The 57,671-nt window shown below is 59.9% G+C and carries 46 protein-coding genes and 9 pseudogenes (1 of these 55 running past the window's edge); 26 read left to right on the top strand and 29 right to left on the bottom strand.

Annotated elements, in window-relative coordinates; all coding sequences use genetic code 11:
• The 3 genes in view from CY652_RS10005 to sbnA are tightly spaced (at most 38 nt apart) and all read right to left on the bottom strand, a layout consistent with a single transcriptional unit that may run on beyond the window.
• A protein-coding gene (locus tag CY652_RS10005) for an FAD/NAD(P)-binding protein (RefSeq protein ID WP_102130553.1) crosses the window boundary here: on the bottom strand, window positions 1-977 show its 5' portion. 901 nt of this gene lie to the left of the window's left edge; only the first 977 of its 1,878 coding nucleotides appear in the window; it begins with the start codon at window positions 975-977; the stop codon falls past the left edge of the window.
• Window positions 971-1,981 carry a 2,3-diaminopropionate biosynthesis protein SbnB gene (sbnB, locus tag CY652_RS10000; RefSeq protein ID WP_102130552.1) on the bottom strand — a complete coding sequence of 337 codons (1,011 nt, stop codon included), beginning with the start codon at window positions 1,979-1,981 and terminating at the stop codon, window positions 971-973. The genes CY652_RS10005 and sbnB overlap by 7 nt, the downstream gene beginning before the upstream one ends.
• Window positions 1,982-2,019: 38 nt before the next feature.
• Window positions 2,020-3,045: a 2,3-diaminopropionate biosynthesis protein SbnA gene (sbnA, locus tag CY652_RS09995; protein WP_102130551.1), complete on the bottom strand. Its 1,026-nt coding sequence runs from the start codon at window positions 3,043-3,045 to the stop codon at window positions 2,020-2,022.
• A 103-nt stretch (window positions 3,046-3,148) separates the two neighbouring features.
• Here sbnA and CY652_RS09990 point away from each other — a divergent pair, with 103 nt between their 5' ends.
• From CY652_RS09990 to CY652_RS09980, 4 genes are all read left to right on the top strand, one after another.
• Entirely contained in the window at window positions 3,149-4,090 is a 942-nt protein-coding gene (locus CY652_RS09990; protein WP_102130550.1) for a transcriptional regulator GcvA, read from the top strand.
• Window positions 4,091-4,202: 112 nt separating this feature from the next.
• Window positions 4,203-4,379 (top strand): hypothetical protein, encoded by a 177-nt coding sequence (locus CY652_RS24430; protein WP_180970513.1) that lies wholly within the window; start codon window positions 4,203-4,205, stop codon window positions 4,377-4,379.
• Window positions 4,380-4,786: 407 nt separating this feature from the next.
• Window positions 4,787-5,182: an ATPase gene (locus CY652_RS09985; protein WP_102130549.1), complete on the top strand. Its 396-nt coding sequence runs from the start codon at window positions 4,787-4,789 to the stop codon at window positions 5,180-5,182.
• Between the two features lie 150 nt (window positions 5,183-5,332).
• Window positions 5,333-5,695, top strand: a complete 363-nt coding sequence (locus CY652_RS09980; protein WP_180970533.1) for a TetR/AcrR family transcriptional regulator C-terminal domain-containing protein — start codon at window positions 5,333-5,335, stop codon at window positions 5,693-5,695.
• Between the two features lie 146 nt (window positions 5,696-5,841).
• Here the strand turns inward: CY652_RS09980 and CY652_RS09975 are convergent, their stop codons facing one another.
• The gene (locus CY652_RS09975; protein ID WP_102130547.1) at window positions 5,842-6,498 is read right to left on the bottom strand and encodes a hypothetical protein; all 657 of its coding nucleotides are present in this window, start codon (window positions 6,496-6,498) and stop codon (window positions 5,842-5,844) included.
• Window positions 6,499-7,135: 637 nt separating this feature from the next.
• Here CY652_RS09975 and CY652_RS09970 point away from each other — a divergent pair.
• The 4 genes from CY652_RS09970 (at window position 7,136) to CY652_RS09955 (ending at window position 11,046) form a co-directional block, all read left to right on the top strand.
• Window positions 7,136-7,969, top strand: coding sequence for a DUF932 domain-containing protein (locus CY652_RS09970; protein ID WP_102130546.1), 834 nt, complete (start codon window positions 7,136-7,138; stop codon window positions 7,967-7,969).
• Between the two features lie 127 nt (window positions 7,970-8,096).
• Window positions 8,097-10,343: a ParB/RepB/Spo0J family partition protein gene (locus CY652_RS09965; RefSeq protein WP_102130545.1), complete on the top strand. Its 2,247-nt coding sequence runs from the start codon at window positions 8,097-8,099 to the stop codon at window positions 10,341-10,343.
• Window positions 10,344-10,432: 89 nt separating this feature from the next.
• Window positions 10,433-10,672 (top strand): hypothetical protein, encoded by a 240-nt coding sequence (locus CY652_RS09960; RefSeq protein ID WP_102130544.1) that lies wholly within the window; start codon window positions 10,433-10,435, stop codon window positions 10,670-10,672.
• A gap of 176 nt (window positions 10,673-10,848) precedes the next feature.
• A complete protein-coding gene (locus tag CY652_RS09955; protein ID WP_102130700.1) occupies window positions 10,849-11,046 on the top strand; it encodes a DUF6900 domain-containing protein in 198 nt (65 codons plus the stop codon).
• Window positions 11,047-11,089: 43 nt separating this feature from the next.
• Here CY652_RS09955 and CY652_RS09950 read toward each other — a convergent pair whose 3' ends face one another.
• The 5 genes from CY652_RS09950 to CY652_RS09930 form a co-directional block, all read right to left on the bottom strand.
• Window positions 11,090-11,812 (bottom strand): hypothetical protein, encoded by a 723-nt coding sequence (locus CY652_RS09950; RefSeq protein ID WP_102130543.1) that lies wholly within the window; start codon window positions 11,810-11,812, stop codon window positions 11,090-11,092.
• The gene (locus CY652_RS09945) at window positions 11,805-12,509 is read right to left on the bottom strand and encodes a nucleotide-binding protein (RefSeq protein WP_180970511.1); all 705 of its coding nucleotides are present in this window, start codon (window positions 12,507-12,509) and stop codon (window positions 11,805-11,807) included. Before CY652_RS09945 ends, CY652_RS09950 begins: the two co-directional genes overlap by 8 nt.
• A gap of 9 nt (window positions 12,510-12,518) precedes the next feature.
• Window positions 12,519-12,968 carry a hypothetical protein gene (locus CY652_RS09940; RefSeq protein WP_102130698.1) on the bottom strand — a complete coding sequence of 150 codons (450 nt, stop codon included), beginning with the start codon at window positions 12,966-12,968 and terminating at the stop codon, window positions 12,519-12,521.
• A gap of 873 nt (window positions 12,969-13,841) precedes the next feature.
• A complete protein-coding gene (locus tag CY652_RS09935; protein ID WP_258002262.1) occupies window positions 13,842-14,528 on the bottom strand; it encodes an MFS transporter in 687 nt (228 codons plus the stop codon).
• Between the two features lie 266 nt (window positions 14,529-14,794).
• Window positions 14,795-15,718, bottom strand: coding sequence for a LysR family transcriptional regulator (locus CY652_RS09930; protein WP_102130697.1), 924 nt, complete (start codon window positions 15,716-15,718; stop codon window positions 14,795-14,797).
• Window positions 15,719-15,784: 66 nt separating this feature from the next.
• On the opposite strand from CY652_RS09930, the gene CY652_RS09925 reads away from it, so the two are divergent.
• From CY652_RS09925 to CY652_RS09905, 4 genes are all read left to right on the top strand, one after another.
• Window positions 15,785-16,531, top strand: a complete 747-nt coding sequence (locus CY652_RS09925) for an SDR family oxidoreductase (protein WP_374703647.1) — start codon at window positions 15,785-15,787, stop codon at window positions 16,529-16,531.
• Window positions 16,532-16,561: 30 nt separating this feature from the next.
• Window positions 16,562-17,359, top strand: coding sequence for an SDR family NAD(P)-dependent oxidoreductase (locus tag CY652_RS09920; RefSeq protein ID WP_102130541.1), 798 nt, complete (start codon window positions 16,562-16,564; stop codon window positions 17,357-17,359).
• A 1,363-nt stretch (window positions 17,360-18,722) separates the two neighbouring features.
• Entirely contained in the window at window positions 18,723-19,667 is a 945-nt protein-coding gene (locus tag CY652_RS09910) for an NAD(P)-dependent oxidoreductase (protein ID WP_102130539.1), read from the top strand.
• A 106-nt stretch (window positions 19,668-19,773) separates the two neighbouring features.
• Window positions 19,774-20,829 (top strand): alkene reductase, encoded by a 1,056-nt coding sequence (locus CY652_RS09905; protein WP_102130538.1) that lies wholly within the window; start codon window positions 19,774-19,776, stop codon window positions 20,827-20,829.
• 263 nt (window positions 20,830-21,092) lie between these two features.
• Here the strand turns inward: CY652_RS09905 and CY652_RS09900 are convergent, their stop codons facing one another.
• The 5 genes and pseudogenes from CY652_RS09900 to CY652_RS09880 all read right to left on the bottom strand — a co-directional run bounded on the left by CY652_RS09900 (window position 21,093) and on the right by CY652_RS09880 (window position 26,377).
• The gene (locus tag CY652_RS09900) at window positions 21,093-21,998 is read right to left on the bottom strand and encodes a pirin family protein (RefSeq protein ID WP_102130537.1); all 906 of its coding nucleotides are present in this window, start codon (window positions 21,996-21,998) and stop codon (window positions 21,093-21,095) included.
• Window positions 21,999-22,496: 498 nt separating this feature from the next.
• Window positions 22,497-23,608: pseudogene (locus tag CY652_RS09895) on the bottom strand (IS3 family transposase).
• Between the two features lie 159 nt (window positions 23,609-23,767).
• Window positions 23,768-24,841, bottom strand: a pseudogene (locus tag CY652_RS09890) (MFS transporter); the annotation flags it as partial.
• Between the two features lie 193 nt (window positions 24,842-25,034).
• Window positions 25,035-25,709, bottom strand: a complete 675-nt coding sequence (locus tag CY652_RS09885) for a 4-carboxy-4-hydroxy-2-oxoadipate aldolase/oxaloacetate decarboxylase (RefSeq protein ID WP_102130536.1) — start codon at window positions 25,707-25,709, stop codon at window positions 25,035-25,037.
• Complete coding sequence (locus CY652_RS09880; RefSeq protein ID WP_102130535.1) at window positions 25,706-26,377, bottom strand: RraA family protein; 672 nt, start codon at window positions 26,375-26,377, stop codon at window positions 25,706-25,708. Before CY652_RS09880 ends, CY652_RS09885 begins: the two co-directional genes overlap by 4 nt.
• Here CY652_RS09880 and CY652_RS09875 point away from each other — a divergent pair.
• Window positions 26,376-27,380, top strand: a complete 1,005-nt coding sequence (locus CY652_RS09875) for a LysR family transcriptional regulator (protein WP_102130534.1) — start codon at window positions 26,376-26,378, stop codon at window positions 27,378-27,380. The two genes, CY652_RS09880 and CY652_RS09875, sit on opposite strands and share 2 nt — an antisense overlap.
• Window positions 27,381-27,997: 617 nt before the next feature.
• Here the strand turns inward: CY652_RS09875 and CY652_RS25105 are convergent.
• Window positions 27,998-28,408, bottom strand: coding sequence for a LysR substrate-binding domain-containing protein (locus CY652_RS25105; protein ID WP_374703646.1), 411 nt, complete (start codon window positions 28,406-28,408; stop codon window positions 27,998-28,000).
• A gap of 170 nt (window positions 28,409-28,578) precedes the next feature.
• Between CY652_RS25105 and CY652_RS09860 the strand changes: the two are divergent.
• A pseudogene (locus CY652_RS09860) lies at window positions 28,579-29,012 on the top strand (SDR family oxidoreductase); the annotation flags it as partial.
• Between the two features lie 71 nt (window positions 29,013-29,083).
• Window positions 29,084-29,967 (top strand): annotated as a pseudogene (locus CY652_RS09855) (IS3 family transposase); the annotation flags it as partial.
• A 7-nt stretch (window positions 29,968-29,974) separates the two neighbouring features.
• On the opposite strand, the pseudogene CY652_RS09850 reads toward CY652_RS09855, so the two are convergent.
• Window positions 29,975-31,371: pseudogene (locus tag CY652_RS09850) on the bottom strand (IS30 family transposase).
• 332 nt (window positions 31,372-31,703) lie between these two features.
• On the opposite strand from CY652_RS09850, the pseudogene CY652_RS09845 reads away from it, so the two are divergent.
• The 3 genes and pseudogenes from CY652_RS09845 (at window position 31,704) to CY652_RS23925 (ending at window position 33,366) form a co-directional block, all read left to right on the top strand.
• Window positions 31,704-32,775 (top strand): annotated as a pseudogene (locus CY652_RS09845) (IS110 family transposase).
• 12 nt (window positions 32,776-32,787) lie between these two features.
• Window positions 32,788-33,003: pseudogene (locus CY652_RS09840) on the top strand (IS3 family transposase); the annotation flags it as partial.
• 60 nt (window positions 33,004-33,063) lie between these two features.
• Window positions 33,064-33,366, top strand: a complete 303-nt coding sequence (locus CY652_RS23925; RefSeq protein WP_146010054.1) for a hypothetical protein — start codon at window positions 33,064-33,066, stop codon at window positions 33,364-33,366.
• Here CY652_RS23925 and CY652_RS09830 read toward each other — a convergent pair.
• From CY652_RS09830 to CY652_RS09810, 5 genes are all read right to left on the bottom strand, one after another.
• Window positions 33,327-34,520, bottom strand: a complete 1,194-nt coding sequence (locus CY652_RS09830) for a porin (RefSeq protein ID WP_102130532.1) — start codon at window positions 34,518-34,520, stop codon at window positions 33,327-33,329. The genes CY652_RS23925 and CY652_RS09830 overlap by 40 nt on opposite strands.
• Before the next feature lie 106 nt (window positions 34,521-34,626).
• A complete protein-coding gene (locus CY652_RS09825) occupies window positions 34,627-35,652 on the bottom strand; it encodes a transketolase family protein (RefSeq protein ID WP_102130531.1) in 1,026 nt (341 codons plus the stop codon).
• Between the two features lie 46 nt (window positions 35,653-35,698).
• Window positions 35,699-36,514, bottom strand: a complete 816-nt coding sequence (locus tag CY652_RS09820; protein ID WP_102130530.1) for a transketolase — start codon at window positions 36,512-36,514, stop codon at window positions 35,699-35,701.
• A 95-nt stretch (window positions 36,515-36,609) separates the two neighbouring features.
• On the bottom strand, window positions 36,610-38,103 hold the full coding sequence (locus CY652_RS09815) for an aldehyde dehydrogenase (protein WP_258002260.1): 1,494 nt from the start codon (window positions 38,101-38,103) through the stop codon (window positions 36,610-36,612).
• Between the two features lie 128 nt (window positions 38,104-38,231).
• Entirely contained in the window at window positions 38,232-39,095 is an 864-nt protein-coding gene (locus tag CY652_RS09810) for an enoyl-CoA hydratase/isomerase family protein (RefSeq protein ID WP_102130529.1), read from the bottom strand.
• 469 nt (window positions 39,096-39,564) lie between these two features.
• Between CY652_RS09810 and CY652_RS09805 the strand changes: the two genes are divergently transcribed.
• A complete protein-coding gene (locus CY652_RS09805; RefSeq protein WP_180970507.1) occupies window positions 39,565-40,482 on the top strand; it encodes an AraC family transcriptional regulator in 918 nt (305 codons plus the stop codon).
• A gap of 486 nt (window positions 40,483-40,968) precedes the next feature.
• Here the strand turns inward: CY652_RS09805 and CY652_RS25100 are convergent.
• Window positions 40,969-41,067: pseudogene (locus tag CY652_RS25100) on the bottom strand (IS5/IS1182 family transposase); the annotation flags it as partial.
• A gap of 144 nt (window positions 41,068-41,211) precedes the next feature.
• Between CY652_RS25100 and CY652_RS09800 the strand changes: the two are divergent.
• From CY652_RS09800 to CY652_RS09780, 6 genes are all read left to right on the top strand, one after another.
• Complete coding sequence (locus CY652_RS09800; protein ID WP_102130527.1) at window positions 41,212-42,306, top strand: IS5 family transposase; 1,095 nt, start codon at window positions 41,212-41,214, stop codon at window positions 42,304-42,306.
• A gap of 576 nt (window positions 42,307-42,882) precedes the next feature.
• A complete protein-coding gene (locus CY652_RS09795) occupies window positions 42,883-43,782 on the top strand; it encodes a LysR family transcriptional regulator (RefSeq protein ID WP_102130526.1) in 900 nt (299 codons plus the stop codon).
• A gap of 143 nt (window positions 43,783-43,925) precedes the next feature.
• Window positions 43,926-44,138, top strand: coding sequence for a hypothetical protein (locus tag CY652_RS24415; RefSeq protein WP_180970503.1), 213 nt, complete (start codon window positions 43,926-43,928; stop codon window positions 44,136-44,138).
• Window positions 44,095-45,108 (top strand): succinylglutamate desuccinylase/aspartoacylase family protein, encoded by a 1,014-nt coding sequence (locus CY652_RS09790; protein WP_102130525.1) that lies wholly within the window; start codon window positions 44,095-44,097, stop codon window positions 45,106-45,108. The genes CY652_RS24415 and CY652_RS09790 overlap by 44 nt, the downstream gene beginning before the upstream one ends.
• A gap of 14 nt (window positions 45,109-45,122) precedes the next feature.
• On the top strand, window positions 45,123-46,415 hold the full coding sequence (locus tag CY652_RS09785; protein ID WP_102130524.1) for an MFS transporter: 1,293 nt from the start codon (window positions 45,123-45,125) through the stop codon (window positions 46,413-46,415).
• A gap of 210 nt (window positions 46,416-46,625) precedes the next feature.
• Window positions 46,626-47,546 carry an MBL fold metallo-hydrolase gene (locus tag CY652_RS09780; protein ID WP_308410379.1) on the top strand — a complete coding sequence of 307 codons (921 nt, stop codon included), beginning with the start codon at window positions 46,626-46,628 and terminating at the stop codon, window positions 47,544-47,546.
• A 536-nt stretch (window positions 47,547-48,082) separates the two neighbouring features.
• Here the strand turns inward: CY652_RS09780 and ppc are convergent.
• The 5 genes from ppc to CY652_RS09755 all read right to left on the bottom strand — a co-directional run bounded on the left by ppc (window position 48,083) and on the right by CY652_RS09755 (window position 54,985).
• Window positions 48,083-50,935 (bottom strand): phosphoenolpyruvate carboxylase, encoded by a 2,853-nt coding sequence (ppc, locus tag CY652_RS09775; protein WP_258002259.1) that lies wholly within the window; start codon window positions 50,933-50,935, stop codon window positions 48,083-48,085.
• A 26-nt stretch (window positions 50,936-50,961) separates the two neighbouring features.
• Entirely contained in the window at window positions 50,962-51,645 is a 684-nt protein-coding gene (locus CY652_RS09770) for an alpha/beta hydrolase (RefSeq protein ID WP_258002258.1), read from the bottom strand.
• Between the two features lie 74 nt (window positions 51,646-51,719).
• Window positions 51,720-52,898 carry a CaiB/BaiF CoA transferase family protein gene (locus CY652_RS09765; protein WP_102130523.1) on the bottom strand — a complete coding sequence of 393 codons (1,179 nt, stop codon included), beginning with the start codon at window positions 52,896-52,898 and terminating at the stop codon, window positions 51,720-51,722.
• Window positions 52,899-52,912: 14 nt separating this feature from the next.
• Window positions 52,913-54,085, bottom strand: coding sequence for an acyl-CoA dehydrogenase family protein (locus CY652_RS09760; protein WP_102130522.1), 1,173 nt, complete (start codon window positions 54,083-54,085; stop codon window positions 52,913-52,915).
• Window positions 54,086-54,139: 54 nt separating this feature from the next.
• Window positions 54,140-54,985, bottom strand: coding sequence for an FAS1-like dehydratase domain-containing protein (locus CY652_RS09755; protein ID WP_102130521.1), 846 nt, complete (start codon window positions 54,983-54,985; stop codon window positions 54,140-54,142).
• Window positions 54,986-55,133: 148 nt separating this feature from the next.
• Here CY652_RS09755 and CY652_RS09750 point away from each other — a divergent pair, with 148 nt between their 5' ends.
• Window positions 55,134-56,084, top strand: a complete 951-nt coding sequence (locus CY652_RS09750; RefSeq protein WP_102130520.1) for a LysR substrate-binding domain-containing protein — start codon at window positions 55,134-55,136, stop codon at window positions 56,082-56,084.
• Between the two features lie 48 nt (window positions 56,085-56,132).
• Here CY652_RS09750 and CY652_RS09745 read toward each other — a convergent pair whose 3' ends face one another.
• Window positions 56,133-57,083, bottom strand: coding sequence for a LysR family transcriptional regulator (locus tag CY652_RS09745; protein WP_180970501.1), 951 nt, complete (start codon window positions 57,081-57,083; stop codon window positions 56,133-56,135).
• 444 nt (window positions 57,084-57,527) lie between these two features.
• Window positions 57,528-57,671: pseudogene (locus CY652_RS09740) on the bottom strand (IS630 family transposase); the annotation flags it as partial.

Here is a 57,671-nt window from a genome sequence, read left to right as displayed (position 1 = left end):
TCGTCACGCATCAGCGGAAGCAGGTCCCGCTCAAAGTCGAGCTGGCCACCGAGTACCCGGGCGCGAAGCGCAGACACTGTTTCCAGATTGAGAAATATCGGCTGATGCCGGCGCGTGCCGGCCGCCGACACAGGCCGCACCCGGAACGGCAGACCGCTTCTCGAGAAGAGGACAACATGCGGTTCACGGCCCGAAGGGTGGTAGCGGACGTGATGCCCGGTTCGCTCAAATCTCCCGCCCCGCCCCCAGGTAAGCGCTGCGACGACGTCCATGGCCGCAAGCCCGAGACCTTCGACCCCAACCTTCTCGTACGGCGTAATGCCATCGAGGACAGCCGGCATCGGATAAGGACTGGCGATCTTCCGTGTGCCCGCCGCATCATTCCGGGGACATCCGGCATGACCGACGGTCAGGAATACCCGATCCATCTCCTCGGTCACACCGGTCGAGGTACGTAGCACAAAGCGCGCGCGCACAACGTCACGCACGAGACTCACCACCTTCTGACGATAGAAGACCAGCTTCAGGTTCGGCGGTAGATTCCTCGCCACGACCCCGTAAAACCAGCCCAGATACTCGCCGAGGATGCGCCGTGGCAGAAAATCGGTCGGCTCGACCGGACGGCCGCCGCCCTTGCAGGGCAGCCCGTCCACACCGATCTCGATGCCCCGTTCGCGACACCATTCGTAGAGGTTCGGACCTGTCCGCTCCTCGACCGCGTTGATTGCGGCGCGATCGGGAAACATGCTGAGCTGACCAGCAATCGTATTGAGCAGCAGATAATCCGGCTGGGCTGGCCCGTGAGCGCCAGTGCCCGGCTCGCCAGGCTCGAAAATGCAGACCCGGACCTCGTGCCCGTGCAGATGACGGGACAGCGTGACCAGGCGCTCCAGCACGCTCAGGCCGCGCGATCCGAGACCGACAATGCCCACGTTCAGCCGCGGCATCCTCTGATCAAAAGCAGCCCCGGTTACCATCGCGAGGTCTCCCCAAAAAAGCCCGGAACGTCAACGGCAAGACCGCGCGCACAGGCCTCGTCGTACACACGACGGCCCAGCGCGAGATCGAGAATTCCCATCCCAAACGGCGAAAATACTGCCGGGCGGGTCTCGTCGCGCACAATCTCGCCACGGATCAGTCCGGCAAGCGTTCCGCCCACGAAATGGCGGTCACCGCACAGCTTTTCCGCGAGATGGGGGGACGTGTCTGCCTTCAGGCAATGATCGACATCATCGAATAGATTGAAGGCCGAGAGAATCGCTTCCGGAGCGAGGTCTCGAAGCGAAATGTTGAGGATCGTCTGGCGTGGCAGAAAGCCATGCACTGGCCGTACATAGGGCGATGACGCGTTCGTCGCAAACACGACCAGATCCGCTGCCAGGGCCGCATCCAGCCCATCCGCAATAACAACCTTCGCAGTCCCGAAGCGGGACTGCGCGTGCGCCCACAGCGCCGCTGCCGACGTCGCGTCAGTATCGTGGACGAGAGCTTCGCCGAACTCCCAGCCATCGGCCACAAACATCTCCACGATGTTGCGCGCAATCACGCCGGCCCCGACGAAAGCGATGGTGCTGGCCGCGCGCCGACGACCATTGAGCCAGTACGCGCCCAGCACGGCAGACGCCGCCGTGCGCGCTGCGCTGATCAGCGCGCCCTCCAGGCAGGCAAAGGGGTATCCCGTTGCCGGATCGTTCAGCAGCAGTACGGCAGAAGCCCGCGGCAGCCCCCTGTCCACATTCTGCGGAAAGCTCGCAATCCACTTGATCCCGGCGACCCGGATATCCCCGCCGATCGATGCCGGCAGCGCGATGATGCGATCACGTGGTGCATCCGGAAATCGCAGGAAGTAGCTGTCCGGATTGACCGTCAGATGATCGTGATGCGCCAGGTAGGCTGCCTGCACGTCGGCGATCGCCGATGCGGCCCGCTCCGCCAGCACCGACTTCACCGCAGTTCCCGGAATGACCTTGAAGTCGAACATGATGACCCCGCCTCAATGTAAGGTTTGCCTGGAGGAACTCACGCCGCCACCTGACTGGCAGCGCCCAGGTCGAGCGGTAGCGGCCACTGGGGAATGGCGCCGAAGCGGCCTATCACCCAGTCGTCGTCGTAGACCGTATCGAGATACCGTTCACCCAGATCCGGCGAGATCAGGACAATGACTGCGTCGGCGGGAATACGCTCCTGCCAGGCCTTCACGCCCGCGAGTACCGTGCCGGTGGATCCGCCGGCGAGAATGCCGTTCGAGCGGGCCAGGAACCGGCACATTGCGATCGTGTCGACCTCGGGCACCATTTCAAACGCGTGAATGCCCTCCGGGGAAAAGATCTCGGGGCGGCGACTGGTCCCCAGCCCGGGAATGTGCCGCGGACCCGGGCTGCCTCCAAAGGTCACCGATCCGACCGCATCCACGGCAATAATCCGGGTGTCGGGCCGGTACTGAGCGAAATACTGCACACAGCCCATCAGCGTGCCGGTCGTCCCCGCTCCAACAAACAGATAATCGATGGCTTCAAAACTCTCCGCGATCGCACGGGCAGTCGCGCGATAATGCGCGCGGGGATTCTGGGGATTGGCATATTGATTCAGCCACAGGTAATTACAATCCTGTGACACCGCATCGTGAATATATGCAATTCGGGTACCGAGAAATCCGCCATTGGCATCACGCTGGTCAACGGTGACCACTTCCGTTCCCAGCGCTTTCATGACCTTGACATTACTCGGTGAGGCATTCGGGTCCACGACGCAGGTGAACCGGTAGCCGCGCTCCGCGCAGATGATGCTCAATGCCACGCCCAGACTGCCCGAGGACGATTCAATGAGCATAGTCCGCTGCCCGATGCGACCCCGAGCCTCGAGATCCTCGATCATCCCGAGCGCGGTTTTCATCTTGATTGATCCTGCCGCGTTAAATGCCTCCAGCTTCATGAACAGCGCATCAAATCCGAAGTGCTCAATTTTTACAAAATTGTGATCGTTCAGAATATTCGAAATAGCAGCCACGTAAACCTCCAAATTCCAATTGCTTGAATTGAAATTCATGCTGGATATAAACGCTCCCTTTCCTCGTGGTTATTAAATCGAATTCCATCGTGGTGCAATGCAAAGTGTTCTCATGGACTCGATAAGTTGAGATAATCGAGCCATGCGCCGCCTTCCTCCTCTCGGTGCGCTGCGAGCCTTCGAAGCAGCTGCACGTCATCTGAGCTTCACTCACGCTGCTGAAGAGCTATGCGTGACACAGGCAGCCATCAGCCACCAGGTCCGTCAACTGGAGCAGTGGCTCGGTATTCAGCTATTCGAACGGAAAGGTCATGCCCTGAAACTGACCGCGCAGGCACAGGCCTATGTGCGCGACCTCGGCAGCGCGCTGGACCTTATGTCGGGAGCCACCGCACGTGTACGCCGGCGTACAGACGGTCCACTCCGGATCACCGCTCTCCCGTCGTTCGCCTCGCGCTGGCTGGTGCCGAGACTGGGACGCTTCCAGACCCTTCACCCGGAAATCGATTTGCGGCTGACCAGTTCAGCGTCGCTATGGGATGGATCGAGCGATAACTTCGATATGGGCATCCGGTCCGGGCTGGGACGCTGGCACGGGCTCAAATCGGACCTGATTGCACGGGAAATGCTCAGCCCGCTCTGCAGCCCAGCACTCGCCCAGGGCGACCATGCTCTGAGACATCCGTCCGATCTGCTCGGTGTCCGTCTTCTGCACGATGCTCCGAAAGCCGCCTGGCGGGTATGGCTCGAGCATGCCGGGGTTGACGGCGCGGATCTCGACTCGGGGCTGAAATTTGACGACGCCTCGCTTGTCCTGCAAGCCGCCCTGGATGGCCAGGGAATCGCCCTGGGCAGGCTTACCCTGGCGGCCAACGACCTGCAGGCTGGACGCCTCGTGCAGCCCTTTGATATCGCAGTCCCGAACGACTATAGCTACTGGCTCGTCTATCCGCGCACGGTATCCGAAAGGCCGGATGCCGTGGCATTCCGGGCATGGATCCTGGCCGAAGCGAGAATCCTGCCGGCCTTCACGACCTCCGACGATATGGCATCCGTCGCCCGACCCGCACGCACGGCCGGCTAGTTGCCCTTTACCAACAAGCAACTGTATCTGGTCGTAAGTCAGAAACTGCATGAGTAACCTGGCTCCAGGGCTGGCCTGACTGCGGCATGGCATTGAGGATACGCACGAGTTTGTGGGCGCCGACGACCATCGCGACCTTCTTGATAAAAACTATGTAGTCCTCATCGAATGCGATCCGCAACGCAACAGCTCACCTGCAGATGCCGGGCACGTGAAGCCCGAGCAGGCACACCGGATAGGCTGGGTGGCAAACCTGAAACGAGAAGCGTTCGCCAAGATTTCAGAGTAGCACTTGAAGAAGCCCAACTCTGTGTATTCATCGAACCCGACATCATCGAACTGCTTCAGTCAGTGATTGCGCCAACGAAAGGTTGATTGCATCCCGCAATCAACCCATGTGCCGCCCAGCCGGGCGGCGCACCTTCCTGAGTCGCGCACTGGATTCAGGAAAATAGTTTCTGCATCTCCGGCCCTGACGGGCCTGCGCGTGCTGCGCACTTGCCAACAGCGGTGGTCCGCAAGCGACATCGGGGGGGCGGTCTTGCTGGTCCCTTCAGAGTATCACGGCGTGCTCGCTATCAAGGGCTGCGCGCCTGCGGCGCTTGCGGCCTCGGCCGGCTTCGCCCCCTGACAGCTTGCGCTGCGCCGTGCTGACGACGGTTTCGGGCAATTCCGCCCGAGCAACCGGAGATCGTCATGGACGAGAAATCGCATGTCTCAATGGAACAACATATCTGCGTAGTGTGCGGCACAACCTTCGATACCGGCAGCATCCTGCTGGACCGGCGACTGCGCGCAAGCCTGAAACGGCATACAACGACGGGCTGGGGGCTCTGCCCCGAGCACCAGAAGCTGGCCGACGAAGGCTACGTCGCACTCATCGAATGCGATCCGCAACGCAGTGGCTCACCCACAAGCGCTGATCGCATGAAACCCGAGCAGGTGTACCGGACGGGCCGGCTGGCCCATCTGAAACGCGAGGTGTTCGCCAGGGTGTTCAACATCGCCCCTGAAGAAAACCAACCCTGCGTATTCGTCGAACCCGGTGTAATCGAACACCTACAGTCGATGATTGCGCCGACGAAGGATTGATTGCGCATCGCAACCAATCCATGCGCCGCCCAGCCGGGCGGCGCTTTATCTGCTTCGCCTGACCGGCGGACTCCCTGACGATGCAACGGCACATCTGCAGGCCGCATCCGACCTGGCAACCCACAGTCATGAGGTACGTCAGTACGCCCGCTGACGCGCTGCGCCGGCGCGGACTATCTGCGCCTTATCCTGACCGCAGACCAGCTCGCGCTTTATCGCGTGGTCACGCGCAACGCCCAGCACTTCCCGGCACTGGGTCGACGCTATCTGGAACAGACCGCCAGCCCGCACAATGCGCGTTTCGCCGGCTCTCTCAAGCGCTGGGCGAAACAGGAAAAATGGGCAATGCGCGACGGTCACGACGCAGCCCGCTCATTCGCGGGACTGCTGAAGGCGGCCCTCCATGACGAGGGGCTGCCCGAACTGCGCCAGCCCTCTGAAGCGGACATCACGACCCAGGCACCGCACGCTTCGCTGGCCATGCTCGCCCTGCTGCGCGGCGGATATTGCTGAACGCGAGAGAAGACGGTCTGCGGCCGTTGCCAGCGTGAACCGGCAATTTTCATTGTGGCAGAAGGGTGTACGTCGCGCGGGCACCGGTCTGCAGGACGCGGCACAGGGCGACAGGACGGTGCCCCTCACAGCCGATCGCGGGATACTCAATCTGCCTGGAGCCTCCCTGCCCTCTCTGCAACCACCTGGTGCTGTTGCGCGCGCAACGTCTCACGCCTTGTCGCTTCGCCAGCGAGGAATCCGGTCAGATCCGCCTCAAGCCCGACATCCCGGGCATCCGGATTCCGTGGCGCAACGCCGTGTTGCGTACGTACAAGGCTGGCCAGCTCAAGTGCCCGTTTTGCTGCCCCCGCACACTCGAACGCGACGGCATCGCCGTACTCAGGGGGTTCGGCACACTCCCATTCCTGCAACAGCGACTGGCGAGCCGTATGGAGCCGGGCCGGGAACTCGCGCAGTTGCGCGGCCACCTTGTGCCTCAGCCACGTCCAGCCGACCGCCTCCGGAAACTCAAAATCGGGCAGGCCAATCCCTCTGAGCGGATCGGAATGCTGCATACGTCCTGCTTCCTTCCTGGCCCAGTCAACGCGATGCATCATCATCATGGCCTCGCGCGCGTAGCACTCGAGTGCAATGGCCATCGTCAACGCCGTATGCCTTGATTCCCGTCGGCGCATCCTGCCATCGCGCACCGCATTCCAGCCGAGTGTGACGACCGAGCTGACGAACCCCGCCACGCCGCCGATCTTCAGCAGGTCCATCCAGCCGCTCTGTTTCAGGTAGCCGATCCACTGAAGCGCCATACCTCGTCCTCCAAGTTCCTGATCCGAAAGTATAACGGCCTCGCCAGACAAGACCCGCGCCTCACCGGCAGGCAGGCGTACCCGGCAGACATCCGGCCACGCCACACCATTGCCGGCCGGCGACCAGAAAAAACGATGCCCTCCAGGAGCGTCCGGGTGTCTCCCTCCACTCACGTTCCGGGCCGGGCTTTCGTGCTTCCGCACCGAGCCGCGTACCGCGTCTCGGCCCTCACGGGCGTCAATCCCTGACACAACCCCTCAACCCCTGAAAGACCTGTCCAGGTGGAGGCCGCACAGGCGGCCTCCACGATCGCCGCGCAGCGGCCCATCCCGGTCAAACCCGGCGCTTCGCAGCCGCCAGTCCCCTGAGTTCCTGCCCGAACCCGCGACCGTAGCCGATGCCGGCCCGGCGTCAAGGGGCGAGGGACCGTGTTGCCCGCACCCCTCCCTCGCCTTTTTCCTTGACGCCGGGCCGGCATCGGCTCCTTTGGCCGCACGGGCAGGAACCCAGGCGACCGGCGGCAGCACTGCCAAACCCCGGGTTCCACCGGGAGGGTCCCCCACCGCCTTCGGGAAGGCGAAACCCTCCGCCCCGTTCAGCGCAACACCCCTCAACGTTTTTGCTGTGGAGAACACCATGCAACTCGCTTCCTCTTTCCGTTACGGCTCCCCGATGCTTCGTTCCGACTCACCGCTGTCGGACGACCAGATCCGCCATGTCGCGCCGTCCATCTTCGCCGATGGCAAGCACGAAAGCCGCTCGGACCGCTACACCTACATTCCCACCATCGACGTCCTGCGCGGCCTGCGCAACGAAGGGTTTCAGCCGTTCATGGTCTGCCAGACGCGCGTGCGCGATCAGGGCAAGCGCGAGTACACGAAACACATGCTGCGCTTTCGCCATGCCGATCAGATCAACGGCGACGAAGCCAACGAAATCGTGATGCTGAATTCACACGATGGCACAAGCAGCTACCAGATGATCGCAGGCGTGCTGAGATTTGTCTGCCAGAACGGCATGGTCGCAGGCGATAGCGTCCGTGATATCCGCGTCCCCCACAAGGGCAACATCGTCCAGAACGTCATCAATGGCGCGTTCGACGTGCTCGACGGCTTCGACCTGATCCGCGAACAGAAGGAAGGCATGAAAGCCCTCACGCTCGATCGCGACGAACAGCACGCGTTCGCGCGCTCCGCCCTCGCGCTGCGCTACGACCCGACCAACGCCGAAGCCCCCGCACCGATCACCGAAAGCCAGTTGCTCGTCCCGCGTCGCTTCGAGGACCGCCGGGACGACCTCTGGACCGTGTTCCAAAGAGCGCAGGAAAACCTCACGAAAGGCGGCCTGCAAGGACGCTCGCGCAATGGTCGCGCCATGTCCACCCGCCCGATTACTGGCATCGACCAGAACATCAAGCTCAACCGGTCCTTGTGGATGCTCGCCGAGGCGATGCGCCAATTGAAATCCTGACCTTGCAGGGCGGCGCTTCCGCCGCCCTCTTATTCGATTCTGTCAGGACTCCTATCCGGGTCAAGTCCTGACGGGTTGTCGCAGCACGCTGACCCGGAATCTTTCCCTTAACTGTCTGGAGTCAACCATGCAAGCCCATGAAGTCGAAACCACCCCCGTCGCCAGCGCGCCCGAAACCGCATCGGTGCTCGAAACCAGCTTCGGCAACGAGCAGCCCATCGTGACCGTGCCGTATTCCAGCCTGCGGCGTTCCCCCCTCAATGCACGCACGAAACCGCTGTCGGGCATTCCTGCCCTTGCCGCCAATATCCGCGCCAAGGGCCTGCTGCAAAACCTTGTCGTCCACGAAATGAAGGCGGCACGCGGCAAGCAGCGCAAGTACGGTGTCTGCGCGGGGCAGCGCCGCGAGGCTGCACTCGACCTGCTGTTCGAGCAGAAGCACATCACCGCTGATTACGCCGTGCCGGTACGCATCGTCAGCGAAGGCGAAGCCCTCGCCATTTCGCTGATCGAGAACAGCGAGCGCGAAGGACTCGACCCGTTCGACGTGCTGCGCTCCTACCGGATGCTGGCTGAAGAAGGGCGCAGCGTCGACTACATCGCCACGCTGTTCTCCGCTTCGCCGCTCACGGTCAAACGGCGCATGAAGCTCGCCAACGTGTCGCCGAAACTGCTCGCGCTGCTGCGGGAGGACACGATCACGCTCGACCAGCTTGCTGCCCTCGCCCTCGCAGACGACCACGACACGCAGGAACTGATCTGGTCGGAAGCGAACGAGTGGCAACGCCAGCCCAACTACCTGCGGCAGGCCATCACGCGGACGGAAATCGACGCGAGCCGCAGCCGCCTCGTGCGTTTCGTCGGCCTCGATACCTACGAGACAGCAGGCGGGTATGTGCGCCGTGATCTGTTCAGCGACGACCAGAACGCGGGGTACATCGGGGACGCCGAACTGCTGCAACGTCTCGTCGCGCAGAAGCTCGACGCCGCCGCCGAAGAAGTGCGCGCCGAAGGATGGGGCTGGACGGAAACCCGCGTCGAACGCGACATGCTGGAACTGAACCGCTATGGCAGGCTGCGGCCTGTCATCCGACCGTATACGGATGAAGAGCAGCGTGAGGATGAGGCACTCACCGCACAGCATAACGAGCTTTACGACAAGCTCGAAGCGCTGTCGGAAGACGACGAGAACGCTTATGAGGAAGCGGAACAGATCAATGCAGAGATGGCGCGCATCAACTCGGCAATCGAGCAACTGGAAAGCCGGGCGGTCATGTGGCCAGCGCAGCAGATGGCCGAAGCCGGGGCATTCGTGATCGTCGGCCAGCAGGGTGAACTGGTTATCGAACGCGGCCTCGTGCGGCGCGAGAACAGTGCGGCACTGGAAGCAGCAGGTGCAACCGTCGCCGGGACACCCGAAGCCGAAAGCCCGGACACGCGGTCCGCCAAAGCCCCGAAGGTCAAGCCAGTTCACAGCGCGAAGCTCTGCCAGCGCCTCACCGCGCACCGCACCGCCGCCATCCATGCGGAACTGGTCGCGCAGCCCGCCGTCGCCCTCGCCGCCGTGCTGCACTCCCTGATCCCGAAGGCGCTGCCCGAGCACTACGGGCATATGTCCTCCCGCCAGTATCTGGCCCTGTCCGGCGAGAACAACCATGACACTCTGCTGCGCGCCGCCGACGATCTGCCTGCCAGCTCCGCGTGGAACGCCATCGAGACGCAACGCGCACGCTGGATCGCCACATTGCCGACGAAGCGGGCCGACCTGCTGCCGTGGCTGACCGAGCAGGACCCCGGTACGACGCTACTCGACCTGCTCGCATTCTGCACGGGCACCCTGCTCGACGGCATCGCGGGCGAGGAAAAGCCGCATGCGATCAACGCGCTCGCGGGCGTGCTGAACCTCGACATGGCCCGGTACTGGACGCCGACGCGCACCACGTATTTCGATCATGTCAGCAAGGCACGCATGGGAGAAGTGGTCTCCGCCGCTGTGTCGCCCAAAGCCGCTGCCGACCTCGCCAAGATGAAGAAGGCCGACGCGGCAGCCGCCGCCGAACTGCGGCTCGCGAAGGTGACATGGCTCCCGGAAATTCTCACCGATCGCGACATCCCGGCCACGCCCTCGTGGGCAAACCACGACGACGAGGATGAGGACGAGAGCGACGGCATGGATACCGGAAACGGTGCGACCGAAGCACCGGACGACGGGGACACCGACACGGAACCCGATGCCGGTAACGGCTCCGGGCATATCAACGACACGCCAGTCGATGCGGCAGCGACACCTGTGACCGGCAACCCGTTGACGCCGTGGCCCTTCCCGACGGCGGATGGCATGAACAGCGCGCAATCCGGCCCGCTCGCGGCGTAACCCCAACCCTCGCCCCGGCAACGGGGCGAGGCAGGTGGCGGCCCCGCCCGACAGGCCGTCGCCTGCTCTCACTTTCCGGAGAATCCACCATGTTCAACCATATCCGCATGGTCGTCCTCGCCACCAACGCCGAAGGATCGCCCGACTTTTTCCTGACTTTCGCGGACGTCACCGACACGCAGTACATGCACGGCTTGCACTACGACATGGCGCTCGCCCGTGCCGAGGATGAAGGCTATGAAAGACCGATGATCGCCTTCGATCCCAACGACGCCGCAGCGCGCAGGCTCCATGAGGTGGTCGCCTACCTCGACGTCAAGCACACGTAACCCGCGCGGGCGGACGGCACACCGTTCGCCCGTGTCAGCCGGGTATCCGCCCATTCTGGAGATAACTCACCCATGACGCACTTCGATCCTGCGGATCGCCGCGTCAACGAAAACGCTTGATGTTCGCGCAGAACAGCGCGTGAATGATGTCATCGCAACCCGACAGGGAGACGACCATGAAAACGCCTGACGTACCCGATCATGCAAGACAGCAGATCGCTGAAATCGCCGCCCGGATATTCGGCCTGGAAACCCTCGAAACGCGCAACTCCGACCGGCTCGACTTCTACGATCTAGCGGTCTGGTCAATCAGGGAGGCACTCGAAGCGGCCTGGCTGGCAGGAGTCGCCGACGCGAAGGCCGGTCGAGCTTGACCGCGATCCCGCACGGCCCACCCTGCGTGGTGCGCGCCGGGATTCATTTCGGCTTGGTGGAAGACTGCACCGACGAGAGGTAACCCGTCAGGGCAGACGACGCACCGTCTGCCCGCTCCCAATGAGTGCCTGCCCACCACCCTGCCAGCCCGCCCGCGCCTGCCGCCAGCAGCATTACGACCAGCCCACCCGCCACCAGCCCATAGCACGCCCGCACGAACCGCCGCATGGCGATCCGCTCAAATGACGCCAGCGCTGTGTCAAGCCGTTGCCGCTGCTCACGTGCCGCAATAGCCGTTACCCCGACAAGCCGGTTTCCGGCAGCCCGCGCGATCCGGTCCGCCGCGCGCTGCGTGAGCACCGCCAGCGCCTCCTCGTTCAGCGCCGCGAGCGCCGCCCGGTAGCGCGCCTGATGTTCGGCAGTCATCTTCTCTGCGATGGTGATCGTTTCCTTGCAGCGTGCCAGAGCCTCGCGGTGCTGCGCCATCAGTGCCTGGGTCGCCGCGTGCGCTTCGGCCCGTGCCGCGTCAATGCCGCCCACACCCGCCTGCCGGATGCGCTCCGGCATCGCTTCGTAGAGGCGCACGTAGTATTCGAGCACTGCCAGTACCGACCACAGCGCATCGTTGTCACGCAGGTTGAGCGCGGCCGACACCCGGCGCATGCGCAGCAGGCTCGCATCGTCCGGCTGTTCGCCGCTCACTTCGCGAAAGAGCCGCGCAAGCGGATCGGCCGGGCGGCCACGCCGCGAACGCCGCTCAGCCATCGCCCGTCACCTGCACGAACATCGCGTCGTAGCACGTCCGCCAGCGCAGCAGCTCCGCGCGCTGGCCGATGGGCATCGTCTCAACCGCCTTGCGTACCGACAGCCGCTGGCTGCGCAGGTCATCCGCAACACGGTCAGCCAGTTCGGGAAAATCCAGCGACTTCCCCTTCGCCTCAATGCTCCTGCGCAGCTTCGAATCCTGATACAGCACGAAGCGTTCAGGCGCACCGTAGTAGCCGTTGCGCACCACATGCGTGGTCGCATCCGGGAAGGTCTCGCTGAACTGCCGCAGCAGTTCGAGACTGTCGCGCTGCCGGTTGATGACCCAGAACACAACGAGCCGCCGCCCCAGTTCATCGAGCGTACTGCTCAGGGTCGCGCCGTATCGCGCAACCCCTTCCTGATTGCGCGCCGCCGTGCTGACCACCACAACCGCATCACGGTTTGCATCGCAGTAGTTCACCATATCGATCCAGCCACCCGCCGTGTCCAGATCGAACGATGCACACCCTATCTCGTCGTGGACCGCCCGCATCACGTCCGGGTTCGACGTGTCGGTTTCCACCAGCACGGTCTTCATGCCCCGGCGCTGGAGGTTATCCACGAGCGCGAGAGCGATCACGCTCTTGCCAACACCGCCCTTGCCGCCGGCGACGAGATAGATGGGATTGACTGTCGTGTCCACTGTCGCGTTCATGGCGACTCCCTACAGATCGTCGGTGTCGGGCCGGATGGCAAAGCCAAGCGTGCCCTGCACCGGCGCGGGTTGTCTGGTTACCGTCTTTCCCCCATCCTTGCGGACCTGATTCGTGCGCGGCGGTGCGTCGGGCGGGCGGGCCGCCGGGCCGCCTGCCTGCCCTGCCGCTCGCGCGCCTGATGTGCGTGTGCCCGCCCCGGCACCGCTGCCCTTGCCAGTTCCTCGCAGGGCGTACCGGATCGTCCCTGCCGTGAGATCGAGTCCGTGTTGCTGTGCCTGCTCGGCAATCTGCTCCAGCGTATAGCCCTTGACCTGAGCCGCGCGAACATGCGCACGCACATCGCGCATCGCATCGCGCACCGTGACACAGCGTTCCTCATCTGGTTTCTCCGGCAGCGCATCCAGTGCGCGGGCAAACGCATCCCATTGCGATTTCGTGTAGACCTTCGCAACAGGCATCGTCATCCTCCCGCGCATTCGGTACGCACCGCCATAGCCCTATCGTGCGCACGCGAAACACGCTCGTCAACACCACTTTTGCGCGTGATGGACGCCCGTGAGAACAGCATGGAACTCAGGGGTACCCGGGAGAACAACGCATTTTTTTGTGCATGTGGTACGCACGCGACGCTTTCCCGATGGCACATCCAGGTTCACCGGCATAACGCACCGGATTCGCATCGCCTGCGCACCGGACAGCACACTGACCTGAACAGCAGATACGCCGTGCAGGCGCAGCACTTCTCACCGCGACGCGCTTCTGTTGCACACGGCATTCTCCCGTGGCTGCGCATCACCACGCATTCCGGTACGCCCGATCAACGCATATCGTTCGTACTGTTTGCGGCAGACGATGCGCTTCGTGAGACGCAGCGTTAACGCACACAACAGGTCAACGGGTACGCACACTTGACGCACGCGGGTACGCAGTTTTGACGCACGGGTGTACGCAGCCGGTTTACTCCGGACGGGGGACCATGACGCGCGGCGTTCGCACGGGTAACGCACGCGGTACGACAGGGCCTGACCAGATGTTTACGCCAGCGCGGAAACCCCTGCGCGCGACGTTTACTCCGGGCGACAAAAAACACACCGAAAACATGGGATGGCAGGATAGGCTACCGCCGGTTTTGGGCGCCATGCGCGCAAATGCACCTGTGCGGTTCCAACGTCCAATGCAAAATCACGCCATTGCCGCCTCCGCTCAGGCGACGACGAAGCGAACGCACATGGCTTCGCGCGCGGCGCGACGACTGCCGTCATTCGACCTCGGGCAAGAAACACCGCAGATGGCGTAGATCCATCGTGTCAGGTTACGGTGCCAACTCAGATTCAGTGAACGCGTGGTAGCCTGAATGACAGTATTCCGCCAACGGTCAAAAGAGCTACGGTACAGCTCAATGCAACGACAAAGGCGCGTGTATAAGCAACTACATCATGACCTGCGCCGAGGTTGCCGTAGAAGACTCCCCCAATAATCGCAACGCCAAGAGTCGCTCCGATCTGAAAAGTCGAAATGACAATGCCCGAAGCCAGTCCTGCATGGCGCGGTTCGATGCCGCCGATCACGGCCTTGATTACCGATGGCATCACAATGCCGTAGCCCACACCAGCGACGAGCAAGCCCATTCCAACAAACGTCGGACGCGCGGCCATCATCGCCCCAATCACGCTTCCGAATCCAAGCACCCGCACGGCAAAACCCAGTGTCAAGGCACGCGGCCCCAGCCAATGCATGAAGTGCGCCGCGGCAAACGACGCCACGAAGTAGCCAATCGCAAAGGGCAGCGTGCGCAGCCCCGCATCAAGCGGTGTCAGATGCAAGCCGTCTTGCAGATAGACCGAGAAGGTCAAGTAGAAGGAAGACAACATGTAGTACAGCAGCGCCATCCCCACACCGATGGACAACCCCAGCTCACGGAACAGGCTTAGATCGACGAGAGGCGCGCCGCCGCGATGCGCCAGTCGGCGCTCGTAGCGCACAAAGGCCAGCAGGGCTAGCGGCGAGGCCGCCAGCATGAGTAGCGTCCACGCAGGCCAACCCGCCTCGCGCCCCTCGATTAGCGGATAAACCAGCAGCCCGAGGGTCGCTGACAAGCGAACGACACCGCCCACGTCCGGGCGTTGCGCATGGTCTGCGCGGGAATCGCCCCGCTCCCTTCAACCTCGGTAGGTTATAAGGCCCAATGGGTGTATGCCAATTCGAGTGAAGTAGTGACCGACAGCGTCCATTGGAGAACTAACGTTCTATCCTTTTGGTTCGTAATGGCCCATGATCCGCGTGGCTACGCCGCTACATCAGCTAAACCTGCCGCGTGGGAGAGCTTCAAACGCACGACCAGAAAATCGATGAACGCGCGCACCCGAGGGGCCAGGTGATGTCCGTTCAGGTAGACGGCATTCAATGGCGCGGCCGACACCGCATGCCGCGGCAATACCTGAAGCAGACGTCCACTCTCGAGATCCTCCGCCACATCCCAGATCGACTTCAATACAATGCCCATGCCTTGCAGCGCCATCGCGTGAACAGCCTCGCCATCGTTGCACGCAATGCGGGCAGTGACCCTCACCGGTCGGGTTCTGCCTTCGCCACCAAAGCGCCACTCGGTCATTGGTGCGGATCCGATCAGGATGCAGTCGTGATGTTCGAGGTCTGACAGATGCTGCGGTTGCCCGCGCCGTTCGAGATAGTCGGGTGAAGCGCACAGTATCCGCCGGTTCTGTGCCAGCACCCGTGCGACCATCCGCGAATCGCGCAGTTCGCCGTAACGGATGGCGAGATCAAAACCACCGGTCATCAGATCGACAACATCGTCGCTCAAATGCAGCTGTATCCGCAGTTGCGGATACAAGACCACGAAATCGGCCAGCAGCGGCACCAGGCGACGACGACCGAAGCTGTTCGGTGCGGTCACCCTGAGCACACCGGAAATTTCCTCGCGCTGACGCGACAATGTGTCGGTAGCCTGCTCCAGCTCATTGACGATTCGCAGCGCGTGTGGGTACAGCTGCTTTCCCTCATCGGTGACGGCCAGCCGCCGTGTACTGCGGTTGACCAGCCGCACGCCGAGCCGCTGCTCGAAGCCGGCCAGACGCTTGCTGACCACCGCCAGCGATAACCCCAGTTCAGCCGCCGCCGCTGTCAGGCTGCCCAGTGCCACCACCCGCTCGAAAACCCGGAGTCCGGGCAGATCGTCGATGCCGTTCATTGTCAACGCCGTGGAAAGAGTGATTTCGTAACATTTCCATTTCATCAAATCTGCCCTGGCATGACAATGATTCGTTTCAATCTGGAGGAATTCGCCATGTCGCAACTCAAAGGAACACAGGTGCTGATCGTCGGCGGCAGCTCCGGCATTGGTGAAGCCACGGCCCTGGCCTTTGCCGAAGCCGGTGCGCACGTCACTATTGCGTCACGCAACCAAGCGAAGCTTGACGCCGCGGCCGCCCGGATCGGCCATGGCGTCGCCACTGCCGTACTCGACACGACGGATGGCAAAGCGGTAGAAACGTTTTTTGCGGGTGCCTCCAGCTACGACCACGCTGTCGTGAGCGCTGCGCAAACCGCAGGCGGACCGGTTCGCGAACTGCCACTGGAAGCCGCCTATGCCGCGATGGACAGCAAGTTCTGGGGGGCCTACCGAGTGGCACGCGCCGTCCGGATCAACGAGCGCGGTACCCTGACCTTCGTCTCGGGATTTCTGAGTGTGCGGCCGGGTAAGTGGGTCCTGCAGGGCGCGATCAACGCCGCACTGGAATCGCTCGGTCGTGGCCTCGCGCTCGAACTCGCCCCATCGAAGGTCCGCGTCAACACCGTGTCGCCCGGCATGATTGCCACCCCGCTATGGGATGGCCTCGACGATACCGCGCGCCAGGCCATGTACGACAACGCCGCCAGCACGCTGCCCGCCCGTGTAACTGGGCAGCCACGGGACATCGCGAATGCCGTGCTGTTCCTTGCGACCACGCCCTACGCCACCGGGTCGACCGTGCTGGTCGACGGTGGCGGCGCCATTGCCTGATCCCAACACATCGCCATCACGGAATACCCCATGAAGATCGATCTTTCCGGCAAAACTGCCCTGGTCACCGCATCCACCGGTGGCATCGGCTACGCGATTGCCGCCGGCCTCGCCAGCGCCGGCGCCCGCGTCATACTGAACGGCCGCAGCGAGGTCTCGGTTACGAAAGCGAAGGAGAAGCTGCTGGGTACGCTGCCGCATGCGCAACTCGACGGTATCGTCGCGGATCTGGGCGATGCCGCGGGTGTGCAAGCCATACTGGACGCCGCGCCTGTAGCAGTGGACATTCTGGTGAACAACGCCGGCATCTACGGCCCCCAGGACTTCTTCGACACCGACGACGCCACGTGGGAGCGTTACTGGCAGACCAACGTGATGTCGGGCGTACGCCTGTCGCGCGCGCTGCTGCCGGGGATGGTGTCGCGCGGCTGGGGCCGGGTGGTGTTCATTTCGTCGGAATCGGCGCGCAACATCCCTGCCGACATGATCCACTATGGCGTCTCCAAGACCTCACAGCTGGCGCTCTCGCGCGGCCTCGCCAAACGCGTCGCCGGCAGCGGGGTCACGGTCAACGCGGTGTTGCCCGGCCCGACCCTCTCGGATGGCTTCGCCGACATGATGAAAGACGAAGTCGCGCGCACCGGCAAACCGCTCGAGGAACTGGCACGAGAATTCGTGATGGCCAACCGGCCCAGTTCCGTCATCCAGCGTACCGCCAACGTCGACGAGGTCGCCAGCATGGTCGTCTACGTCTGTTCGCCACAGGCATCCGCCACCTCCGGCGCCGCACTACGGGTGGATGGCGGCGTGATCGACGACATCATCTGAGACGGAGGACGCCAAATCGCCCGGAAACCCTTTACCAGTAAGGCTCTGGTAAAACACATTTCCACTACCCATACTTCTACCCATATCAAAAAAGACCCGTTTTTCCACTGTCCGGGACGGCCAGATTCCCGATTCCAACCCGCCGAAAGACGGTTCGAATCCCGACTCACCATCGGTAAGCGGCATCGGGAAAAGCGAGTCGACCTGCCTGACCGGTCAGCTACCCATCCCAGAATCCAGAGTCCACCATCAGAGCAGAATCACCTGCTAACCGACGGCTGCCCGGCATGCCACGCCGCTTCAAGCCTCTCCGCGGGCACGCTTCAATTCCTGGTAAATCCTGTTTGCCTCCGGATCGTCCGCCCGGTAGGCGACGTTCTGGGCGTCGCCTCCATCCTCTCCGTTGAGACCCGGTAACGACGCCAGATGGTGAAGAAGATCCTCCTGAGACGTTCGGGCCACGATCAAGGACACGAGATAAGCATCCCAGTTCATGCAAGACTGGCCTGTGGCTCAATGGACAAGGGATGCGGCTGCATAACCCGAAGCATCTGGAAGGCGAAAAACTGGGAGAACCTCAAGCCACAAGCTATCGCACCGCCCGTCGACAATACATTGCTTACGCTCTAGTCCAGGTGGTGTTAGAAATCCATATGTCCGACAGTTTTTGTTAAAGAAAATCCAGAATCTGCGTAGGCTCTCACTGTATCCAGGTCCGCCTCGATGCTCATACTGTTGTCATTCCGGCAGCCACCCTATCTTGCTCACGGGAAACAGTACAACACTAAGTTTGAGACCTGCCTGCTGCTATGCCCAATCAGCCCCAAATCGCTGACCAGTTCCAGCATCAATTCTCAATCGACTGTACTGCACGCAGATAGAAATCTACGGCAAGACATAGGAGACACAGCATGAATATGCGAAGGATTTATCTACCGGCAGCAACGACTGTTCTGACAACAGCAACTGACGGTACGACCTACGCACATTCCTATGTATGCCAAACCATCCGGAGTGACTCGGGCGAATCGAGTTTTGGAACCGTCGTGTTTTCGGGGCATGCGCGCCGTTTTCCTTATGGAAAGGTCACCTTTCTCCATAATCGGCCAGATGCGAATTGCGCGGTTGACAACGCACTTATGGTCAAGATTACACACTCCCATTGTGCTTATCGAACACAACACAATCCAGCGATCCGCTAGGCCGGTCGCCATCATCCACCAGAGAGGCAAAGGACGCGACAGGCAAAAGTTGGAAATCTGATTTATCGCCGTACCGCCATCATGGGAGAGTGGGGTTCGCCGCAGCATCGGCAAGTCCCCCGAACGGCGCGGCGTCTTCGTGCGAGGATAACGTGGCAGATATGACATCACAACCCAGTCAAAAATCTCCTCACATCGGATGGGTCGGCACCGGGCGAATGGGGTACGCGATGGCAAAAAGACTGATCATGGCCGGCTCAAACCTGAGCGTATATAACCGCTCGCGGGAAAAGGCGGAGCCACTTGCCGAATATGGCGCAAGAGTAGTCGAAAGTCTATCTGAGCTGGCGTCGTGTGACCTCGTCTTTACTATGCTTTCGACCGACGACGCCGTCATGGATGTGTTCACTGGGGGCGGTGGACTGCTTGCCGGACCGGATCTATCTGTCCGAACAGTTATCGAGTGCTCGAGCATTTCCGTCGATGCCTCCGCCAAGCTCCGGGAGGTACTTCATCAGCATAACATCAGCATGTTAGCCTCACCGATCAGCGGCAATCCAGGTGTTGTCGAAGCGGGTAATGCCAGCTTCGTGGTCTCGGGGCTGAAGTCTGATTTTGATCTCCAACGTCCGGCCCTTCTGAACATCGCCAGGCAGGCCACCTATGTTGGTACCGGCGAGCTCGCGAGAATCGCGAAGATCTGCCACAACGTATGGTTAGGTGTCTTAACTCAGTCTCTGGCCGAAGTAGTCGTTCTCGCCGAGAAGGCGGGGCTTGCGAGACCGGCATTCCTTGAGTTCCTGAACCATAGCGCTTTGGGTTCGACCTATACGCGGGCAAAGACGCCATCCTGGATCGGTCTCGACTTCTCGACGACGTTCACCGCACCATTGATGCGTAAGGACATGGATCTCGGTCTCGACCTCGCGGATAACCTTGACGTTCCCATGCAACTAGCTTCGACCACTCGACACTTCGTGCAAACGCTGATCAATCATGGGCACATAGACTGCGATTTTTCTGCTTTGCTACTACTCCAGGCTCAATCGTCAGGGCTCAAACTCGCAGACGAAAATCGTCCCAAAGACAGCGAGCCGCCCGCCTAATTCAAGCTGCCGCGCATGTGAGCTGCAGTGCCCTCCCAACCCGTTGTACTGTCTCTCATCACGATTTTTCGGCCGGGCTGGAGCCCGCAAATGAGGTGAACACATTATGCCAACTCTGTTTGATCCACTTTGTGTCGGCGATCTGACCTTGCCCAATCGCATTGTCATGGCACCGATGACCCGCGCGCGCGCTGACGACACGCGTGTTCCGAATGCATTAATGGCGACCTATTATGCCTCGCGGGCATCCGCTGGCCTGATCATCAGTGAAGCAACATCCGTAACACCCATGGGCGTCGGTTATGCGAATACACCCGGCATATGGTCCGACGAGCAGACAGCAGGCTGGAAGGCGGTGACCGAAGCGGTACATTCGGCAGGTGGACGGATTTTCTCGCAGCTGTGGCATGTTGGTCGCATCTCCGATCCAGTCTTCCTGAACGGCGAGCTCCCCGTCGCACCAACCGCAATTGCTGCGCATGGCAATGTAAGTCTCTTGCGGCCACAACGGCCATTCGCGACACCCCGTGCGCTGGAACTTGAAGAGATTCCCGGGATCGTCGCTGCCTACCGGCAGGGAGCGGAACGTGCTCTTGCCGCAGGATTCGATGGCATCGAAATACATGGTGCTAATGGCTATCTGCTTGATCAGTTCTTGCAGGACAGCTCGAACCATCGGGACGACGCATACGGCGGGTCTATCGAAAACCGTGCCCGACTAATGCTGGAAGTCGCCGATGCTTGCATTTCGGTGTGGGGCGCCGGACGCGTTGGGATGCATCTTGCGCCGCGCGGTGACACGCACGGCATGGGAGATTCCAACCCGGTGGCGACGTTCCATTACGTGGCACGTGAACTCGGCAAACGCAAGCTGGCGTTCATTTTCGCACGCGAATTTGTTGCGGACGACCGACTTGGGCCGCAACTGAAGGAAGCTTTCGGTGGAACCTACATCGTTAACGAAAAGCTGACCCCCGAGACAGCTCAACAGTTACTTGACGCCGACGAAGCTGACGCAGCCGCGTGGGGGAAACTGTTTATCGCAAACCCGGACTTGCCCCAACGTTTCAAGCTTAACCTACCGCTTAATCAACCGCAGCCTGAGACTTTCTACGTCGGCGGGGAAAATGGATACGTCGACTATCCATCGGTCGAAGCCTGAGGGCACTGAAAGGTGCAGGGAAACCGACAATCGGCCAGAGCATCAGATATCTCGGCGGCGGTCGGTTTCAAAGATCCCGACTGACCTTCGCGTCGCTTTATCAAGCTTTCCGGAAGTCTACCAGTGACGTTTTTTCCAAACAGAAGAACGTCTACTCTGTGTGTTAATGTCGCTATCCGGCATATAACCTGTTCATCAGACCGTCCGCATCGTCAACAAACAGCGTCCGGGATCAACATCTTCCACCTCGTTCTGCCGCACCATCAGTCGCCCATATCTCCGAATTTTCCGCTGTTGAAATCGGCGATTGCCTGGCGAATCTCCTGCTCAGTGTTCATAACAAATGGTCCGTGCTGCACGACGGGTTCGTTGATCGGCTCACCATTAAGCAATAGCAGATGCGCGTCAGCCGATGCTTCGACAAGTATTCGCTCACCTTCGTTATCGAACAAAGCGAAATCGAGCGCTTGTGCAGCGGTCTCGCCATTGATCACAACCTTGCCGTCGATCACCATCAGCCCGGTATTCTGTCCAGCTGGAAACGCGAATTCAGCGCGCCCGCAGGCATTCAGGCGGATATCAAACATATTGAGCGGGGTGAACGTCTGCACCGGGCCCTTAACGCCGTCGAATTCCCCGGCAATGACACGTACGAAACCTGCATCGTCCGGTAGCACAACCCGAGTGATATCCGCGTCGACAACCCCCTGATACTTCGGAGCAGTCATTTTTGCCCAGCTTGGGAGATTGACCCAGATCTGTGCCATATGCATCGGACCACCGGTCCGGGCGTAACCAACTTCGTGATATTCCTTATGCAGAATCCCCGATCCAGCGGTCATCCATTGGACATCGCCCGGACCAATCACGCCTGAATTTCCTGCGCTGTCGTGGTGCGCAATGCTCCCCTGCCAAGCTAGAGTCACCGTTTCGAACCCACGGTGAGGATGTGAGCCTACCCCACGATCCGACTGGCTCGTTGGAGCATGCACGTAGGGGGCATGGTAGTCGAACAGAAGAAACGGACTGATCCGATGCGCAAAGTTGTGGCCCGACGGAAAATAATTGGAGACACGAAAACCGTCCCCGATCCAGTTAAAACTGGCACCCCGGAATATACCGTTGACCTTGCGTTTGAGGACGGCTTCAGTCTTCGTCGTGTATGGCATGATTGCTCCTTGCCCTGTGAAGGGGGATAGATTTAACGTTCAGATACGTAAATTATGAAGGAATACGGTTGCCCGGCAACTCCATTCCTTGAGACGCTTCGTTGCGACGGTGAGATAGTCGCGTAAGCGTTTCCCAGACCAGTGCCGATCCGGTTGTATTCTCTGTGCAGGGTTATGCCGCCAAGCACCATTTCCGACCTCGCACCAGCTCTGGTGGTCGCGTGAAAGCACAGTGGAGGTGCTCACTGCCGATGATCAAGCGGTCCGTTGTATGTCGAAAAAACGGATGAGAGAACGTATTACGGTGAAAGCCGGCCAAACCAGCGAATCTGCTATCCCGTCAAAACTTCCCGATCGATATTAAAAAGGGCGTATGGGCATGAGTCATGCTCGACGTCTATCGCGCCATTGAACACAACCATGTCACCACCGTTGTCGAGGCTACGAAAATCCAAGCAGTTCGTGCCACACTGACCTGCCTGATTTCTCCGGACCATTTCAATCCTGGAGAACGGCCTCGATTGTTTCAGTTGAACAATACCGCTGCCTGAACTCATTGGGCGTCAGGTAATTCAGGCTTGAATGTGGCCGGATCGCATTGTAGTGACGCCGCCACTGCTCGATCACGACCTTCGCTTCCGGCCGGGTCCTGAACCATTCCAGGCTCAGGCATTCGTCACGGAACTTGCCGTTGAAGCTCTCGTCTGCGCCGTTCTGCCAGGGCTTGCCGGGATCGCTCAACGCCATGTCCATGCCGTTGTCTGCTGCCCACTTCAGAATCGCCCATGACACGAACTCCGGCCCGTTATCCGAACGCAGGTAACGCGGCGCACCGTGCAGGCTGACCAGCTGCGACAGCACCTCAACGACTCGTCCAGACCGGATCGATCCTGCCACGTCGATGGCCAGGCACTCGCGTGTGTATTCGTCGATCACCGTCAGGCACTTCAACTGCTGGCCATTGGCGCACGCATCGAACACGAAGTCGTAGGCCCAGACGTGCCGTGCTGCTGTTGCCGGTTGCGGCCGGGGACGATGCACCGACACGCGCCGACGCGGGCGCTTGCGCGGCACCTGCAAGCCCGCCAGTCGCCACAACCGCTATGCCCGGTCTGCGCTCATCGGATGGCCCTGCCGTTCCAGAAAAATCTGGATACGGCGGTAGCCATAACGTGGATACTGCGCCGACAGGATGCTCATCGCCGCAAGCACCGGAGCGTCCCGCAATGCAAGCTTCGATTCATGGTGCAGCGCTGATCTCGCCACTGACATCAGCGCGCACGCACGTCGCTCCGACAGGCCCCGCGCTTGCGCGTAGGCAACCTGCTTGCGCCGCGCGGGCACGCTCACCATTTTTTTGCGTTGATCTCCTTCATGACGTCCAGTTCGAGATCACGCTCGGCCAGCATCTTCTTGAGCCGTGCATTCTCCTGCTCAAGCTGCTTCAGCCGTTTTACGTCGGACGCTTCCAGTCCACCGAAATGCTGCCGCCAGTTGTAGATCGTCTGCTCGCTGATTCCGTGCTTCTTCGCCACCTCCGCGACCGGAATCTTGTCCGCCTCGCGCAGGATCGTGACCATCTGTTCTTCTGTGAACCGGCTCTTCTTCATGACTTCCTTCTCTCCGTTGGGAGCGCTCCGGAGATCGCGGTCAGTCGAGATGAGAAGATAGGCAGCTACGCCAATCAGGACGACAAACGCATTAACAAGGATGGCCGCATTCCATCCGTAGAACCTGCCGATTAGCGGAGCCAGAGTCGGAACGATGCTCGCGGCGATGAAGCCCCACATGTTCATCCAGCCCCCGACAATCGACGTGGCGCGCCCGCCTATGTCGCCCACGATGGTCCACGATAAAGTCTGAGCCACCCCCGCCATACCGAGTGCCAGACTAATCCAGAGAATATTCCCAACAACAGTCGACGTAGTCGTGCTGGCCACCAGCGATACGACCGCAATCGCGAGCCCGGACGCACACAGGATGTTGCGCGCGACGAACCGGGAACAACCGCGACCCAGCAGGAAATCAGACACCACGCCAGCGGCAATCACAGCGACAACGATGGCAATCCAGGGCACGCTGGCATAGACTCCCAGCGAATGGAAGCTCACGTGTCGCGTCACCTGAAGGAAGTACGGCAACCAGTAGATAAAGAACTGGACACACCACAACGAGGCAAAATAGCCTAGCGCCAGTGCCCAGAAAGATCGCTGCGACATCAGCACCCGCCAGCTCGATTTCGTGTCATTCGCCGGGCCAAGGGTCGACGCGGAGTCGACGACAAGCTCATCCAGTTCTTCACGTCTGATCCAGGGATGCTCAGACGGCCGGGTACGAATGACGACATACCACACGATCGCGAGCACAATCCCAACCACACTGAATACGAAGTAGACGGAACGCCAGCCGAACGCCGAGACAATCGCGACGACCAGTGGCGGGCCGAAGATACTCGCCGCGAATGCCCCCGCATTCATGAGCGAGGTTGCGCGCCCCCGTTCCGCCTCCTTGAACCAATTGCTAAAGAACTGATTGCCGCCCGTGAACATCGGCGACTCCGCCATGCCAAACAGCCCACGGACGACCGCGAAACTGGCCAGTCCGCCGACCAACCCGGTCAATGCGGTAAAGACGGACCATAAGGCTAGCGAAACAGCCAAGACTGAGCGTGACCCGAAGCGCTGGAGCAGAGCCGCAGCCGGCATCTGGGACATGAAATAGCCGACCGAGAACAGCGTCGTCACCATACCAAGCTGTACCGACGAAATTCCCAGTGTCTCCATCAGCGGCAACACTGTCACAGACATGGCAACGCGATCCAGGTATGCGGTAAAGCACAGCATCAGGACGAGCATGCCGCCCACCCATCGAAATGGAATCAGGCGCGCGAAACGCGCTGGGCGCTCGACATTCAATTCGCGCATCAATGTCTCCGGTATCATGTGTATTCGTCGGCCACCGACTGGCAGCCTGCGCAAAGTATGGCGGGCTATGTCGCCGCAACCCGACGGGCTGCGGGACTGCCTGGCCGTTGTGTCACTCCAGACCGAGCCGCTCAATAGCCGCTTCGAGCCCCAACAGTTCGACCGTGGTTCGCCCTGCCCTGAGGGATCTGCGAAAGCTGTCCTCCTTCTCCGCACGTCGTCTCGCCTGCTCCAGAACCGTCTCCGCCTCATTGGCCGTGATCACGACAACGCCATCGCGATCGCCGATGATCACGTCGCCCGTATGCACGAGGGTTCCGCCGATGACAATCGGTACGCCAACCTTCCCGGGCTGATTCTTGCCGGTTCCCTTGATCGACAGACCGCGACAAAACACGGGAAATCGCATTTCCTCGATCGCTGCGGCATCACGCACCGCGCCGTCGATCACCAATCCGGCGAGCCCGCGTAGCTGTGCAGCTTCCGAAAGGACGTCCCCCCACGGCCCCGCCTCGACATACCCTTTCGCGTCGACCACGAGGACATCCCCCGGATTCGCCTTCAACAGCGCGTGATGGAGAATCAGGTTGTCTCCGGGCTCGGCATCGACCGTGAGTGCCCGGCCCCCGAGTCGACTATTCACGTCGACGGGCTTGATGGCCGAGCACAACGCGCCGCGTCCACCCTGGGCTTCATGGACGGTTGCGGCTCCCAAATCGCGCAGCGCGGCAATCACAGCACTCCTATCATTCGCATAGGTCAAAGCAGTCTCCACGTTGGCACTCATGCATCGACCGCTTCGGGCCGCTGAAGTGTGTAATACCGAGCCTGCTTCCTGGCCTCGGCCAGCGTCGCGCCGCCCAGTGTGGCCCGTACAATCGATTCTTCCGCGTCATGCAGACTCAGTGCCCGCACGAACACTTCCGTGGCTCGGATCGCCGGCACAACCACGATTCCGTCCTGATCTCCAACGACGACATCGCCGGGCTCAACGCGTACGTCCCCAAGGCTGACGGCTTCGTTCACGGTTTCCACCTGCACCCGGTCCTTGCCGGTACGCATGAACCGGCCGACGGCATAGAGCGGATAACCGACCTCGTCCGCTTCCGCTGTATCGCGACAGACACCGTTGATGACCGTTCCGGCGATGCCGCGATGCACGCCGAGCCGGCTCAGGATGCCGCCCCACACTGTGCAATCCGTGCGGCCAGCGTTGTCGAGCACCACGACTGCGCCTGTCGGCGTGTCATCAAGGTAATCCCCGACCGTTCCGGGACTAGCCGAATTCACGGGGCCATAGCGCACCGTGTAGGCGGGCCCGAAAATTCGCTTGCCCCCGGCGATATGGCCGATCCCGTGCGCGCTACCAGGCAGGCGTAGCGCATCGAGCGCATCTGATATCTCAGCAGTGCTTAGTTTTGAAGCAGATGGCAACAGTGCTGCGAGTTCATCCATGACTTTCAAAGTGCGTCTCCATGTCCGGGCAGGTCTTGACTACATTATCAAAGCCATTAAACTCGATATCAAACATCGATTTTCGATCAAAAGATCAGTATTTATGAACTTGAAGCAGCTCAGGTACTTCTGCGAGATCGTGGCATGCGGGAGTGCCGCCGCCGCCGCGGAACGTTTGCATGTGGCGCCGACGGCCATCAGCATGCAGTTGTCGTTGCTCGAATCGGATCTGGGAGGCGAACTGTTCGACCGGTCACGACGCCCGATGGGCCTCACTGCGCTAGGGCACTACTTTCACCCTCGCGCCAAGGCCCTACTCGCCGAGGCTAGGGGGCTCGAGGAAGAAACACGAAGCGTCGCGTCAGGTCGAAGTGGCGTTCTGAGCATCGGCTATACTCGCTCCTCGATCTTCACCATCCTGCCGCGAGCCATTCGCGCGTTCAGCACCACCCATCCCAACGTCAAGATCGAGCTGATTACGCTTCTGTCGGAACATCAAAACGAGCAGTTGCTGAACGGCCGAATCCAGGTTGGCATCTCGCGTTATCTCGGCGCTGTCGAAGCCGTCGACGGAATCACGTTCTCGCATCTCATTGACGATCCGTTCGTGGCGGCACTTTCCACCAGCCACCGGCTATCCCGTCGCAAGTCGATTCGTGCCGCGGAACTGGCTGACGACGCTTTCATTGCATATCCACGGGACCCGCAAAGCCATTTTGCTGAGCACACGCGACAACTACTGACGAATGCCTGCGGTACGAATATCGTCGCGACGTACGACGCGAACGACATCCACACCGCGCTGGGCATGATCGCCTCCGGTCTGGGCTACTCGCTGGTGGGAAAATCGGCCGGAGACTGCAATCGCACGGACATCCGCTTCATCAGCGTCGCGGACATCCATGCTGCCGCGCGAGTCGTCGCGGTGACGGCCGTGGGCGAGCACAGCAAAATCGTGTCGACGTTCCTCGACACGTTGACTGCAACGACGGTCCAGCGCTAGCGGTGATCGGGAACAGCTACGAGAGAACAATCCAAAACGTTGCGCGCCCGATCGCGCATGAAAAGCTGATTGCCGTCTCTGACAAACCCGCTATCCGCATGCCAGCGATCCGTCACGTTGCTGGAGCGCAGCTCGCCGGACTCCTGGACGGATTCGTAACATTCGACTGTGTCGATTACCGGCGCCACCGGCTCTCTACCGGTTCGGTTGGTGGTGCGGGCTGCACACACTCCATCACGCCGAGTTGCAGATGACGTTCTGGTCCGACGACCGTTCGCAGCTGTTCTGCGTGCACCGACGACCGATTCGCCCACCGTAAAGCGGGAATCCGGCAGCCAACCGTAGCCATGAGGCATGCCGTCGAATGTCATCCCGCAGCCCGCTTTCAGCCACGCCGCGTTTACGTGATAGAAACATTCGGCTAACCCGTTCCGGAACCGGCGTTCTCTGCCAAATTCTGGTGCCAGCGCCAACGCTCGGCAAGACGTGCGCGGACAAAATCGACAAAGACCCGTACCCACGTGGCGAGATGCTGGCGATTGGCATAAACCGCATGCAACGGAGCTGCCTGTATCGAGTATTGGGGTAAAACCCGTTGAAGACGCCCCGATTCGATGTCATCCCCCCACATCCCAGATCGATTTGAGCGCGATGCCGACACCTTCCAGCGCCCACGCGTGCGCCGCATCACCGTCGTTCGTCATCAGCGTTCCTCGAACCCGTACTGCAGCTGCGTTCATGCCTTCGAATCGCCATTCCGCGTGAGAATGCCGTCCGATCACGATGCACCGATGCCCGGAAAGCTCGCCCGGATGTGCCGGCACGCCATATTTCCCGATATAGCCCGGAGAAGCGCACAAGACCCGAAAGTTTGGTGCCAGCTCCTGGGCAATCATCGACGAGTCGGCGAGCGTACCGAACCTGATTGCCAGGTCGATTCCACTACCCAACTCGCGCGCTGCCGCAGACAAGCTGCCTGCCGCCACGATACGACCGAACGTAACCAAGTTTTGCAGGCTATCGATCATGGCCTGAATATTTAACGAAAAATAAAGAGTCCATTTTCACAAGATCCTATTTCAATCCGATCTGAAAAGCTACAGTGCAGCTTCACCAACATACAGCACCCGCGACACGCCATTAGCGCCGGGGATCGCGTGTGATATGTCACCCGGATCTCCGGTCAGGAATGAAAGACATTATGAATACCTTCAAATCGCAGTCCGTACTGGTAGTTGGCGGTAGCTCGGGCATCGGCGAAGCTGCCGCGCAGGCATTTGCGGCGCGGGGAGCCGACGTCACGATTGCTTCGCGCAATCGCGCGAAGCTGGACAAGGCTGCCTCCACCGTACCCGGGCGACCGTCGCGGTGCTGGATACCGGCGACGCCACCGCCGTCGAAGCGTTCTTTGCGAACCGAAGCGCGTTCGACCACGTCGTCGTCTCTACGGCGCAAACGCCGTCAGGACCTCTCCGCGAATTGCCGTTGGCTGATGCTCATGCCGCAATGGACAGCAAGTTCTGGGGTGCATACCACATTGCCCGCTACGCGAAGATCAAACATACCGGCTCACTAATACTCGTTTCCGGGATGCTGAGCAGTCGCCCGAGCAAAACATCGGTACTTCAGGGGGTGAGCTTCCCCTGAAATTTCGCCTTCCAGCAGGTCGCGTATAAACTCGACCCAAACGAAGGAAAGCAGAGATGTTCAAGGTACCGCATCAGGTGTACACGGCGGAGTTCAAGGAAGCCGCTGTGCAGCGAATCAAGGACGGGCAAGGCGTGAGCGCCGTGGCCCGCGAATTGGGTATGTCGACGCAGACCCTGCGCAACTGGATGAAGGCTTTCGAGGCCGGCAAGCTGAATGGGCCCGGGGCGAAGGCCGTCACGGCGGAACAGATGGAGCTGTCGCACCTGCGAGCGGAGAACAAGCGCTTGCAGATGGAGCTGGAAATCGCAAAAAAAGCGGCGGCGTTCTTCGCGAAGGACCTCCTGTGAAGTTCGCCTGGATTGACACACAGTGCCGGCAATACCCGCTTGCGGCGCTGTGCGGGGTCCTTTGCGTGAGCGTCAACGGCTATCGTGCGTGGAAGCGCGGCGGCGCGCCCGAGCGTCAGCGGCTGACCGATGCGCAGTTGCTCACGTTGATTCGGACGATTCACGCCGAGGTCAAAGGCGCTTACGGCTCGCCGCGCATGACCGAAGAGATTCGCTCTCGCGGCTTCCCAGCCAGCAAAGCGCGGGTAGAGCGGTTGATGAGCGCCAACGGTATTCGCGCCCGCCACAAGCGCCGTTACCGCGTGACAACCGATTCCCGGCACAAACTGCCGGTCGCACCGAACGTGTTGAACCGCAACTTCACGCAGGCCGAGCCCAATCAGGTGTTCGCCTCGGACATCACGTACATCTGGACCGACGAAGGCTGGCTGTATCTGGCCGTGGTGCTCGACTTGTTCAACCGGGAAGTGGTGGGCTGGTCGATCAAACCACGCATGACGGCGGACCTCGTGACAGATGCGCTGACGATGGCTTGGTTCCGTCGTCGTCCCGCACCGGGGGTGCTGTGCCATTCGGATAGGGGCAGCCAGGGCGGATTCAACCGGTCGTCGCAACAGTAGATTGTTGAACAGATCTGAGATACTCGTCCAGAGCTTCAGCAGGAGTCTTCCAGCCGAGTGTTTTCCGGGGCCTAGTGTTCAACGTATTAGCAACGGCCTGAATCTCTCGAGCGCTCCACCGGGACAGGTCTGTGCCCTTTGGAAAGTATTGTCGTAGAAGGCCGTTCGTGTTTTCGTTCGTGCCACGCTGCCATGGGCTGTTCGGGTCGGCGAAGAAGACCTTCACGCCAGACTCAATGGTAAAGCGTGCATGATCGGACAGTTCCTTTCCTCGATCCCAGGTCAATGATCGCCACAACTGGGCAGGCATGCTCGTCACGGTTTTCTTGAGGGCATTGGCCATCGTGACAGCCCATAGCCGGCCAGCGCGGGACCATTCTTCGTCCTGGGAATCAGCCCGTAGCCTTCCTCGCGAGGCAGGTGGATGAGCATGGTGAATCGGCTTGATCGCTCGACCAGCGTTCCGATCGCAGACTGGTTCAAGCCGATGATCAGGTCGCCTTCCCAATGTCCCGGTACAGCACGATCTTGAGCTTCCGCCGGACGTTCGGAGATCATCACGTCTTCGCTGACATGCGCCCACGCCTTGGCTTGCGCCCTGACCCTTGGCACTCTCAGGGCTCGTCCGGTGCGCAGATAGGTCACCAGCTCGCGCTTGAGCGCACCACGCCCTTGAATGTAAAGCGCCTGGTAGATGGCTTCGTGAGAGATACGCATGGTTTCGTCATCTGGGAAGTCGACTTTTAAGCGATTGGCAATCTGCTCTGGTGACCAGCCATTGACCCATTTGCGATCACTGCGTTCTGGCTTATTCCGCCCAATGAACGCAGCTTGACGAGGCCCAGCAACCTTACGTCCTTTAGCGTCATGAACCTGGCCCTCCAGGCGCTCTTGCACATAGCGGTGCAGCCTCGGGTTTGTTGCAAGCTTTGCCGGTTTAGGTCGCCTGGCAAACAGTTCTGCCTTCCACTGTGCGACTGATGCCCGATAATCGAGGCGGCCGCCACGGGTTGCAGCATTACGCGTGAGCTCTCGTGAGATCGTTGACGCGCTGCGGCCAATACGGCGAGCGATCTCACGCACTCCGACGCCTTCGGCTGAGAGTAATCCTATCTCTTCACGCTCAGCAAACGACAAGTACCTACCGGATATTGGACTTGCCATGAACAACGGCATACCGCCACGCTGGCGAAACCAGCGTGTACCTGCCGCCTGGGATACGCCAACTGCCGCAGCAGCCTTCTCGCTTGTGATTCCGGGCGCAACCTGCTCCCAAAACTGGCGCTCAACCTCATGCCGAAGCGATGGAGCACCTGGCGAGCGCATCGCTCCTCGCCCCGTCAACTGTTGTATCCACTTCGATGGACGACCCATGAAACACCTCCTGGATTAAGGTGTTGCGACGACCGGTTGAATCCGCCCAGTACGCGAGCCATGAATTCCAGCGCAAGCTGCGCCGACTACGGCATGCACTGCTCGATGAGCCGGAAGGGAAATTGTTGGGACACTCAGTCCAAAATACGCCTCGAACGTCGGCCCGATCTGACCCGTGCTGGGATTGGCCGAGCTGCCTTGGCATTGACCTGTCGATCAGGTTCCGACGTTCCCCGAGCGTTGCCGGGCTCACCGTTTGTGACCTGATAGGAGCTTTGTTCTGCACCGTGAGTGTCCTGTCCTGCGAGTGGGGTTGGCGATGCGCCCAAGGCATGGAACAAAGCGAAGTGATTCTGGGCGTTGATACGCATCTGGATACACATGTTGGGGCTGTGATCAGCGACACGGGCAGGCTTCTAGGAACGCTATCGGTAGCGACCGACACGGCGGGATATCTCGACCTGCTGACATGGGCGAACTCGTTTGGCCAGTTACACCGCGCTGGGGTTGAAGGGACCGGCACCTACGGAGCAGGCTTGGCTCGCGTGCTACGCGATCACGAGATCGAGGTGCTTGAAGTCAATCGTCCTGACCGCGCCATGCGCCGATCTAAAGGAAAGTCCGATCCTACTGACGCCGAAAACGCCGCCCGTGCGGTCCTCGCCGGAAGGGCCACCGCTATTCCAAAGGAACAGTCTGGCGCCGCCGAGGCGATGCGCGCCGTCTCCGTTGCCAGACGCAGTGCAGTCAAGGCCAGGACGCAGGCTATCAATCAGCTACGGGCTTTGCTCGTGAGCGCTCCCCAAGAAATCCGTGAGCGTCTTCTGAAAGCGAAGACGGCGGAATGCGTTGAGGGTTGTGCCCGTCTTCGCTCGTTGGGCAAGACGCCAATGTTGCAAACGCTCACGACCACACTGCGTTTGCTGGCGAAGCGCTGGCTGACGTTGGCAGAGGAGCTCAAAGCGCTCGACACCATGCTTGACAGCCTGACCAGCCAGCACGCCAGGCGACTTCGCGAACGATTCGGCGTCGGCCCACAGACCGCCGCAGTACTGGTTGCAGTGGCGGGCGACAATCCCGAACGCCTGAAAAGTGAAGCGGCGCTGGCGGCACTCTGCGGCACAGGTCCATTGCAGGCGTCGTCCGGCAAGACGGTCCGGCATCGGTTGAACAGAGGCGATGACCGGTCCGCGAACAACGCCTTATGTCTGTGAATCGCACACCTTATGGACCATTGCGATGGTTCGGATGCGCAGCGATCCACGCACTCGGGCCTACGTCGATCGTCGAACCAAGGAAGGCATGTCGAACAAGGAAATCCACCGCTGCCTGAAACGCTATATCGTCCGTGAGTTGTATCCGCTCATTCTGGCCGATCTCGCCGATTCGACGGCCGCTGCTTGACATAGGAGCGTCAACGCGCCGACGGAAAGCTTCTTCAACAGCCTGAAGAACGAGCGCGTGCATGGCACGAGGTACTGCACGCATCGCGAAGCCGTCGCGGACTTGTTCGAATACATCGAAGTGTTTTATAACCGCAGTCGTCGTCATTCATCGCTTGGCTTCATGTCGCCAACCCAGTTCATGCAAGACTGGCTTGTGGCTCAGCGGGCAAGGGATGCGGCTGCATAACCCGGGGCCTCTGGAAGGCGAAAAACCGGGGGAACCTCACTCCATCAGCACGTGCCCGTGGTGAACGCTAACCAGGTCTTTGCGCGGCACAAGCAATACCAAGAAGGTAACCTGATAACGGTAAAGCCCAGAGGAGGCGTTCGTGCATCGCAACTCGCGACGGAGATAAAGGATATTCGGGCCTTGCAACGGATACCGGGCAAGAAGACACTCTTCGCCAAAGCGTTGAAGCACGATTACATTGCCTTCACGGATGAGCCGGGCGTGCAGATGGTACCCAACCATCAGCTAACCGAATTAGCTTTATTAGCTGCCGATTCGATTCAAAAGATTACCATTACGCCAACAAACGCACCTTTCTGACTATGTCCATAACCCGGGGCGGAGCCAGCACCATTGACCGGATCGTCATTCGCGTTCGCCCCATATGGATCTGTGTAGCCGTTACCCAGACCTATGTTTGAGGTTTTACTGTTTCTCAGATATGACAATTCGGAATATAGCTGAGTACGTTTAGATAGTTGGTAAGTTGCACCCAACGTGCATAGTGTTGCGTTACCGTTACCGTGATTCGCATTCGCGTGATAAACGGCAGCTGTAACAGTAGCCACCGGAGCGATCATCCATTGTGCACCGATCCATTCATGATCAACTGCCGTAGGTAACAAAACGTCTGCCGGCAATGCTGGTGGTGTCTTGACAGATCCATAGACGCCAATATTCGAGGCTTGTGGAGCATTGAGATGCTGGTAACCAGCGGAAATTTTGAAGAGGCCGATCTGATATGCACCACCTGCAAGGATCGATCGGGAATTAACATACACGCTGTCGAACTGCCCATTTCCATCTCGAATTTCGTCGTAGATAACCATTAGCTCGAGACCTGCCCTCTGGTAGGTTACCTGAAGGCCATCCGATCGCCCTTGGCCGCTTCCGGGAAGCCCTGACCCTGGTGAATTGGACAATTGTGTCGGCTGGCTGCTCCCCTGGTTCCAGGCTGGACCGTTGCTGAAATCGTATTGCCCAATCACCGTCAAACCTGCAACGGCTGGTGACGTATATTCAAATCCGTTTCCCGCATACGCCCAATTCCGTCCGCGCACCAGCGTCTGAATCGCATATGCGTGCATAAGTTGCGGATCTACGTCGAAGCTGTTCTGAACAACCTCGCCCGCGCCCAGATTGCCCAGCTTGATGGTACCCCACGACGCGCTTTGCAAGCCCACGGTCGCGTGTCTCGCAAAGAGACTATTGCTTTCATATCCCCCTGCCTGCGTGTTCAACCCCATTTCCAGCTGAAAGACAGCCTCAAGGCCGGCACCTAGATCTTCGGCTCCCTTCAGCCCAAGCCGCGATTCCCAAAAGTCGCCCGATCCCATCCCCAACCTAGATCCACCTGGCAATCCTGCCGAGTACGCAATGTCATTGTCGATAATTCCATACAAGGTGATGCTATTCTGAGCGTGGACACCAGCAGCTAAAATTGCCAATGGCATCACTCCCATAATTTTTTTCATTCCGTCTCCTAATTATTTTTTTTATAAATTCCTTTCCATCACAATATATAGAGTGTGATTAACTTGACGCTATCCTGTACATGATAATTTCCTGCCAGCCAACGGATCAAACTGGAGCATATCCCCCTTCCACTTGACTGACTTCCAGTGCTGTTGGTACAGCGACGCCCGGACGAAGTCTGGTCCATACCTTATCGACGATGTCCTGCACGGACAGTCCATATCGACGAAACAGATATTCGCGGCTACCGGATTCTGCAAACACATCGCCAATTCCGACGCGAATCAAGGGAATACCGAGGCCGGCTTCGGCGACCGCTTCAGAAACCGCCGAGCCCAACCCACCAATAACCGAGTGGTTCTCGACCGTCACGATAAGCCGGGTACCTCTCGCCGCATTAACAATGGTCGAGGCATCAAGCGGCTTGATTACGGGAGTACTCACCACGGAGGCGGCAACACCATTCTCGTCAAGCGCCCGAGCGGCGGCAATTGCTGCGGGTACCATCATTCCGGACGCCACGAGACACACGTCGTCACCGGTGCTGAGCACATGAGCGCGATCTAGCGACAGTTTGTGACTTTCGTCAAAGATAACCGGAATCTCGCCGCGTTTCAGACGCAGGTACACAGGACCGCGATGGTCAGCGGCAATCTGTACCGCCTGTGCTATCTCGTTGGCGTCGGCCAGATCCAGTACGACCATGTTCGGAAGCGCGCGCATCAACGCAACGTCGTCGATCGCCTGATGACTCGGACCGCCCGGGCTGGAAAGTCCAGGCATGAACCCGACAATCTTGACGTTCAGTGCCGGATAAGCCACCGCCATCGCGATCTGGTCGTAGCAGCGCCGCGTGCTGAAGACACCGAAACTATTGACAAACACCGTATGCCCTGCACGCGCGAGACCGCCCGCGATACCCATCATGTTGGCTTCAGCCATACCTACGTTAATGAAGCGTTCACCGAGCGTGTCACGGAACAGATCCGTTTCAGTCTGCCGCGTAAGATCAGCCCCCAGACAGATTATGTCCGGCCGCTCGCGCGCCAGTTCGACCAACGCCTTGCCATAGGGTTTAAGAACGACATCATAGGATGCTATAGCCACAGTCCGCTCCAGATTATTAAACATACCCATCTTTTTCAGAGATACTCAGCAACCAGATTCCAACGTCGATTCAATCGAGCGTTGCCTCCAACTCGGAAAGAACTCGGGAAGTCAAGTCCGGGTCGAGTTTCAGAAAGTGCCCGTCCGCAGTTGAGGGAATTGATTCCATGTTTCCGAGAATATGGGTACGAGCTATCACGACCAGAGGCTTTCCGTCTTCTTCCGGCGTATTGAACGCTTCGCGTAGGGCACTGACGTTGTGCCCGTCCACCTCGGCGACCCGCCATCCGAATGCGCGCCATTTGTCCTTGACCGGCTCGATGGTCGTTACCGACGTGATCGCACCATCTACCTGTGAGTCATTGGCATCGATCACAACAGTCAGGTTGCCGATGCGGTGATGTGCAGCAAACATCGCCGCCTCCCATAACTGCCCTTCTTCCATTTCCCCGTCGCTGACAAAGGCGAAGACGTTCCGACCGTCGCCCGCATAGACTGCGGCCAAGGCCAGACCGATCGCACCCGACAATCCCTGGCCCAGCGAGCCGCAAGTTATGTCGAGCACCGGTGTGCGCTCCGTACTGATCGCTTCCAGGAGTGCACCGTCATTGCCATACGCCAACAACTCCTCGCGATCGATCAGCCCAATCTCTGCAGCGACCGCGTAAAAGGCAATCGCGTAATGTCCGGGAGACAACACGAACCGGTCGACACCGGGGCGGAGTGGGCCATCCGGAGAAAAAAGCGTCGCGAAAATTTCCGCCGAGGACAGTGCCTGACCAAGATAGCCAAACCCCTGAATCGCGACCATGTTGGTGGCATTCAGACGAATGCGGGTTGCGAGCCGCCGTACGGCGCGTTCGTCGCTATTTTTTGGATGATTCATCAATAATTCTCTGCCGGTTATGATAGAATTCTCGATTCTTCGCAACAGCTCAGCCACTACGGGAGCGTGACATATTGCTGAGTGCATCGGGTCTACTATGTCTTGATCACAAAAGGATCCTGCAACTCGGTTCCAAGCTCACACCACACGCTCTTGGTCTGCAGAAACTGGTAAATTGATTCGATGCCGTTCTGACGGCCGAGGCCACTTGCCTTGTATCCTCCGAAAGGAGAATTGAAGGCCAGCGCACGGTAAGTATTCAGCCACACGGTCCCAGCCTGCAAACGCCGCGCCATCATCTGCGACCGTCGCAAGTCGCGAGTCCAGACGCCGGCCGCAAGGCCAAAACGTGATTCGTTGGCCAGTTCCACGACCTCGTTCTCTTCGCGAAAGGGCGTGACTGTAAGGACCGGCCCGAACACCTCGTTGCACATCAGGTCGCTATGTGCCTGCGCGTTATGAATGATTGTCGGCTCAAAAAAGAATCCCTCAGGGAAGTCCGCAAGTGTCGTCCGGCGCCCGCCACATAGCACTTGCGCACCTTGATCGATCGCGCGCTGAACCATGTCTTCGTCCTTACGCAACTGCTGCCTTGTCGCAATCGGCCCCATCTGCGTGCGAGAATCCATAGGATCACCAACAACAATGGCACGTGTACGCGCCACGAGTCGTTCGACGAACTTGTCGTAGATCGACGCATGGATATACGCCCGGCTGCCTGCGACACAGGATTGCCCTGCGGCAGCAAAAATGCCCGACAGCACCCCAGCCTCGGCAAGATCCAGGTCCGCGTCGTCGAAGACGATATTTGGACTCTTACCGCCGAGTTCGAGCGTACATCCGATCAGACGCTCCCCCGCCTTCGCAGCGATTGAACGGCCAGCCGCATCGCTGCCGGTGAACGCGATCTTGCTGATCCCTGGATGGTCTACAAGCGCCTCACCTGCACCCCGTGTGCCGGTAATCACATTAAGCACGCCGGACGGGATACCAACTTCGTCGGCCAGCTTTACCAGCTCAATTGCCGAAGCCGACGTCACTTCAGATGGCTTGATGACGATCGTATTACCAGCGGCAAGCGCTGGTGCAACAGACATCATCGTCAGGAATGTCGGCGAGTTCCACGGCACGATCACCGCAACCACGCCGAGCGGCTCACGCAGGGTGTAATTGAAAACGCTGGTGCGGTCCAGCGGAACAACCGCTCCTTCTATCTTGTCGGCAAGGCCACCGAAGTAATACAGCCAGTCTTGCGCGGCTCGTGCCTGGGTATGCATTTCAGCAAAAAGCTTGCCGTTTTGCTGCGTCTCCAGCCGAGCAATTCGATCAGCATGCTCCAGAATCCGGTCGGCCCACTTCAGCAACAGCCTGCCGCGCCGCGTTGGCGACAATCCGCCCCATTCACCGACAAAAGCGTGATGTGCGGCGTCAACGGCAAGGTCGACGTCGACCCGCTCCGATTCGGCGAAGCTGCCCCAGTCGCGACCAGTCGTCGGATTGACGGAAATGAACCGTGTGTCATCGACCGGTGCCCGATCGACTCCACCAATGAAATTTTCGTAGACAATCAGGTTCGAGCTTTCGGTCACGTCAGTTCCGTGTACGGTGAGTTTCACGAATAGCGGCTGACTATCCACACAGAACGTCCGTTCCGTGGATAAAGTGTCGCCCGTTCATCTGTGGGTACGGTAGGTCCGTACCCACAGCCCGCCTAACGTTACTTGTCGAAGTTGTTTTTCCGGCCTGAGCGAACGTACTCGACGGTCTCCGAAATATGCTTCTGTCCGTGCGTCGCCGACTTCTTCGCGACCGCACCAAACATCTGGATACCGAATCCGACATCCAGGTCGCTCGTCAGGCGTTGCTTCCATGGACGACGTACCACCTGTGCCGTCAAGCGCCGCGTTGTACGGGGCTGCGTCAGGATGTGATCGGCGATCTTGAAGGCCCGCTCGATCAGATCCTTCTTCGGCAGCACCTCGTTGACCATCCCATATTCCAGCGCCGTCTTTGCATCGATCGCCTGTCCAGTCAGCAACGCATAGGCGGCACGCTTCACGCCGAGCAACTCCTGAAAGCAACAATGGATACCGTCTCCGGGAACCGAACCGATATCGTAGTGAAGATCGAACAGGGTAGCTTCCTCGCTGCACAGCGAAATGTCGCACATCAGGACGATCTCCGTATGGAAGCCAGGACCGTTGAGAATGCCGATTGTCGGAATCTCCAGATCGTTGACCATTGCATTGACGTTAATACGTCCGTCCTTGAAACCGTATTCGTAGGCCCAATACGCCAGATCCTGCTTTTCCAGTTCGAAACCGTTCGGGTCGGCGTCCATCATGAAGTCGTCTCCAGATCCCGAGAAGATCAGGATTTCGTTTTTCGGATCCGCGCCGATTGTCTTCAGAAGCTGCCCCAACGAACGATGGTTCTCGACGCTCAATTGAATCGGTCCTCCGTTCGTATGCGCCTGGACGAGAATGACCCCATCTTCCCGACGATCGATCTTGTAGAAATCCTTGAAGGTTTCGCGGTATTCGTTGATATCGGGTGTGGAAATAAACTTTTGAATCGACATCGCGTCGTCTCCGTAGAAAGTTGGTTAAAACGTGACACTGCACCGATGGCCAAAACATGCGGCCCTCAGAACTATCGCTCTTCATTAATTTACGGCACCCCCCCCCTTTCAATCGTGGTTCTTCTCTCCGCTTTCTGGACTTTTCTACTCCAGGCCCTGCGCGGACCGCAGAATCATGATTCCAGGGTGACGATCGTGATCCGCTAACGCGGCACAATGTCAATTGTGCCGCGCAGCAACCGACGGCACATGCGAAATGCGATGCGACGCAGCCGGCGATGACAGTCCAGCCCCAACCATTTGCACATCTGTCGTGTTAGTGGATTACACTGCTGCAATATGTAGATACCAATCAAAACGCGAACCCGCGCGCCCTTGCCATGCCATGGCGTCATGGCGAGCGAGGCTTCGTGGTGTCGTTCGAGCGCCCATTCTGACGGTCGGCAAGAATGGGGAACAGGAGACGCTCATGCATACCGTTAGCTCAGTTGTTCCCGTTCAATCGTTTATCGCTCCTCGCGCATCAGTTCCGCGTTTCGGGGTTAAAAAATCGCGCGACAGGATCGGCACGTTCGCACCCCATCGACACCCTTACTATGAGCTGCTGTTTTTTTCAGAAAACGGCTCGCCACAGCGCGTGGCGTCTCATCGATTCTCCACGCGTCCTGGTAGTCTCATCTTTGTCGCCCCGATGACATCCCACGAGGTTCTGATCGAGCCAGACGACCATTGTTACGTCGTCTACTTCGATCTCGAGTCCCTGCACCCCGAAATGCAGGAAAAAGCGATGCCCGACGTCGAACTCCTGCGAAGGGCGCCCGAGCTGATGCCATTTGCGTTTCAGGACGAGCTGCAGTTTTCAATTCCCGAGTCCCAGATCGGTATTACGGAATCCGTGTTCGAGCGGATGCTCAATTGCACCGATCGCAAGAATCTGTGTGGCGATACGATCGGTCGCTCCCTGCTCACGCTTCTATTGGCGGAGGTCACTGAACGTTATCGCACAGAGCTAGTAGGTGCTCTGCAGGCGCAGCATGTCGTCGGTCAGACGGCCCGCTACGTAGAGGCAGTAATCGGGTATATAGACCGCAACCTGTCGCGCAGGGTAACGTTGTCGGAGGCGGCCCGCGCGGTTGCGGTAACGCCCAACTATCTTGCGACCTTGTTACGGCGTCAAACCGGCAACAGTTTCGTTGAACTCGTAACCCAGCGACGCATCGCAATGGCCTCGGACCTGTTGGCCTATACCAGCATGAGGATCTCGCAGATCGCCGATGCTGTAGGGTTCAAGGACGCCGATTATTTTTCCCGACGCTTCACACAGGTAGTTGGAACCCCGCCAACTACGTTCCGTGCCCGGCAGACTGATGTCTACTTGTCGCCTTGAAAAAGGTTACTGAGTATCAGATGGCCGCCTCTGAGAGCATCCGGCGCACTGCGCACGCTGCCGAACTTCGTGCTGTACAACCCGATGATCATCCGGAGCCGTCAGCGCGACCTGCCGTCCGCGCCCGGCATGATCTTTCACACGTGGTACAGGAAGAACCTGAGCGTGGGCGAACATGGCCAGTTGCGAAACCTTTCTCGCGAAGGTGCGCGCCGCGCAGCCACCGGTTACCGGGTTGCCCGACGTGCCGCTGCCCGATACGCCGCCCTGGGATCTGCACGCGTGTTTTGCGGAATCGCTCGCAAAGCTCGGCGACGCCGGAGGTGGTCGGCACGCGCACGCTTGCCGCCGACCACCGCCCGCGTCGCTCGAAGACGTGGACGTCGGCGTCGTTCGCGCGCTTCGACGTGGTGGAGAGCGGTTCGGCGTGGCTCAGCGAACGCGAATACGGGGTGAACGCGCTCGGCTACATTGCGCAGCATCTGGTCGTGCTGCTCGATCCGGCGCAAGTGCTCGCAGATAGGGAGCGGCGAAGCTCCATTCCTCGTCCGAAACGTCCGTGGGGTATGGCTTGCGTTCTGGCATTCCGCCAGGTTACCAGGTTTGAACGAAAGTGCCTAACACGCTCTAGCAGGCTGTTGAACTTTGGAACGGTGTAAACGGGCATTGCGGGCGATGCGTTAGGTATATCGTGTTCATGACCTTGAGCGGGTGGGAGCGATGCGCGGAATGGACGAGATGCAGGAGCCGCTGTTCACGACGGTAAGACTGGAGGACTTTGTGCCTGCCGATCATCCGCTGCGCCCGGTCCAACTGCTGGTCAATCAGGCGCTGAGACGGCTCAATGGCTTGTTCGGCACAATCTATGCGGATCGTGGGCGTGCGTCGATTGCGCCGGAGAAGCTCATGCGCGCACTGCTGCTGCAGGTGCTGTACTCGGTGCGCAGCGAACGCATGCTGATGGAACAGATGCGTTACAACCTGCTGTTTCGCTGGTTCGTCGGACTGGCCATCGAAGACGCGGTGTGGGACCACTCGGTGTTCTCGAAGAACCGGGACCGGCTGCTTGAACACGAAGTGGTCGAGACGTTCTTTACCGAGGTCATGAGTCTGGCCGACCGTCAGGGCTTGCTGTCGCGGGAACACTTTTCGGTGGACGGTACGCTGATCCAGGCGTGGGCCAGTCACAAGAGCTTCAGGCCGAAGGACGGTCCAGACGATCCGCCGGCGGGTGGGGGGCGCAATGCTGATACGGACTGGAAAGGCCGGCGGCGCAGTAACGACACGCACGAGTCCAGCACCGATCCCGATGCCCGGCTGTACAGGAAGAGCAGCGGAACGCCGGCGATCCTGTGCTACCACGGACACGTGCTGATGGAGAACCGCTCGGGTCTGGTGGTCGGTGCAGTCGTCAGCCATGCGGATGGTTTTGCAGAACGGGCGAGCGCCTTGCGACTGCTCGATTGTGTGCCGGGTCGCCATGCTAAAACGGTGGGGGCTGACAAGGCCTATGACACGCGTGATTTCATTCGCGATTGCCGGGCACGCCGAGTCACACCGCATGTGGCGCGCTGTGATGATCGCTGGGGCGGCAGTGCAATTGACGGGCGTACCTCGCGGCACGCCGGCTACGGCGTCAGCCAGGTCAAACGCAAGCGCATCGAAGAGCACTTCGGCTGGGGAAAGACGGTCGGAAAGATTCGGCAGACCGTTTATCGCGGTGTCAAACGGGTCGACCAACACTTCAAGTTGACGATGCTGGCGAGCAACCTGAGCCGGATGGCCCGAATAATGACGGTGGTTCCTCAAGGAGCCGCGCGATGAAGGGCGCACGCATGCAACCCGTAGCGCAACGGACCAGTCGGTCCGTTCACGGAGCCGGCATTCGGACAAGCCTTTCCGAAAATCAGTTGCCGATTGCATGCGGATTTCCTTTACTCAGTGCCCGGGTCGTCAAGGCGCTGAACTTTTCAACAGCCTGCTAGGCAGTAGCAGCGATATGTTGCGCCTGAACGATGACTGGGTCGCCCGCCATCTTTTCATCCATAGCGATCGCTGCCCTATCATTTCGCTTTCCCGCCGCCACCAAGAATCGCTACCCCAAGCAAGCTCTATCTTCGTCGGACAATAACAATCGCTGATGGTTTTGACCCGATCCGGTGAACAGTCTCATACCAGATACAAAGGACCCGGAAAACCACAAGATCATCAACGCATTTCTGGCAAACGCCGATGTACTGGCGCAGAACGTCGTATGTGGTGCGCCGGGCCATATACTGTCGCCCCGGGAGCCATGGGCATATCAATGGGCCTTAGAGTGCGGAAGATCCTCGTATACGATGAGGGGCTCGCGATAATATGTAAAGTTGTTCCGCCAACTTCATCATCACGGATGCAAAAATGGAACTGCGTCACCTGCGCTACTTCATTGCCGTGGCCGAAAGTCAAAGCTTCCGCGTGGCATCCGAACGAATTCACGTAACACAGCCAGCTATCACGCGCCAGATTCAGGACCTCGAGGCTGAAGTAGGGGTTCTGCTGTTTCAGCGTACGACGGCTGGCGTCGTGTTAACGCCAGCTGGTGAACTGTTCCTGCGCGAGGTACGGGTGGCACTTTCGGTTCTCACCGCCGCGACCCGCTCGGCCAAGCGGGTCGCCGCCGGCCTCGAAGGCAGCCTGCGCATCGGTTTTGTCGAAAATAGCGGTTGGGAAGGTCTTGTGCCCGACGTGTTCGCGCGTTATCAGGCACAGGCACAAGACATCCACCTGGAGTTGCTGCCGATGAATTCGCCCGAGCAGGTCGAATCGCTCGCAGCAGGTCGCCTGGATGGAGGATTCATCTACACTTTCGACGAACTCCCCACCGAAATCAGTACGATCCCTCTCATGCACAGGAGCGTTCTCCTTGCCGTCCCCAGGCAATGGGGCTGGCCGGACAATCGAACCGTGTGTGCAAACGAACTGAACGACAAACCGGTCATTGCCTTTCCCCGCTACACATACCCTGCTTACCACGACTATCTGATCCAGGCTTGCCGCGAGGCCGGGCTCACACTTAACGTCGTCCAGGAAGTCACCACCGAAGCAGCGATCCTGTCGCTCGTATCGGCCGGGATCGGCGCCGCCATCGTTAATGCCGGCAATCTTGGACGTCAGCCGGTGCGTGTGCAGCTTCTGGAACTGTCCGATCTGCCTCTTGTGATTCCGCTCGCGTTCGCTTACCCCAGGCAAAATCAGAACCCGGCTCTAGCGCGTTTCATTCTGATGCTGAAATCCCTGCATGCAGAAATGATTGACTGATCCAGTTCCACCATGTCCGCACCCTAGTCTCTCAATGGCTTCAGAGCGCGTCGCGGCAACGTCCCGATCACTTCGATCGCGATCAACTCCCCCTGCATCCCCGTGCCCTGAGCATCAGCACTTACTCGCGCCCGATCTGCCCCATGAGCCCGACGATCGCCCGTAACCGCCTACCGGCTGTGGCGATGCTTCATAAGCATCGCCTCGCACAGCAAACGGCATTGGAACGGATTATTTCGACTCGCCATCATTTTGGCGACACGGGCACAACACCGCTCACCATCTTCCATTCAACGATCAGGGCAATCCTGCATGGACGCGCAAAAATCCCGCATCACGACGGACATCCAGTTTGACCAGGATGGCTTCCAGACCGGCACACTTCGCGTGCCGCATTCGGTGGACCGCTCGGCCTACGGCCATATCCCCATACCAATCGCAGTGGTAAAAAACGGTGACGGCCCTACCCTGCTGCTGACCGGCGGCAACCATGGCGACGAGTATGAGGGGCCGGTCGCATTGATGAAACTGCTGCAACATCTGCCGCAAACCACAATCAACGGACGCATCATCGTCGTTCCGGGGTTGAACTTCCCGGCGTTTCTCGCGGGCAAGCGCACGTCGCCGATCGACCATGCAAACATGAACCGTGTCTTTCCTGGCAAGCGTGATGGCACGATCACAGAACTCATCGCCCACTACGTTGACACGGAACTGTTTCCGCGCGCCGACATCATCTTCGACATCCACTCGGGCGGGCAGTCATTTAACCATATCCCGACGCTGTTGATCTACCCGCCGCGCGACGTGGTTAAGCGCGCTGACTACCTGCGCCTCGTCAGATCGTTCGCAGCACCACATGCCATGGTGATGGATCTGCTGGGAGAAGACCGTACCTATGGTGCTGCCGTAGAACGCCGGGGCAAGCTTTTCCTGTGCGGTGAGTTCGGCGGCTATGGCACCTGCAACCCGGACGGTCTGGCGATCGTCGAGGAAGGGCTTGCCCGACTGCTCAGGACGCTACGCATCGTTCCCGATGAAGCAGCACCAGATCCCCGCTTCGACACCCGGTATCTGCAGGTAGAAGGACAAAAGCACTACGTCTTCTCACCAGTGACTGGAGTATTCGAACCCACGATCAAGCTCGGCGATCGTGTCACAAAGGGCCAGCTTGCCGGTCGGGTATTCAACCCGCACACGCCATGGGCTGCACCGCTCGAACTGAATTTTACTGGCGACGGTATTGCTGTGTGTATCCGTTCGTTCGCAGGCGTTGAACCCGGCGACTGCGTGGTACTCCTAGCGTCCGATACGGCGCTCGACTGAACCAGGAAAAAGCGATGTTAGCCCCAATCTCATCGAGTTCGCAGCAATGCCTGGGCGACGTATACCACAAGGTGTCGTTGCGGCTACTGCCATTCCTCACATTGTGCTACATGTTGGCGTTTCTGGACCGCATCAACATCGGCTTTGCCAAGCTCCAGATGCAGAGCGACCTCGGATTGTCCGATGCGGTCTACGGGATTGGCGCAGGCATCTTCTTCATTGGCTACATATTGTTCGAGATTCCCAGCAACCTGCTCCTACCCCGTGTGGGGGCCCGGCGAACCATCGCGAGGATCATGGTGCTCTGGGGCCTCATATCCACGGCCATGATGTTCGTCCACGACGCCCGATCGTTCTATGCACTGCGCTTCCTGCTCGGCGTATTTGAGGCCGGGTTCGCTCCCGGCATGATCCTGTACCTCACGTATTGGTATCCTCCGGCTCGAATGGCCCGAACCATGGCTATCGTGATGGCTGCTGGCCCAATCGGCGGTCTTGTCGGCGGCCCGCTGTCGAGTTGGGCGATAACCGCACTCGCCGGCATACATGGTCTCTCAGGCTGGCAATGGATGTTCGTTGTGGAGGGCGTGCCCTGTTCGGTCCTGGGCGTAGTGTCGTGGTATTTTCTTTCTGACCGGATCGATGAAGCTAAATGGCTGTCCTCCGCGGAGAAAGCAGCGCTCAACCGGGAACTGATTGCCTCGCCCGATGCGCCTGACGCACATCGCGCCTTGCTCAAGGCTGTGGTCGATCTGCGTGTGCTCGGCATTGCTTGCAGCAACTTCTGCGTAATCTGTGGCATCTACACCGTAAGCTTCTGGCTGCCAACGATCATCAGGGCTGCAGGTATCTCCAGCACGCCAGAAATCGGCATGTGGTCGGCGGTCCCGTACATCGCATCCCTCGTCGCCATGTACGTAATCTCCCGCAGTTCGGATCGATGGGGGGAACGACGTATGCACAGTGCAGCATGCAGTGTCGTCGGTGCCGTTACGTTATTGGCCGCCACGACGCACTCCAGCAGTCTTGCGCTCTTGCTCGGCTCGATTACCGTCGCGACGGCAATGATGTGGGCGTCATACACTGTGCTGTGGGCCATACCAGGAGACTACCTGAAGGGAGCCTCTGCGCCGGGCGGGATCGCATTCATCAATGTAGTCGGCGTGCTCGGCGGCTTCTTCAGTCCGGTCATCATCGGGACCGTGAAATCGGCGACAGGGAGTATGCAGGCCGGCATGATCGTGATGGTGGTACTGCTCGTCATTGGAGCCATCGTCATGCTTGCCAATCGACTGCCCCATCCTTGACGGGTAATCGACAGATACGAAGCTGCATAAAACGCCTGTATTGCCGTAGCACACGCGCTTACAAGGCATTACCCGCCTGGCTAGACAGTATTGGCATATTCCGGCAACGTCTGCAATAGTATAAGTCGTACTGGTGACGACAGGCAGTACAGGTTCCCTGCGACAGCTACCCCAATCGTCAGCCAGCGGGCGCCATGCACCGCGCGAGCCGTGTTCCAGACCGCCCGGCAAACCGTTCCTCCGCGTCAGATCATGAACGAAACATCTCCCATCTATCGCGTCGGCGATGCAACAGTCACGAAGGTCACTGAACAACAGTTTTCGCTGAAGACCACAGTACTTTTTCCTGAGTTCGATCCCGCCGTGATCGACGAGCAGCGAGCATGGCTTGTCAGTGATCACCTCGACGCAGGCGAAGAAAATTTCATCCTGAGCATCCATACCTGGGTGATGCGTCAAGGCGGCCGAACCATCCTCGTCGACACGGCGAGCGGAAACGGCAAAGTCCGTCCATTCAGCCCGATCTTTCACCAGTTAAACACGCCCTATCTTAAACGCCTGGCAGACTCTGGGGTGAAACCCGAGGAGGTCGATCTGGTCCTGCTCACACACCTGCACGTCGATCACGTAGGCTGGAATACCCATCTGCAGAATGATAAATGGGTTCCGACGTTTCCCAATGCGCGCTATGTGCTACCTACGGTCGAGCGGGAGTTCTTCGATACGCCTGCTGGAAATAAGCGCCGCATGGTGTTCGAGGACAGCGTCCTTCCCGTGATCCAGGCCGGGCTGACTGACGAAATCGGTCCCGCAGGCGGAGAATACCTACCCGGAATCCGTTTTCAGCCTACGCCCGGCCATAGCGCGGGGCACATGTCGATTGAAATCGAGTCGGCCGGCGAACGTGCGCTCTTTACCGGCGATGTCTGGCACCACCCTGTCCAGGCGTACCGTCCGGACTGGAGTTCGGTGTTTTGCGCCGATCCGGGTGAGGCCACCCGTTCGCGCCGCTGGGTGCTCGAATACGCTGCACGAACTGGCATATCAGTCTTCACGCCACACTTCGCAGGAAGTTCTGCAGGCCGTGTGAAAACTGACGGCCACCGTTTCTCGTGGCAGTTCGGTTTCTGATCCCATCGTCGGCCGCACCCGGCGAATCATGTGCGAATGGGCGTCGGCACGCTGGCCCCGAGACTGACCACGTCGGGTAGTCATACATCCGAGGAAGCCGGCGTGTGCAACGGGATACCCACCCATACCCTGCTCGCACTCAGTTCCGCCATTAGCTCGCGGATGGCCCTGCGTATCGCCAGCGCGTCCGATCTGATGGACAACGCATTCGACCCGTACAAGCTCGCAGGCCTGTCAATTCACGAAAAGATCGAGGTCACCGCTCACCGACTTCTTGCGCATTGCCTTCTACCTCTCCGCGGCACAGTCCACCGCATACATCCAGGAACAACCGACGCCCTTTCTATTCCCTATTCAGGAATTTTTAATACCAAACGGTTTCGATCATTTTACCGTTGAAGCGACCATCCTTCGCTTCAGGCATAAGGCGCCGCGATACAGATCGAAGGATAAACGGCAGCACGTCCGTTTATACCCCTTCGCACAGTTCATCGGTCAGTTTCCCCAACGCTCACCGTGCTATGTGGGAACGAGGCTCATCCGGTATTTCTCAGGCCAGCAGATATGCCATTGATCGTCAAATGATTTCCCCGTCGCACGCGCTCGCTTTCGTCTCCCAACCGGTAACGGCGAATCAGTTCGACCTGCAGGTGATTGAGCGGATCGAGGTACGGGAAGCGGTTCTTGATCGAGCGCGCGAGCAGCGGGTTGTCCGCGAGGCGCCCCGCGTGGCCGGTGATCTCGTCGAGCACGCGTGTCGTGCGCTCCCACTCGGCGACGATCCGCTCGAACACGTGCTTGCGCAGCTTCTTGTCCGACACGAGCTGCGCGTAGCGCGACGCGACCGCGAGATCGGTCTTCGCGAGCGTCATGTCCATGTTCGACAGCAGGTTCGAGAAGAACGGCCAGGTCTTGTGCATCTTCTTCAGCAGCGTGACGCGCCGCGCGCGCTCGGCCGCGCTGCCCGCTTCGTCCAGATACGCGGTGACCGCGCTGCCGAAACCGTACCAGCCCGTGAGCAGCAGCCGGCACTGGCCCCACGAGAAGCCCCACGGAATCGCGCGCAGATCCTCGATCTTCCGGTGCTTCGGGTCATGCAGCTTGCGCGACGCCGGCCGGCTGCCGATGTTGAGCTCGGCGATCTCGGTGATCGGCGTCGACGTGAAGAAGTACTCGGTGAAACCGGGTGTTTCGTAGACGAGCGACCGGTACGCGGCGAGCGCCGTGTCGGACAGATGCTGCATCGTCTCCTCGAATGCCGATAGTTGCGCCGGCGCGTTGCGGTGCGGCAGCAACGACGCTTCGAGCGTCGCCGCGATCACGGTTTCGAGGTTGCGGCGGCCGATCTCCGGGTTGCCGAACTTGCTCGCGATCACCTCGCCCTGCTCGGTGAGCCGGATCTGGCCGTCGACGGTGCCGGGCGGCTGCGACAGGATCGCCTGGTAGGTCGGGCCGCCGCCGCGGCCGACCGTGCCGCCGCGGCCGTGAAAGAGCCGCAGCGTGATGCCGCGCTCGTTGAAGAGCGACACGAGCGCGAGTTCGGCGCGGTACAGCTCCCAGTTCGACGTGAGGAAGCCGCCGTCCTTGTTGCTGTCCGAGTAGCCGAGCATCACTTCCTGCTCGTTGCCCTGGTGCTCGATCAATGAGTCGATGCCGGGCAGCGCGAGCAGGTCGCGCATGATGTGCGGCGCGTTGCGCAGGTCGGGAATCGTCTCGAAGAGCGGAATCACCATCAGGCCGGCCTTCGCCGGGTCGTCCGCGTGGCCGAGGCGGCCCGTGAGCAGGCCCGTTTCCTTTTGCAGCAGCATGACCTCGAGCAGGTCGGACACTGTTTCGGTATGCGAGATGATGTAGTTGCGCACCGAGCGGTCGCCGAATTTCTCGCGTGTCGCGCGCGCCATTTCGAGCACGCCGAGCTCGCTTTGCACGAGCGCCGAGTAGTCGAGGTACGGGGAACGCAACAGGCGCGGTTCGGCCAGCTGCGCGAGCAGCGCGATCAGCTTGTCGTCCTCGGAGAGCGCCGCGTAATCGGCCTCGACGCCCGCGCGCGCGAAGAGTTCGGCGACCACCGCCTCGTGGACGTCCGAGCTCTGGCGCAGGTCGATGCTCGCCAGATGGAAGCCGAATACGTCGACCGCGCGCAACAGCGGCGCCAGACGCGGTATCGCGAGCGATGCGCCGTAGTGCGCGGCGAGCGAGTCCATCAGCACGTGCAGGTCGCGCGAGAATTCGGACGCGTCCGCATAGGGCTGCGCGCGCACCGGCTGCGCGCCGCGTCCGGCGCTGCGCACGCGGACGACGCCTTCGCCGAGGCGCACGCGCGCGCTCGCCGCGAGCCGCGTATACATGCCGATCAGCGCGCGGCGGTACGGCTCGTCGACGCGATGCGGCGACGGGTCCGGCGACGCCGCCGCGAGCGCCTTCAGCTCGTCGCTCGCGCCCGCCAGCAGGTTCGATACCGACAGCTCGGCGCCGAGCCGGTGCACGTCTTCGAGGTAATGCTCGAAGATCACCGTCGCCTGACGCTCGCTGGCGTGCTCGAGCGTTTCGGCGGTCACGTTCGGATTGCCGTCGCGGTCGCCGCCGATCCAGCTGCCCATTTGCAGGAATGCCGGCAGTCGCGCGGCAAGGCCGTGCTCCTTCAGCGCGGTCTCGATCTCGCCGTACAGCGCGGGAATCTCGGTGAGGAACGTCGCGTGGTAGAACGACAGCGCGTTCTCGATCTCGTCGGCGACGGTGAGGCGCGCGTCGCGCAGCATCCGCGTCTGCCACAGCGACGTGACGCGCGCGCGCAGCAGCGCCTCGTTGCGCTCGCGTTCGCGTTGCGTGAGCGGCTGGTCGCGCTCGGCAAGGAGCCGCGCGATGTCGTGCTGCGCGTCCAGGATGCTCTTTCGCTGCACCTCGGTCGGGTGCGCGGTCAGTACCGGCACGATCAGCGCGTCGTTGAAAAACTGCTGGAGCACCGGCGTCGCGGCCGCGCCGGCTTCGACGAGCCGTTCGAGCGAATGCGCGATGGTGCCCGGCTGCGGAGCCGAGCCCGCCAGATCGTGAATCCGGTGGCGGCGGTTGCGGTGGCGGTCTTCGGCGATGTTCGCCAGATGCGAGAAGTAGCTGAACGCGCGCACGACGCTCACCGTCTGGTCCGGCGACAGCGCGCGCAACCGCTTCTCCAGCGCGAGCGCCGCGGTGTTGTCCTCTTCGCGGCGAAAGCGCACGGCAGTCTGCCGGATCGTCTCGACGACCTCGAACACCGCGTCGCCTTCCTGCTCGCGCACCACGTCGCCGAGCAGGCGGCCCAGGAAGCGGATGTCCTCGAAGAGCGGACGGTCCTTGTCGTCGAACGCTTTTTCCCGATATGGCCCGGATCCGCTTTCGTGGCTGCCGATCATGTGATACCTCCAATGCATGAAGCCAGCTACGTCCGGCCGCCAACTCGGCATTCTCCATATCCCGGGGGGAACCACGCCCGTAAATGATCATCCAGCACGTTTCGCAAAAGTTGCAGCTTCCCGGTAAAAAAATGGCCGGCACCGGGAACGACGACAACAGGTATCTCCTGTGGCCGAAGCCATTCAAAGACATTTGCAAGCGGCACGACCTCGTCGCGCTCACCGTGGATTACGAGTGCACTCTCCGGAACTCCCGGTGTCTCGTATTGCCGGCCCGCCGGTATTTTTCCATATGGCAACCCTGCAAGAATCATCTGCACTGGCTGCCCGCCTTCTTCCAGAAGGCGACGGCCAACCATCGTCTGAACGAACGCTCCGAATGAAAAGCCCGCGAGAATCAATGGCAAGCCATCGTAATCCGCCATCGCCTGCCGCGCTATCGCCTGAATGTCGTCAGCTTCTCCGCGCCCACCATCATGCAGGCCCGCTGTTCCCCCCACACCACGGAAATTCGGACGTAACGCTACCAGACCGTGAGCGAGGCAGACCTGAGCAATTGTATAAGGGACTTTATGCTCCGCCGTGCCGCCGAGCAGCGGATGAGGGTGCGTCACGATCGCCACACCTCGTACGCGGCCGTCCGGTAGCTCTCGTATTATCTCGACGGGTCCTGCCGGGCCGTTGAAATAAATCTGATTCCGGGTTGACAATATACCTCCTGCTGCGGCCACGGCATGCCTCGCAGAAGGAAGCTGGGCCGGTGCTTCCCCGCGAAGTCTGCCATTCAAACCGCGCCAGCGTCGCGCATCGCGCGAATCTGGCCGTCGTCATAGCCCAGTTCGCACAGGATCGAGTCGGTGTGCTCGCCGAGCGCGGGCACGGGATCCATACGCGGCTTGTCCTCGGGTGTGAGTCCAGGAGGATACAGCGCCGGAATCTCACCCGCCGACGTAGCCACCCTGGTCCACCTGCTGCGAGCGGCAAGTTGTTCGTGCGCCCACACCGCCTGCATGTCATTCATACGGGCGTTCGCAATGCCAGCCTCGTCTATCCGGCCTATGACGTCACCCGTCGTGAGAGACGAAAACGTTCCGGTAATCAGTTGCGCAAGCTCCTCCCGGTGCTCGACTCGCCGGCTGTTCGAATTGAACCGCTCGTCATCGGCCAATTCGGGCCGGCAAATCACAGCTTCACAGAAAATCTTCCACTCACGCTCGTTCTGCAGGCCGAGCATCACCGTCTTTCCGTCGCCAATCTTGAACGGTCCGTAGGGATAGATCGTCGCGTGTGCAGCGCCGGCACGCTTTGGCGGCGCCTGCCCATCGATCGCATAGTACAGCGGATAGCTCATCCACTCGACCATGCTTTCCAGCATCGAGATGTCGATGCGACGGCCGAGTCCGGTACGCCCTCGCTCGATAAGCGCCGCAAGAATGTTCGAGTAGCCGTACACCCCCGCCGCGATATCAGCGATAGAACAGCCCGCCTTGGCCGGCTCACTCTCGGAACCCGTGATAGAAAGAAAACCGGACTCGCTCTGGATCAACAGGTCGTAAGCCTTCTTGTCGCGGAAAGGACCGTCGAGACCATAACCGGATATGTCACAGACAATCAGCTTCGGATGGCGTCCGTGCAACGTCTGATAGTCGAGCCCGAGCCGCTGCGTGGCGCCTGGTGCGAGATTCTGTACGAATACGTCGGCATCGGCGAGCAGCCTGTGCACGATCTCAAGCGCAGCGGGCTGCTTGACATCGAGTGTGATGCTTTCCTTGGAGCGATTAGTCCAGACAAAGTGGGAAGCGAGCCCCGAGACGCGTTCGTCATAGTTGCGCGCGAAGTCGCCGGTGCCCGGCCGCTCCACCTTGATGACCCGTGCGCCCAGATCGGCAAGCTGGCGCGTGCAAAAAGGGGCAGCGATTGCGTGTTCAAACGTGACGACTTTGATTCCGTCAAGCGGGCGCATGATCGACTCTCCTCTCAGAACGAACGTGGCAGGCCGAGGATGTGCTCGGCCACGTACGACAGGATCAGATTCGTCGAAATGGGGGCAACCTGATAAAGGCGTGTCTCCCGAAACTTTCTCTCGACGTCATACTCGCAGGCAAAGCCGAAGCCACCGTGAAACTGCAGGCATGCATTCGCGGCTTCCCACGACGCATCGGCCGCAAGCAGCTTCGCCATGTTCGCCTGTGCACCGCACGGCTGGTGTGCGTCAAACCGGCGGGCCGCCTCAAAGCGCATAAGACTGGCTGCCTCGATGTTGATATACGCGCCCGCGATCGGGAACTGCACCCCCTGATTCTGGCCTATCGGTCGACCGAAAACGACGCGATCCTTCACATACTGCGCAACCTTTTCGATAAACCAGTACCCATCGCCGATGCATTCGGCAGCGATCAACGTACGCTCGGCATTGAGGCCATCGAGGATGTACTTGAATCCCTTACCTTCTTCGCCGATCAGGTTTTCTACCGGAATTTCGAGGTTGTCAAAGAAGAGTTCGTTGGTCTCGTGATTGACCATGTTCGGAATCGGACGCACGATCATGCCATTGCCAATCGCCTCATGAAGATCAACGATAAAGATCGACATGCCTTCGCTTTTCTTCTTCACGTCAGCAAGCGGCGTGGTGCGGGCGAGCAGGATCATAAGATCAGAGTGCTGCACGCGCGAGATCCACACCTTCTGGCCGTTCACCACGTAGCGATCGCCTTTACGTTCAGCCGTTGTCTTGATTTTCGTGGTGTCCGTACCCGTCGTCGGTTCCGTCACCCCCATCGACTGAAGACGGAGTTCGCCCGACGCAATTTTCGGCAAATAGCGCGTCTTCTGTTCCTGCGAGCCGTGACGCAGCAGTGTGCCCATGTTGTACATCTGGCCATGGCAAGCCCCCGAGTTGCCGCCACTGCGATTGATCTCCTCCATGATCACCGACGCTTCAGTGAGCCCAAGCCCCGAGCCACCGTACTCTTGCGGAATCAGCGCGGCAAGCCAGCCCGCTTTGGTCAGCGCATCGACAAATGCTTCGGGATAGCCGCGCTCCTCGTCGACCTTGCGGAAATATTCGGCGGAAAACTGACTGCAGAGGTCTCGCACCGCTTCGCGGATATCCTGATACGGATCGGCGGCTTCGTTCGCTACGGTATTCATCGAATCAATTCCGGTCTGGAAAGAATTAGGACTTGGAAAGGCCACTTGCGTGGCTCACGCGAGCGTCGCGCGAGCCGACATCGTGAGCCATCCCTCATGATCGCTAGCCCACAGATCGACAAAGCGACCGTCTTCTGCGAGCCGCCCTGAGACAATGAACGGACGACCGAGGAAGGTTGGGCGTATTGCCTTGTACGCATATTCGCGGACGACGGCGGACGGCAGAAAGCGCGGAATCAGATCCACCAGCAAGGTGGAGATCAGCGGGCCGTGCACGACCAGGTCGGGATAGCCTTCTACATCGCGGGCATAGCTGCGATCGTAATGGATGCGATGCCCGTTAAAGGTCAACGCCGAGTAGCGAAACAACAGAACTTCATCAGGCGTGATTTCGCGTCGCCATTGAGCACCTTCCGGCGCGCGCGCGGGAACAGGTTGCGGCGAGCTTGGCTGGGCGGGCTCTCGATAGACGATGTCCTGCTCTTCCCGAATTACCACCACGCCCGCGGTCTCGATCCGATGCTCGACCGTCACGAAAGCGAGCCGGCCGCTGCGACCCGACTTGCGTTCGACGGACAATACCTGCGAGACACGACTGGCCGTCCTCCCGATAAGCAACGGCGCGTTGAAGGACAGCCGACCACCTGCCGCCATGCGGCGCGGCAAGCCGAGATCGGGCAGGAAGTCTCCTCTTTTCGGATGACCATCGGCACCAAGTTCCGCTTGGGGAGCGACCGACCAGAAGTATAGCCAATGCCAGATCGGGGGAAGCGCGTCGCCAATGCGCAGCGTATCGCTGCGATCAAGCATTGCTGCAAGTGCCACCGCTGGCGCAGCGGCAATGACATCGGTGACGGTCTGGATCAGCTGACGTGGTTGATCGGTCGGTGCGGAACTCATCGCTGTCTCCTAGACTGGGGCAACCAGTGAATTCGAATAGGAATGCAGCGACTCTATTTGAACAGGCGGCAGACGGGAAATACCAATTGAATTTGCCCGTCATAGAGATATCCTATAGCCGTCTCACCAACCCCGGACCGACAGCATCATGGACATTCGGCAGCTTCGCTATTTCGTCAATATCGTCGATTACGGCAGTCTCGGAAAGGCAGCCGAAAAATTGTATGTAGCCCAGCCGTCCCTGAGCCAGCAGATTTCAAAACTCGAAGGTGATCTGGGTGTGGCCCTGCTCGTAAGAAGCTCGCAGGGCGTCAAACCGACAGCAGCTGGGCAAGCGATGTATCGTCACGCGCGGCAGGTCCTGCACCAGATGGAACAGCTGCGACAAGAGGTTTGCGAAGGTGTGGGAGCGGAATCCGGAACCGTGGCAGTAGGTCTGCCGACGACAATGACGTCAATTCTCGCCATGCCACTGTTCGAGCGAATAAGAGCAAGCTACCCCGGCATCCGGCTGCAGTTCTTCGAAAGCATGAGTGGCTATCTCAACGAGTTGCTTGCCAACGGTCGCCTCGATCTGGCAATCCTGTTCCGCGATTCGAATACGCCTGGCATTTCTGCAATGCCCCTGTTCGACGAAGAACTGTATCTGATGGGAGACCCGGGCACCGGCGTGTCCGCCCGTGCTCGCACCTGTGAATTTGCGGCCCTGGCAGGCGTTCCGATGGTGGCGCCTGGTGTATCGAATGGATTGCGCCTGCTGCTGGAACGCAGCTTCGCCCGAGAACAGGTGCCGTTGCATATCGTTGCCGATATCGATTCGTTGCCCATGCTGCTGTCTATCGCCCAGTCGGGAGCAGCATGCACAATTCTCCCGCCGTCGTCCTTGGCGTCGCGGGAAGTCACAAATCGACCAAAGACGCGCCGGATTGTCGGCCCCACCATTAACCGCCCTGCGAGCCTATGCTGGCCAAACGCCCTGCCCGTCAGTTCAGCTACGCTCGCGGTACGCAAGGCGATCTGCGAGTTGATTAGGGAACTCAGCGCAAGCGGCGCATGGACAGGGATTACGCTGCGTGCGTCGGCGGCCGCAGCGACATGATCGATCCTCAATGCACCACGGCAAGGCACCAATCGGTACGGTCGAGACTCAGACTCGCCCGTCAAAATGTTTCGGGTTGACGAGGATGTCCGCCGCAAGCCGCCCACTTTCCACCTCCCCGATCAGAAACTCCGCCAAAGCGACGCATACCGCCTTCGAAGCCGTCGACTGATGAGTGGTCGTCGATCTTGCCAGCGCCAGCTTCCGAAACATGTCCGGAACCAGGCGAGTCACCGAAACCTTCCCCGCTTCTATTTCCGACCGCACACTGTTCAACGGCAGGATAGTCGAACCATGTCCCGCAATCACGAGATCGCGCAAGACCGGGAAAGAATCCGCCTCGATCGCGACATCAAGCACCGCCCCCCGAGCATCAGCCTGCCGGTCGACCATCATGCGGATTCCGTGACGAAGACTCGGCAAAACCAGGCGCTCACCTGCCAGTCTGGCGAATTCAAACGGTATTTCCATAGAAAATCGCCTATACCCCGCGCCAACCAGAACGAGTTCATCCTTGAGCAACGGCTGGACGCTGAGGCTATGGTGATGAATCGGATCGAAAAGCAGCGCCACTTCGACTTCCTCACGATGTAGCCAGTCCAGCAGATATCCGCTAAAGCCAATTGCAAACTTCAGCCGAATATTAGGAAATTTCCTTGAAATCAGGTTAATGAGTGGGACAATTGCCATGTCCGCCACCAACGGCGTCAGGCCCAGAATCACGGTCCCGCCCGGATCCTGACGAGTCTCAGACACGTCCCTTGCAATGGCATCCAACTCCCGGAAGCCGGCAGCGGCTCGCGACGCAATACGCCGCGCAATGTCATTTGGCGTCATGCCCCTGCCGTGACGGGCGAACAGGACGACCCCGAGTTGTTCTTCCAGCAGCCGGATCTGCCGGCTCACGGCAGGCTGGGTGAGCCCCAGCCGGTCTGCTGCCTTGCTCAGGGTACCCGTTTCGATAACCGCGAGGAGCGCTCTCAGATAAGACAGTTCCATATTTGCGTACACAGGCGAACAGCGCGATAGCCTTCGCCTGTTCAACAAATCGAACATTTCGCATGAGCGCCGGCGGATTTCGCTGACGCCGTTAACCGGCGCTTGGTCCGCGGCGCGCATCGAGGCGGCGCATCGAGGCGGGATGCCATGACGGGACCATGATACCTGCTCTCCCGCGATTTCTCACCTGTGAACGTCGGCGCTCGCGCCTGCGCCGTAATGGACTTGCGTCACCTCGGCTTCTGTTTCCCCAGAGCGAGACATATCAGCGTGTCATCGATTTCACTCGACAGACCCACCACTTAATCCGAGCCGGTTGCAACGGCTCGGCGGATACCGACAGGAAGGGATAGTGACTACAGCGAATGAAATATCACCAGACATACTGCCGCCATGCTGGAGCGCATTCATGCCCTCCAGCATGGCGTGAGTCCAACGATGCCGCTAGTGTCCCGTTCCGCTGATTCGCGAACAAAGCCTGTGTAGCTTTTCAAGGATGGAGTCGGCGGATGCGGTCCAGACGAATGGCTTGCAGTTTTCGTTGTAGTGAGAAACGAATTGATCGATACGCTTGATCAGTTGTTTGAC

The sequence above is a fragment of the Burkholderia sp. WAC0059 genome, from assembly GCF_002870125.1.
In the GTDB taxonomy this organism is placed as follows: Bacteria; Pseudomonadota; Gammaproteobacteria; order Burkholderiales; family Burkholderiaceae; genus Paraburkholderia.
This window is presented reverse-complemented; position numbering and strand designations above follow the sequence as displayed.

Bases quoted from the DNA above. Each gene is read 5' to 3' on its own strand.
- sbnB (WP_102130552.1), bottom strand. From the start codon at position 1,981: ATGTTCGACTTCAAGGTCATTCCGGGAACTGCGGTGAAGTCGGTGCTG.
- sbnA (WP_102130551.1), bottom strand. From the start codon at position 3,045: ATGAATTTCAATTCAAGCAATTGGAATTTGGAGGTTTACGTGGCTGCT.
- CY652_RS09990 (WP_102130550.1), top strand. From the start codon at position 3,149: ATGCGCCGCCTTCCTCCTCTCGGTGCGCTGCGAGCCTTCGAAGCAGCT.
- CY652_RS09985 (WP_102130549.1), top strand. From the start codon at position 4,787: ATGGACGAGAAATCGCATGTCTCAATGGAACAACATATCTGCGTAGTG.
- CY652_RS09975 (WP_102130547.1), bottom strand. From the start codon at position 6,498: ATGGCGCTTCAGTGGATCGGCTACCTGAAACAGAGCGGCTGGATGGAC.
- CY652_RS09970 (WP_102130546.1), top strand. From the start codon at position 7,136: ATGCAACTCGCTTCCTCTTTCCGTTACGGCTCCCCGATGCTTCGTTCC.
- CY652_RS09965 (WP_102130545.1), top strand. From the start codon at position 8,097: ATGCAAGCCCATGAAGTCGAAACCACCCCCGTCGCCAGCGCGCCCGAA.
- CY652_RS09960 (WP_102130544.1), top strand. From the start codon at position 10,433: ATGTTCAACCATATCCGCATGGTCGTCCTCGCCACCAACGCCGAAGGA.
- CY652_RS09955 (WP_102130700.1), top strand. From the start codon at position 10,849: ATGAAAACGCCTGACGTACCCGATCATGCAAGACAGCAGATCGCTGAA.
- CY652_RS09950 (WP_102130543.1), bottom strand. From the start codon at position 11,812: ATGGCTGAGCGGCGTTCGCGGCGTGGCCGCCCGGCCGATCCGCTTGCG.
- CY652_RS09945 (WP_180970511.1), bottom strand. From the start codon at position 12,509: ATGAACGCGACAGTGGACACGACAGTCAATCCCATCTATCTCGTCGCC.
- CY652_RS09940 (WP_102130698.1), bottom strand. From the start codon at position 12,968: ATGCCTGTTGCGAAGGTCTACACGAAATCGCAATGGGATGCGTTTGCC.
- CY652_RS09935 (WP_258002262.1), bottom strand. From the start codon at position 14,528: ATGCTGGCGGCCTCGCCGCTAGCCCTGCTGGCCTTTGTGCGCTACGAG.
- CY652_RS09930 (WP_102130697.1), bottom strand. From the start codon at position 15,718: ATGAACGGCATCGACGATCTGCCCGGACTCCGGGTTTTCGAGCGGGTG.
- CY652_RS09925 (WP_374703647.1), top strand. From the start codon at position 15,785: ATGATTCGTTTCAATCTGGAGGAATTCGCCATGTCGCAACTCAAAGGA.
- CY652_RS09920 (WP_102130541.1), top strand. From the start codon at position 16,562: ATGAAGATCGATCTTTCCGGCAAAACTGCCCTGGTCACCGCATCCACC.
- CY652_RS09910 (WP_102130539.1), top strand. From the start codon at position 18,723: ATGACATCACAACCCAGTCAAAAATCTCCTCACATCGGATGGGTCGGC.
- CY652_RS09905 (WP_102130538.1), top strand. From the start codon at position 19,774: ATGCCAACTCTGTTTGATCCACTTTGTGTCGGCGATCTGACCTTGCCC.
- CY652_RS09900 (WP_102130537.1), bottom strand. From the start codon at position 21,998: ATGCCATACACGACGAAGACTGAAGCCGTCCTCAAACGCAAGGTCAAC.
- CY652_RS09885 (WP_102130536.1), bottom strand. From the start codon at position 25,709: ATGAGTGCCAACGTGGAGACTGCTTTGACCTATGCGAATGATAGGAGT.
- CY652_RS09875 (WP_102130534.1), top strand. From the start codon at position 26,376: ATGACTTTCAAAGTGCGTCTCCATGTCCGGGCAGGTCTTGACTACATT.
- CY652_RS09880 (WP_102130535.1), bottom strand. From the start codon at position 26,377: ATGGATGAACTCGCAGCACTGTTGCCATCTGCTTCAAAACTAAGCACT.
- CY652_RS25105 (WP_374703646.1), bottom strand. From the start codon at position 28,408: ATGATCGATAGCCTGCAAAACTTGGTTACGTTCGGTCGTATCGTGGCG.
- CY652_RS09830 (WP_102130532.1), bottom strand. From the start codon at position 34,520: ATGAAAAAAATTATGGGAGTGATGCCATTGGCAATTTTAGCTGCTGGT.
- CY652_RS09825 (WP_102130531.1), bottom strand. From the start codon at position 35,652: ATGTTTAATAATCTGGAGCGGACTGTGGCTATAGCATCCTATGATGTC.
- CY652_RS09820 (WP_102130530.1), bottom strand. From the start codon at position 36,514: ATGAATCATCCAAAAAATAGCGACGAACGCGCCGTACGGCGGCTCGCA.
- CY652_RS09810 (WP_102130529.1), bottom strand. From the start codon at position 39,095: ATGTCGATTCAAAAGTTTATTTCCACACCCGATATCAACGAATACCGC.
- CY652_RS09805 (WP_180970507.1), top strand. From the start codon at position 39,565: ATGCATACCGTTAGCTCAGTTGTTCCCGTTCAATCGTTTATCGCTCCT.
- CY652_RS09800 (WP_102130527.1), top strand. From the start codon at position 41,212: ATGGACGAGATGCAGGAGCCGCTGTTCACGACGGTAAGACTGGAGGAC.
- CY652_RS09795 (WP_102130526.1), top strand. From the start codon at position 42,883: ATGGAACTGCGTCACCTGCGCTACTTCATTGCCGTGGCCGAAAGTCAA.
- CY652_RS24415 (WP_180970503.1), top strand. From the start codon at position 43,926: ATGAGCCCGACGATCGCCCGTAACCGCCTACCGGCTGTGGCGATGCTT.
- CY652_RS09790 (WP_102130525.1), top strand. From the start codon at position 44,095: ATGGACGCGCAAAAATCCCGCATCACGACGGACATCCAGTTTGACCAG.
- CY652_RS09785 (WP_102130524.1), top strand. From the start codon at position 45,123: ATGTTAGCCCCAATCTCATCGAGTTCGCAGCAATGCCTGGGCGACGTA.
- ppc (WP_258002259.1), bottom strand. From the start codon at position 50,935: ATGATCGGCAGCCACGAAAGCGGATCCGGGCCATATCGGGAAAAAGCG.
- CY652_RS09765 (WP_102130523.1), bottom strand. From the start codon at position 52,898: ATGCGCCCGCTTGACGGAATCAAAGTCGTCACGTTTGAACACGCAATC.
- CY652_RS09760 (WP_102130522.1), bottom strand. From the start codon at position 54,085: ATGAATACCGTAGCGAACGAAGCCGCCGATCCGTATCAGGATATCCGC.
- CY652_RS09755 (WP_102130521.1), bottom strand. From the start codon at position 54,985: ATGAGTTCCGCACCGACCGATCAACCACGTCAGCTGATCCAGACCGTC.
- CY652_RS09750 (WP_102130520.1), top strand. From the start codon at position 55,134: ATGGACATTCGGCAGCTTCGCTATTTCGTCAATATCGTCGATTACGGC.
- CY652_RS09745 (WP_180970501.1), bottom strand. From the start codon at position 57,083: ATGGAACTGTCTTATCTGAGAGCGCTCCTCGCGGTTATCGAAACGGGT.